The organism is Streptomyces sp. NPDC003077 (assembly GCF_040611095.1).
In the GTDB taxonomy this organism is placed as follows: Bacteria; Actinomycetota; Actinomycetes; order Streptomycetales; family Streptomycetaceae; genus Streptomyces.
Map to the genome: position 1 here is coordinate 1 of NZ_JBEXNM010000042.1, position 57,671 is coordinate 57,671.

General features: G+C 73.5%; 45 protein-coding genes. 17 read left to right on the forward strand and 28 right to left on the reverse strand.

Translation table 11 applies throughout. From position 1 onward, the window contains the following. A partial coding sequence (locus ABZX96_RS24805; protein ID WP_355548377.1) for a serine/threonine-protein kinase occupies positions 1–1,129 on the reverse strand: 1,129 nt, incomplete at its 3' end. 920 nt (positions 1,130–2,049) lie between these two features. On the opposite strand from ABZX96_RS24805, the gene ABZX96_RS24810 reads away from it, so the two are divergent. After that, a complete protein-coding gene (locus ABZX96_RS24810) occupies positions 2,050–2,697 on the forward strand; it encodes a TetR family transcriptional regulator (protein WP_355548380.1) in 648 nt (215 codons plus the stop codon). 320 nt (positions 2,698–3,017) lie between these two features. On the opposite strand, the gene ABZX96_RS24815 is transcribed toward ABZX96_RS24810, so the two are convergent. Further along, entirely contained in the window at positions 3,018–3,524 is a 507-nt protein-coding gene (locus ABZX96_RS24815) for a MarR family transcriptional regulator (RefSeq protein WP_355548383.1), read from the reverse strand. Between the two features lie 222 nt (positions 3,525–3,746). On the opposite strand from ABZX96_RS24815, the gene ABZX96_RS24820 reads away from it, so the two are divergent. Beyond that, on the forward strand, positions 3,747–4,400 hold the full coding sequence (locus ABZX96_RS24820; RefSeq protein ID WP_355548386.1) for a malonic semialdehyde reductase: 654 nt from the start codon (positions 3,747–3,749) through the stop codon (positions 4,398–4,400). A gap of 491 nt (positions 4,401–4,891) precedes the next feature. After that, the gene (locus ABZX96_RS24825) at positions 4,892–6,115 is read left to right on the forward strand and encodes an MFS transporter (RefSeq protein WP_355548389.1); all 1,224 of its coding nucleotides are present in this window, start codon (positions 4,892–4,894) and stop codon (positions 6,113–6,115) included. A gap of 69 nt (positions 6,116–6,184) precedes the next feature. Here ABZX96_RS24825 and ABZX96_RS24830 read toward each other — a convergent pair whose 3' ends face one another. Beyond that, positions 6,185–7,009, reverse strand: coding sequence for an alpha/beta hydrolase (locus ABZX96_RS24830; protein ID WP_355548392.1), 825 nt, complete (start codon positions 7,007–7,009; stop codon positions 6,185–6,187). Positions 7,010–7,209: 200 nt separating this feature from the next. Here ABZX96_RS24830 and ABZX96_RS24835 point away from each other — a divergent pair, with 200 nt between their 5' ends. Beyond that, positions 7,210–7,938, forward strand: a complete 729-nt coding sequence (locus ABZX96_RS24835; RefSeq protein WP_355548394.1) for a pyridoxal 5'-phosphate synthase — start codon at positions 7,210–7,212, stop codon at positions 7,936–7,938. 183 nt (positions 7,939–8,121) lie between these two features. Here ABZX96_RS24835 and ABZX96_RS24840 read toward each other — a convergent pair whose 3' ends face one another. After that, positions 8,122–8,610, reverse strand: coding sequence for a GNAT family N-acetyltransferase (locus ABZX96_RS24840; RefSeq protein ID WP_355548397.1), 489 nt, complete (start codon positions 8,608–8,610; stop codon positions 8,122–8,124). Between the two features lie 175 nt (positions 8,611–8,785). Between ABZX96_RS24840 and ABZX96_RS24845 the strand changes: the two genes are divergently transcribed. The 3 genes from ABZX96_RS24845 to ABZX96_RS24855 all read left to right on the forward strand — a co-directional run bounded on the left by ABZX96_RS24845 (position 8,786) and on the right by ABZX96_RS24855 (position 12,082). Beyond that, positions 8,786–10,111 (forward strand): NAD(P)/FAD-dependent oxidoreductase, encoded by a 1,326-nt coding sequence (locus ABZX96_RS24845; RefSeq protein ID WP_355548400.1) that lies wholly within the window; start codon positions 8,786–8,788, stop codon positions 10,109–10,111. A gap of 164 nt (positions 10,112–10,275) precedes the next feature. Continuing rightward, positions 10,276–11,031, forward strand: coding sequence for a flavin reductase family protein (locus ABZX96_RS24850; protein ID WP_355548403.1), 756 nt, complete (start codon positions 10,276–10,278; stop codon positions 11,029–11,031). Between the two features lie 118 nt (positions 11,032–11,149). Continuing rightward, on the forward strand, positions 11,150–12,082 hold the full coding sequence (locus ABZX96_RS24855) for a cyclase family protein (RefSeq protein ID WP_355548406.1): 933 nt from the start codon (positions 11,150–11,152) through the stop codon (positions 12,080–12,082). 450 nt (positions 12,083–12,532) lie between these two features. Here the strand turns inward: ABZX96_RS24855 and ABZX96_RS24860 are convergent, their stop codons facing one another. From ABZX96_RS24860 to ABZX96_RS24870, 3 genes are all read right to left on the reverse strand, one after another. Beyond that, positions 12,533–13,057: an ATP-binding protein gene (locus ABZX96_RS24860; protein ID WP_355548409.1), complete on the reverse strand. Its 525-nt coding sequence runs from the start codon at positions 13,055–13,057 to the stop codon at positions 12,533–12,535. Between the two features lie 781 nt (positions 13,058–13,838). Continuing rightward, the gene (locus ABZX96_RS24865) at positions 13,839–17,666 is read right to left on the reverse strand and encodes a hypothetical protein (protein WP_355548412.1); all 3,828 of its coding nucleotides are present in this window, start codon (positions 17,664–17,666) and stop codon (positions 13,839–13,841) included. A gap of 475 nt (positions 17,667–18,141) precedes the next feature. Beyond that, positions 18,142–20,127, reverse strand: coding sequence for a protein kinase (locus ABZX96_RS24870; protein WP_355548534.1), 1,986 nt, complete (start codon positions 20,125–20,127; stop codon positions 18,142–18,144). A 297-nt stretch (positions 20,128–20,424) separates the two neighbouring features. On the opposite strand from ABZX96_RS24870, the gene ABZX96_RS24875 reads away from it, so the two are divergent. Continuing rightward, entirely contained in the window at positions 20,425–21,813 is a 1,389-nt protein-coding gene (locus ABZX96_RS24875) for a serine hydrolase (protein ID WP_355548415.1), read from the forward strand. Between the two features lie 149 nt (positions 21,814–21,962). Here the strand turns inward: ABZX96_RS24875 and ABZX96_RS24880 are convergent, their stop codons facing one another. Then, positions 21,963–23,672, reverse strand: coding sequence for a glycerol-3-phosphate dehydrogenase/oxidase (locus tag ABZX96_RS24880; protein WP_355548418.1), 1,710 nt, complete (start codon positions 23,670–23,672; stop codon positions 21,963–21,965). A 193-nt stretch (positions 23,673–23,865) separates the two neighbouring features. On the opposite strand from ABZX96_RS24880, the gene ABZX96_RS24885 reads away from it, so the two are divergent. Beyond that, complete coding sequence (locus tag ABZX96_RS24885; RefSeq protein ID WP_355548421.1) at positions 23,866–25,134, forward strand: nucleotide sugar dehydrogenase; 1,269 nt, start codon at positions 23,866–23,868, stop codon at positions 25,132–25,134. A gap of 111 nt (positions 25,135–25,245) precedes the next feature. On the opposite strand, the gene ABZX96_RS24890 is transcribed toward ABZX96_RS24885, so the two are convergent. From ABZX96_RS24890 to ABZX96_RS24905, 4 genes are all read right to left on the reverse strand, one after another. Continuing rightward, positions 25,246–26,361: a GuaB3 family IMP dehydrogenase-related protein gene (locus ABZX96_RS24890; RefSeq protein WP_355548424.1), complete on the reverse strand. Its 1,116-nt coding sequence runs from the start codon at positions 26,359–26,361 to the stop codon at positions 25,246–25,248. Positions 26,362–26,525: 164 nt separating this feature from the next. Next, positions 26,526–28,028, reverse strand: a complete 1,503-nt coding sequence (gene guaB, locus ABZX96_RS24895) for an IMP dehydrogenase (protein WP_355548427.1) — start codon at positions 28,026–28,028, stop codon at positions 26,526–26,528. 274 nt (positions 28,029–28,302) lie between these two features. Further along, a complete protein-coding gene (locus tag ABZX96_RS24900) occupies positions 28,303–28,878 on the reverse strand; it encodes a sigma-70 family RNA polymerase sigma factor (RefSeq protein WP_355548430.1) in 576 nt (191 codons plus the stop codon). Between the two features lie 472 nt (positions 28,879–29,350). Then, a complete protein-coding gene (locus tag ABZX96_RS24905; RefSeq protein ID WP_003948568.1) occupies positions 29,351–29,962 on the reverse strand; it encodes a response regulator transcription factor in 612 nt (203 codons plus the stop codon). A gap of 376 nt (positions 29,963–30,338) precedes the next feature. On the opposite strand from ABZX96_RS24905, the gene ABZX96_RS24910 reads away from it, so the two are divergent. Further along, on the forward strand, positions 30,339–30,668 hold the full coding sequence (locus tag ABZX96_RS24910; protein WP_355548433.1) for a WhiB family transcriptional regulator: 330 nt from the start codon (positions 30,339–30,341) through the stop codon (positions 30,666–30,668). A gap of 326 nt (positions 30,669–30,994) precedes the next feature. Here the strand turns inward: ABZX96_RS24910 and ABZX96_RS24915 are convergent, their stop codons facing one another. Further along, positions 30,995–31,906 carry a LysR family transcriptional regulator gene (locus tag ABZX96_RS24915; protein ID WP_355548436.1) on the reverse strand — a complete coding sequence of 304 codons (912 nt, stop codon included), beginning with the start codon at positions 31,904–31,906 and terminating at the stop codon, positions 30,995–30,997. An 80-nt stretch (positions 31,907–31,986) separates the two neighbouring features. On the opposite strand from ABZX96_RS24915, the gene ABZX96_RS24920 reads away from it, so the two are divergent. Further along, complete coding sequence (locus tag ABZX96_RS24920; protein WP_355548439.1) at positions 31,987–32,658, forward strand: MOSC domain-containing protein; 672 nt, start codon at positions 31,987–31,989, stop codon at positions 32,656–32,658. Between the two features lie 82 nt (positions 32,659–32,740). Continuing rightward, positions 32,741–33,514, forward strand: a complete 774-nt coding sequence (locus tag ABZX96_RS24925) for an SDR family oxidoreductase (protein WP_355548442.1) — start codon at positions 32,741–32,743, stop codon at positions 33,512–33,514. A gap of 503 nt (positions 33,515–34,017) precedes the next feature. Here ABZX96_RS24925 and ABZX96_RS24930 read toward each other — a convergent pair. After that, positions 34,018–36,108 (reverse strand): DUF2264 domain-containing protein, encoded by a 2,091-nt coding sequence (locus ABZX96_RS24930; RefSeq protein ID WP_355548445.1) that lies wholly within the window; start codon positions 36,106–36,108, stop codon positions 34,018–34,020. Between the two features lie 424 nt (positions 36,109–36,532). On the opposite strand from ABZX96_RS24930, the gene ABZX96_RS24935 reads away from it, so the two are divergent. Then, a complete protein-coding gene (locus ABZX96_RS24935; RefSeq protein WP_355548536.1) occupies positions 36,533–37,519 on the forward strand; it encodes a hydroxyacid dehydrogenase in 987 nt (328 codons plus the stop codon). A 236-nt stretch (positions 37,520–37,755) separates the two neighbouring features. Here ABZX96_RS24935 and groL read toward each other — a convergent pair whose 3' ends face one another. Both groL and groES read right to left on the reverse strand, forming a co-directional pair. Next, positions 37,756–39,378, reverse strand: coding sequence for a chaperonin GroEL (gene groL, locus ABZX96_RS24940; protein ID WP_355548448.1), 1,623 nt, complete (start codon positions 39,376–39,378; stop codon positions 37,756–37,758). 94 nt (positions 39,379–39,472) lie between these two features. Further along, positions 39,473–39,781, reverse strand: coding sequence for a co-chaperone GroES (gene groES / locus ABZX96_RS24945; protein ID WP_019329594.1), 309 nt, complete (start codon positions 39,779–39,781; stop codon positions 39,473–39,475). A 700-nt stretch (positions 39,782–40,481) separates the two neighbouring features. Between groES and ABZX96_RS24950 the strand changes: the two genes are divergently transcribed. The 3 genes from ABZX96_RS24950 to ABZX96_RS24960 all read left to right on the forward strand — a co-directional run bounded on the left by ABZX96_RS24950 (position 40,482) and on the right by ABZX96_RS24960 (position 45,358). Then, complete coding sequence (locus ABZX96_RS24950; RefSeq protein ID WP_355548539.1) at positions 40,482–41,843, forward strand: FtsW/RodA/SpoVE family cell cycle protein; 1,362 nt, start codon at positions 40,482–40,484, stop codon at positions 41,841–41,843. Positions 41,844–42,075: 232 nt separating this feature from the next. Beyond that, positions 42,076–43,260, forward strand: coding sequence for a class I SAM-dependent methyltransferase (locus ABZX96_RS24955; RefSeq protein WP_355548451.1), 1,185 nt, complete (start codon positions 42,076–42,078; stop codon positions 43,258–43,260). A gap of 145 nt (positions 43,261–43,405) precedes the next feature. Further along, positions 43,406–45,358: an ATP-binding protein gene (locus tag ABZX96_RS24960; RefSeq protein ID WP_355548454.1), complete on the forward strand. Its 1,953-nt coding sequence runs from the start codon at positions 43,406–43,408 to the stop codon at positions 45,356–45,358. Positions 45,359–45,366: 8 nt separating this feature from the next. Here the strand turns inward: ABZX96_RS24960 and ABZX96_RS24965 are convergent, their stop codons facing one another. From ABZX96_RS24965 to tsaB, 7 genes are all read right to left on the reverse strand, one after another. After that, complete coding sequence (locus tag ABZX96_RS24965; RefSeq protein WP_355548457.1) at positions 45,367–45,822, reverse strand: ATP-binding protein; 456 nt, start codon at positions 45,820–45,822, stop codon at positions 45,367–45,369. Between the two features lie 284 nt (positions 45,823–46,106). Beyond that, positions 46,107–46,694 carry a Clp protease N-terminal domain-containing protein gene (locus ABZX96_RS24970; RefSeq protein ID WP_355548460.1) on the reverse strand — a complete coding sequence of 196 codons (588 nt, stop codon included), beginning with the start codon at positions 46,692–46,694 and terminating at the stop codon, positions 46,107–46,109. A 205-nt stretch (positions 46,695–46,899) separates the two neighbouring features. Further along, positions 46,900–47,463: a WHG domain-containing protein gene (locus ABZX96_RS24975; RefSeq protein WP_355548463.1), complete on the reverse strand. Its 564-nt coding sequence runs from the start codon at positions 47,461–47,463 to the stop codon at positions 46,900–46,902. Further along, complete coding sequence (locus ABZX96_RS24980; protein WP_355548466.1) at positions 47,456–48,289, reverse strand: alpha/beta hydrolase; 834 nt, start codon at positions 48,287–48,289, stop codon at positions 47,456–47,458. Before ABZX96_RS24980 ends, ABZX96_RS24975 begins: the two co-directional genes overlap by 8 nt. A gap of 168 nt (positions 48,290–48,457) precedes the next feature. Next, positions 48,458–49,621, reverse strand: a complete 1,164-nt coding sequence (tsaD, locus tag ABZX96_RS24985) for a tRNA (adenosine(37)-N6)-threonylcarbamoyltransferase complex transferase subunit TsaD (protein WP_355548469.1) — start codon at positions 49,619–49,621, stop codon at positions 48,458–48,460. Next, positions 49,614–50,162 carry a ribosomal protein S18-alanine N-acetyltransferase gene (gene rimI / locus ABZX96_RS24990; RefSeq protein ID WP_355548542.1) on the reverse strand — a complete coding sequence of 183 codons (549 nt, stop codon included), beginning with the start codon at positions 50,160–50,162 and terminating at the stop codon, positions 49,614–49,616. The genes tsaD and rimI overlap by 8 nt, the downstream gene beginning before the upstream one ends. Positions 50,163–50,215: 53 nt before the next feature. Beyond that, positions 50,216–50,893, reverse strand: coding sequence for a tRNA (adenosine(37)-N6)-threonylcarbamoyltransferase complex dimerization subunit type 1 TsaB (gene tsaB / locus ABZX96_RS24995; RefSeq protein ID WP_355548472.1), 678 nt, complete (start codon positions 50,891–50,893; stop codon positions 50,216–50,218). A 146-nt stretch (positions 50,894–51,039) separates the two neighbouring features. On the opposite strand from tsaB, the gene ABZX96_RS25000 reads away from it, so the two are divergent. Further along, on the forward strand, positions 51,040–51,603 hold the full coding sequence (locus tag ABZX96_RS25000) for a hypothetical protein (protein ID WP_355548475.1): 564 nt from the start codon (positions 51,040–51,042) through the stop codon (positions 51,601–51,603). A gap of 176 nt (positions 51,604–51,779) precedes the next feature. Here the strand turns inward: ABZX96_RS25000 and ABZX96_RS25005 are convergent, their stop codons facing one another. The 5 genes from ABZX96_RS25005 to ABZX96_RS25025 form a co-directional block, all read right to left on the reverse strand. After that, the gene (locus ABZX96_RS25005; RefSeq protein ID WP_355548478.1) at positions 51,780–52,076 is read right to left on the reverse strand and encodes a hypothetical protein; all 297 of its coding nucleotides are present in this window, start codon (positions 52,074–52,076) and stop codon (positions 51,780–51,782) included. Between the two features lie 397 nt (positions 52,077–52,473). Next, positions 52,474–53,049, reverse strand: coding sequence for a tRNA (adenosine(37)-N6)-threonylcarbamoyltransferase complex ATPase subunit type 1 TsaE (gene tsaE / locus ABZX96_RS25010; RefSeq protein ID WP_355548481.1), 576 nt, complete (start codon positions 53,047–53,049; stop codon positions 52,474–52,476). Positions 53,050–53,392: 343 nt separating this feature from the next. Continuing rightward, positions 53,393–54,655, reverse strand: a complete 1,263-nt coding sequence (locus tag ABZX96_RS25015) for an alpha/beta hydrolase (protein ID WP_355548484.1) — start codon at positions 54,653–54,655, stop codon at positions 53,393–53,395. Then, positions 54,652–55,836: an alanine racemase gene (alr, locus tag ABZX96_RS25020; protein ID WP_355548487.1), complete on the reverse strand. Its 1,185-nt coding sequence runs from the start codon at positions 55,834–55,836 to the stop codon at positions 54,652–54,654. Before alr ends, ABZX96_RS25015 begins: the two co-directional genes overlap by 4 nt. Before the next feature lie 284 nt (positions 55,837–56,120). Next, positions 56,121–57,629: an NAD(P)H-hydrate dehydratase gene (locus ABZX96_RS25025; RefSeq protein WP_355548490.1), complete on the reverse strand. Its 1,509-nt coding sequence runs from the start codon at positions 57,627–57,629 to the stop codon at positions 56,121–56,123. Between the last annotated feature and the right edge of the window lie 42 nt (positions 57,630–57,671).

Genomic DNA, 57,671 nt, shown 5'->3' on the forward strand with positions numbered 1-57,671 from the left:
CGGCCCGGCGGGCGCCCGGGCCGGTGGCCGCCGCGCCCGCGGCCGGGACGGCGCCCGCCACCGCGCTCGGTCCGGCACTCGGACCCGCGCCGACGCCGGCCGGCCACCCGGTCTCCGCGCCGGCCGGCACGCCCTGCGGCTCCGGCGTCCGCGGCGGCCGGGTGGGCCGGGGCGGGGTGGCCGGCGCCGGACGGCCCCCGCCTCGTCCGGTTCCGGCGCGCGCCGCGGACGGGCGTCCGCCGCGCCGGGCCTCGATGAGCGCCACCGCGCCGGACGGCAGCCAGGCCGCCGCGGTGCCGCCGTCGTCGGCGCCGGACCCGAACAGGTGCGGGGCCAACTGCGCCTGGAGGTCGGCGGGGGTGGGGCGGTGGGCCGCCTCCATCTGCATGCAGGAATGCAGCAGCGGGCGGAGCTCGTCCGGCAGCCCGCTCAGGTCCGGGCCCTCGCGCAGCAGCATGAAGACCGTCTCGACCGGGTTGGTGCCGTGGAAGGGCGCGTGTCCGGTCGCGGCGAAGACGAGGGTGGAGCCCAGGGAGAAGACGTCGCTGGCGCCCGTCACGCTGCGGGAGTCCCGCGCCTGCTCGGGCGACATGTAGGCGGGCGTGCCCACGGCGACGTTGGTCATCGTCAGCCGGGTGTTGGAGACGCCGGAGGCGATGCCGAAGTCGATGACCCGCGGCCCGTCCTCGACGACCAGGACGTTGGACGGCTTCAGGTCGCGGTGGACCAGGCCCGCGCCGTGGATGGATTGGAGCGCCTCGGCGATCCCGGCCGCCAGCCAGCGCACCGCCTGCGCGGGCAGCGGCCCGCACTCGTTGACGATCTCCTCCAGCGAGGGCGCCGGGACGTACGCGGTCGCCAGCCACGGGACCGCCGCGCGCGGGTCGGCGTCCACCACCGCAGCGGTGTAGAAGCCGCTGACCGCGCGGGCCGCCTCCACCTCGCGGGTGAAGCGGACCCGGAACAGCTGGTCCTCGGCCAGCTCCGTACGCACCGTCTTGATCGCCACCCGCCGGCCGGACGCCGACCGCGCCAGATAGACCAGGCCCATACCGCCGGCCCCCAGACGGCCGAGCACCTCGAACGGGCCGATCCGTCGGGGATCGTGCTGCGTCAGCTGCTCCACCACTTGCCTGCCACCTCCCCGTGGGGCGTAAGGACTCTCACAAGCCACTGGCCGCCGAGAGCCACTGCCCCGTGCAGCGTCTCACCGCCTGGCCGATTCGGCCGTACGCGTGCTGATTCTTCCTGGCCGGGCCTGCGGTTGCGAACCCGGGGGCGTCCCGACGTGTCCCCGGTCACGCCGAACGGCGCACGGCGGGAGCGGCCCGCCGCCGGGCGGCGGACCTCGGGGGCGACGGGCCCGGGTGCCCGGCCTCGTGGGGCGCCGGGGCCGCCCGGCGTTCCAGCGCGTCGGCAGACGGCAGACGGCAGACGGCAGACGGCCAGGAGTGTGGCGGAGGTGCAGGTGGGCGGTGGCAGCAGGGCGGAGGGCGCGGGTCCCGTCCGTGCGCGGCGAGAGCCCGCATCCCTCGCGGACCCGCTGTCGGGCCGCGCCGTCCGCGGCCCGACAGCGGGATCCATGCCGCCCAATTCTGCTGCCTCCCGGCTTATTTAGGGGCGATGTCGGCGAAGGTAGTCGACTCTTGATCGGCATTGCGATCACAAAGGAACAGAATCGAACGTTTGGGCAATTGTTGAGGCGCATTCGGTGGAAGGAGGACACCCTTCCGGCGCCGTTCCACCGCTGCCCACGGCCACCGGCGACAGAACCCGCGACAGAACCCGCGAAGGAACCGGCGGCAGGGCCGACGACAGAACTGACGACCCGTACGGGAACACCGCTCATCGGTGCCATTCGTCCGAATAACGGACAACCAGAAGGAGGCACCGTCACGCAAGAGGGCGTATCCCCGGATCGTCACGACGGCGCCCGCGCAACCGGAATCTCGGACAAGATCTGCGGCCCCATCCGGGGCCCCGAATTGCCCTGTCCCCATTTGCAGGCGACCAAATCGCGCTCCGATCACCCCTCGGTAAGCTGACGGCATGACAGGACAAGTAAGAACCGTCGACGGCAGAGTTGCCGGCCGCCGGGGGCAGGCGACGCGGCAAAAGCTCCTCGACTGCCTCAGTGAAATGCTCAGTTCGTCCCCATATAGGGATGTCAAGGTCATCGACGTAGCGCGCAAAGCGGGCACTTCACCCGCCACGTTCTATCAGTACTTTCCGGACGTCGAGGGCGCGGTACTGGAAATCGCGGAGGAGATGGCGAAGGAGGGAACGACCCTGACCGACCTGGTCGCCGGCCGTTCCTGGGTCGGCAAGTCCGGCCGCCAAACGGCCGAGGATCTGGTCGACGGGTTCCTCTCCTTCTGGCGCAAGAATGACGCGATCCTGCGGGTCGTCGATCTCGGTGCCGCCGAGGGCGACAAGCGCTTTTACAAGATCCGGATGAAGATCCTGAACTCGGTGACCAACTCCCTTACCGACTCCATCCAGGAACTCCAGGCCAAGAACAAGGTCGACAAGGACATCAGCCCGGCGGCGATGGCCGGCTCGATCGTCGCCATGCTGGCCGCCGTCGCCGGCCACCAGAAGGGCTTCGCCGGCTGGGGCGTCAAGCAGAACGAGCTGAAGCCCAACCTGGCGCTGCTGGTCCACCTCGGCGTCACCGGCAAGAAGCCCGCACGCTGAACCGCGCCGGGGCACCCGTCACCGTCCCGCGCGCCGCACGGCCGCCCCGCCTTTCCGGACCGCCGACGTCACCCGTCACCACCCCACACCCGTCCTGCCATAACCGCACCGCACCACGGGTGCCGCCCAGCCTTTTGGAGCCGGACGGCACCTGCCGCACGTGGGACATGCGCGCACCGGTGGTCCGCGCCTCTCCGCCCCCGTGCCTCTCCGCCCCCGCGGACCGCGCGCCCGTAACGACGGTCGGCGCGCCCGTAACGACGGTCGGCACCTGCCGAAGGCGCGCCTTCTCCGCCCGACCGGCTACCCGGGACCCCCTGTCACTTGAGTGACGTATCGCCGTGCGCCTCCAGCACCTTGCGCAGGCCCGCCGCGACGCGCTCGCACTCGTCGCGGTCCAGCGCCTCCAGGATGGACGCGTAGTTGCGCAGGTGGTCGCCCATGATGCGGTCGATGAGCTCCATGCCGCGCTCGGTGAGGCAGATGCGGACGGTGCGCCGGTCGGCCCCGTCGCGGACCCGCTCGACCAGCCCCTTGGCCTCCATGCGGTCGATGCGGTTGGTGATCGCCCCCGAGGTGACCATGGCCGCCTTCAGGAGCGCGCCGGCGGTCAGCCCGTAAGGGGGCCCCGACCGGCGCAGGGTGGACAGGACGTCGAATTCGCCCGACTCCAGGCCGTGTTCGACACAGAACGCCTTCAAACGCCGGTCGAGGATGCGGGTCATCCGGTTGATCCGTCCCAGCACCTCGACCGGCCAGAGGTCGTCGCTCAGCTCCGGCCGCTCCGCCTTCCACTGCTCGACGACCGCGTCCACCGCGTCACTCATCGCGTTCCCTTCCTCCGGCCGGTCCGACCCGGGCCTCGCCGGGGCGAACCCGGCCCGGTGCGGACCTGCTCGTTACGAGCCCAGCTCGATAGGAGCCCAGCCCACCACGGGCTAGCTCAACGTGAACTTTCTTAACGTTGACATAGTTGACGTTGAGCTGTCGGCCCTGCTTTTATCTCAACGTTGAGATTATCAACCGAGAGACGTCAGGAGTACTGCGCCATGCCCTCCACCACCGCCTCCACCACCACCGCCGTCGCCGCTTCCTCTCAGGAAGCCTCCGGCTCGCCGCTCCTCCTGGAGCCGGAGGCCCAGGACCTGCTCTTCCGGGAGGCCCGCACCGCGAACACCTTCACCGACGAACCGGTCGCCGACGAACAGATCCAGGCGATCTACGACCTGGTCAAGTACGGACCGACCGCCTTCAACCAGAGCCCGCTCCGGGTCGTCCTGGTGCGCTCCGTCGAAGCCCGCGCCCGCCTGGTCGCCCACATGGCCGAGGGCAACCGCCCCAAGACCGCCGCCGCCCCGCTCGTCGCCATCCTCGCCACCGACCACGAGTTCCACGAGGAACTGCCCCGCCTGGTGCCGTACGCGCCGGAGGCCAAGGACCGCTACTTCTCCGAGCGGTCCGTGCGCGAGGACTCCGCCCTCCTCAACGGCGCCCTCCAAGCCGCGTACTTCCTCCTCGGCATCCGCGCGGCCGGGCTCGCGGCGGGCCCGATGACCGGGTACGACGCCGACGGCATCCGCAAGGAGTTCCTGGACGAGGACCACGCCCCCCTCATGGTCGTCAACATCGGCCGCCCCGGCCCCAACGCGTGGTTCCCGCGGCTGCCGCGGCTCCCTTACGGGGATGTCGTCAGCAGCGTGTGATCGGGGCCGTATTCGGGCGGGGTCGACGTGCTGTCGTGGGGGCCGTATTCAGGCGGGGCCTGACGCGCTGCCGTGGGGGCCGTCTTCCGGCGGAGTCCGACGCGCTGCCGTTGGAGCCGTCTCCCGGCGGGGCCTGACGCGCTGACATCGGGGCCGCAACCGGGACCGTTCGCTGTCCTGCGCCGATGCCCGCCGCCCCACCGCCAGCCCACCGCCAACCGGCTACCAGCCCGCTGCTGCCGGCCTTGCCACCCGCCGTCGGGGCCACCGCCCGCCACGGCCGCCCGCTACCGGGGCCACCGCTCTTCACCGATGACGCGCCACCGTCCTGGCCCGTCACTCACCGACGAGGCGCCATCGCCCCGCCCCGTCACCCACCGACGACGCGCCGCCGCCCTGCCCCGTCACTCATCGACGACGCGCCGCGGCCTCGTCCCACTCGCTCCTCCCGCCCCACCTCCACCACTCCGTTCCATCCCAGGGGGTCACCCATGTCCACCGTCTCCGTACGCCCGGCTCCACCCGCCGCCGCTCCCCCGGCCGCGACCCGCCGGGTGCCCGTGTTCTGGCTCGCCCTGATGGCCACGCCGGTCGCCTTCGGCGCCAACGCGCCGGTCCTGATCCTCCCGGACATGGCCCGCTCGCTCGGCGTCGGACCGGCCGCGGCGGCCTGGATGGTGACCGCCTTCGCCTGGGCGATGGCGGTCGGTACCCCGCTGATGGCCGGGCTGCTGCGCCGCCGCGGGCTGCGCACGGTGCTGTGGGCATCCGCGGCACTCGTCCTCGCGGGCACCGTCGCGGTGGCCGCCTCCCCCTGGTTGCCGTTGACCCTCGCGGGGCGGGCCGCGCAGGCGGCGGGCGGCGCCGGGCTGGTGACCGCCGCGATGGGCCTCGCCGGGACGGCCCGCCGGATGGGCGTCATCAGCGCCGGGTTCGGCATCCTCGGCGCGGCCGGGCCGCTGCTGGGCAGCCGGCTCTCCGCGGACGTGTCCTGGCGGGCGGCGCTCGCCCTGTCGGCGGTCGCGCTGGTCGCCGTCCCGTTCGTGGCCCGCTCCGCGCGACCGGCGGCCACCACCGGGGAACGCTTCGACGCTCCGGGCGCCGCCCTGCTCGCGGCCCTGGTCACCTCGCTCGTCCTGCTGCCCACCGCGACGCTGCCCGCACTGGGTGCCGCGCTGGTCGCCGCCGTCCTGCTCGCCGTGCACGTGAGGCGGCGTCCCGAGGGCTTCGTGCCGTCCCGGCTCCTGCGGACGCCCACGTTCCTGGCCTCCGCGCTGCTCGCCCTGGCCCTGTCCACCTCGTACTTCACGCTGCTGTTCGCCGTACCGCGGCTGCTCGCCGACCGCACCGGATGGTCGACCACGACGATCGGCACCGGCCAGCTCGTGGCGCTGGTCACCGGGTCCGCGCTCTCCTGGGTGCTGGCGGCGGCCTCGGCGCGGATGGGTCGCACCGCGGTCCGCGCCCTCCTCGTCACGGTCGGCGTGCTCGCCGCCCTGACGGCGACGTTCGCCACCTGGGGCCCACTGCTGCTGGCCGCCATGGGAGCGGCGGTCTTCACCGCCACCGGCGCCAACGCCACCCTGTCGGTCCACGCGGCGACCAGCTCCCCCGACCGCCAACGCCCCACCGCCATCGGCCTGTTCACCCTCTGCTACCAGCTCGGCGGCGCCTTCGGGCCGGCGATCGCCACGCTGATGGCCATCGGTCGATAGGGCCTGCCTATGGAGCTTTTTTACGGGGGCGGGTGCGCGCACGCGGAAACGGCGTGCGCGCACCGCCCCTCAGACCGTGCCGGGCAACCCGTCCAGGAACTCCCGAACGGCCGCCGCGAACCCCTTCGGGTCGTGCTGCGGGATGAAATGGTCGGTGTCCAGTTCCACCAGGCGGGTCCGGGGGCGCCTCGCGGCCATCTCCCGGGCCATCTCCGTGGCCAGCACCTGACTGCGCAGGCCGTGGACGAGCAGCGCGGGGCAGGTGCTCCCCAGCCAGTCCGCCCAGTAGTCACCGTGCACCGCCTCGTCCGAGGCGACCATGTCCTCCGGCACGAAGGGCAGCCCCCAGCCACCGCCCCGGATCTCCCGCAACCCGTCGCCGAGCAGCGGAGCCGCGAACCCCAGCGCGTCGAGCATCGCCTCGCGGGTGGGCGCGGAGAGCGGCCAAGCGAGGCTGAACGCGCACCCGTTGGGCGCGTCGAGCGGGATGGCGACCGCGTCGTCCACGCAGACGAAGGCACTGACCCGCTCGGGGTGCCGGGCCGCCAACTGGTACGTGTTCTTGCCGCCCATCGAGTGCCCGAGCACCACCACGGAGGACAGCCCGAGGTGGTCGAGCAACGCCACCAGGTCGGCCACGTAGCCCTCCCGGGAGTAGTCCGCCGCCCGGTCGGACGCGCCGTGCCCGCGCTGGTCCGGGGCGATCACCCGCCATTCGGGGGCGAGTTCACGGGCCAGGTCGGTGAAGCAGGACCCGTCGAGGAAGTGCCCGTGCACCGCGAGCAGCGGCCTCCCCACACCGCCGAAATCCAGGTACGACAGGCAACGCCCGTCAAGAGACAACTCCCGTCGCTCGGGAGTCGGATACGGACGGGGATCGGATGAGACGGACATGGAACGGCCTCCATGAAGCATCGGATCGGAAGGAAATCGGAAGGAAGCAGAAGAAGGACCGCAAGGAAGGACACGCGGGAAGGAGGCGCAAGAAGGACGCACGAGAAGGGGGCACAAGCAGGTCCCCCGACAAGGAGCACGGACGCGCGCGAAGTCGTACCCAAGGTCGCACACCTGCTACTCGTTCTAGGCTCCCGGGCATGACCGACGCACCGACTCCCGACCAACCGACTCCCGCCGAATCGACCACCACCGCCCCGTCCACCACCGACGAGGAGTTTCAAGCGCTCCTCCGCGGGCTCCGGGTCTGGGACACCCCGTTGCCCTCCTTCGACCCGGACCCGGGCAAGGCACCGGCCGAACCGTTGCCGCTGTTCCGCCAGTGGCTGCGGGAGGCCGCCGAGGCCGGCGTCGCCGAGCCGCACACCATGTCCCTGGCCACCGCCGACGCGACCGGCGTCCCCAACGTGCGGACGGTGATGCTGCACGGCGCCGACCGGCGCGGCTGGCACTTCGCCTCCCACCGCGACAGCGCGAAGGGCCGCGAACTCGCCGCCCGCCCGTACGCCGCGCTCGGCTTCTACTGGCCGGCGGTGGCCCGCCAGATTCGCGTCCGGGGCACCGTGGCCCCCGCCGGTCCCGAGGAGAGCGCCGCCGACCTCCACCACCGCTCGACGGGCGCGCTGGCGGCCGGGCTGGTGGGCCGGCAGAGCGAGGTGCTGGAGGCGTACGAGGACCTGGTCCAGGCCTCCGAGGCCGCGTGGGAACGGGCCCGGCGGGAGCCGGACGCGCCGGTGCCGAGCTGGACGCTGTACCTGCTCAGGGCCGAGGAGGTCGAGTTCTTCCAGGGCGACGCGCGGCGCCGCCACCTCCGCCTCCGCTACCGCCTGGACGGCGGCCACTGGGTCCGCGAACTGCTGTGGCCGTGACGGCGGACGGGGACGGGGGCAGGGCGGGGAACGCGTGCCCCCAGCCATCCACGCCCCACCAAGCTCAGCGGCACGTCAGGCCCGCCAGACCCATCAGCCCCGCCAACCCCGCCAGACCCACAAAAGCTGTCAACCCCACCAAAGCCGTCATACCCGCCAGCCCCGTCAACCCCGTCAACCCCGTCAAAGCCGCCGATACATGATGTGCAGCCCCACATAGCCCTTCGTCGGGTGATGGAAACCCTCGGGCAGCGTGGTCATGATCTCGAAGCCCAGGGACTCCCACAGCGCGATGGCGCGGGTGTTCGTCTCCACGACGGCGTTGAACTGCATCGCCCGGAACCCGGCGGCCCGCGCCCAGTCCAGGCTGTACTCCCCGAGCGTGCGGCCCACGCCCCGGCCCGCGTGCCGCGGGTCCACCATGTAGCTGCCGTTGGCGATGTGCGCGGCGCCACCCATGTGGTTGGGGCTCACCTTGGCGGTGCCGAGCACGGTCCCGTCCTCGTCCACGGCGACGGCGGTGTGTCCCGGAGCCCGGAGCATCCACATCTCCCGGGCCGTGGCCTCGTCCAGATCCCGGGGGTAGGAATAGGTGTCGCCCGCTTCCACGATCGTGCGGAAGAAGGGCCAGATGGCGGGCCAGTCGGCGGCGGTGGCTTCTCGTATCTGCACGCGGCACAGAATGGTCCGGCCCCGCGGCGGCCCGCCAGCGAATTATGCGGGGGACGAGGGAGGCGGTGCGCAACCGCTCGTCGGCACCGTGAGGGACCACCACGTCCACGGCGAGCCGGACCGCCCCCTCCCCGTACCCGCGACACCGGCCGACCGCGCGGTTACCCTCACCGCCATGCCGGACGCCGCAGCGCACGACCGCTCCCCCGCCCGCTCCCCGTCCCCCACCGCCCCGTTCGTCACCCCGCCCGTCCATGTGGTCGGCGCTGGCCCCGGGGGCCTCGCCACCGCCGCGGCGCTGCGCGCGCGGGGCGTACGGGCCGTCGTACTGGAGAAGTCGGACGGGGTGGCCGCTTCGTGGCGGGGGCACTACGACCGGTTGCGGTTGCACACCACCCGGCGGCTCTCGTCCTTGCCCGGCCTGGTCATCCCGCGCGCGTACGGGCGGTGGGTCGGCCGGGACGACGTCGTGCGCTACCTGGAGCAGTACGCCGAACACCACCGCCTGGAGATCGTCACGGGTGCCGAAGTGCGGCGCATCGATCCCGCCACGCCGCACCGGAAGGAACCACCGACCGGTCAGGCCAACACCCCAACCCGCCACGACTCATTCGCGGTCGATCACTCCCGTTCAGCGTCGCCCGGCCACTTCGCCCCCGCGACCGCCCACGACAACGGACACCCGCACACCCACCGCTGGACACTGCACATCACCGGCGACCGCACCCTGACCTCCGCCCCCGTCATCGTCGCCACCGGCTTCAACCACACCCCGCACCTCCCCGACTGGCCCGGACGCGCCACCTACACCGGCGAACTGCTGCACGCCGCCCACTACCGCAACCCCCGCCCCTACGTGGGCAAGGACGTCCTGGTCGTCGGCACCGGCAACACGGGCGCCGAGATCGCGGCGGACCTGGCCCACGGAGGGGCGGCCCGGGTGTGGCTGGCGGTGCGCACGCCCCCGCACATCGTGCGGCGTTCGACGGCGGGGTGGCCGGCCCAGGCGACCGGCATCCTCGTCCGCCGTCTGCCGCCGCACACCGTGGACCGGGCGGCCCGCGTGATGCGCCGACTGTCCATCCCGGACCTGGCCCCCTACGGCCTGCCGGCCCCGGAGACGGGCCTGTACTCGCGGGCCCTTCAGGGCGCGATCCCGGTCCAGGACGTGGGGCTGATCGACGCGGTGCGCGGCGGACTGGTGCGGCCGGTCGCCGCGGTGGAGTCCTTCGACGGTGACGAGGTGCGGCTGGCCGACGGCAGCGTGCTCCGGCCCGAGGTCGTCATCGCCGCCACCGGGTACCGGCGCGGCCTGGACTCCCTGGTCGGCCACCTGGGCGTCCTCGACTCCCGGGGCCGCCCCCGCGTGCACGGCCCGGACACCCTGCCGACCGCCCCCGGCCTGCGCTTCACCGGCTACACCAACCCGATCAGCGGCATGTTCCGCGAACTCGCCCTGGACGCCCGCCGCATCGCCCGCGCGGTGGCCGGGGTGGCGTAGGCCCCTGTCGTCGAGGCGGCGCCTGGTTCACACCGCCACCGCGGCGACAGCGACGGGACGTGCGACGCCCAGGCCATAAGTCGACAACTCCCGTCCCGTCTCCGTCCGTTCCCTCCCGCCTTGCCAGGGTGCGGAACCGATACAGCACCCGTTCTAATGGACGCATGATGGGTCACGCTGGCATGGCGGCCACCGCCGTGCGGTATCTGCGCTCGGTCGGCGCGCCGACCACGGCCTCCGCCCGGGCCACCGCCCGCCCGGCAGGCGCACGGGCCGCGTCCTCCTCCGCCCAGGCCGTCCCCGCTTCTCCGGCCGCGCCCTCGCTCTCGCCCTCGCCCAGGCCGGCGCTCAGGGCCGTGCGGGAGGACGAGCGGGTGCCACTCGACCCGGCGCTGTTCCGTTCCGTCCTCGGTCACTTCGCCTCCGGCGTCACCGTCATCACCGCCCCGGGCAGCCGCACGGACGCGGACGGCCCGCCGTTCGTCGCCCCGGCGGCCCCCGGCACACCGGCCGCGCGCCCCGCCGGTTTCGCCTGCCAGTCCTTCGCCTCGCTCTCCCTGGACCCGCCGCTGGTGACGTTCATGGTGGCCCGCACGTCCACGACCTGGCCGCGCGTCGCGCAGGCCGGCGTCTTCTGCGTCAACGTCCTGGGGGCGGACCAGGAGGCGCTGTGCCGCGCGTTCGCGGTCAGCGGCGGGGACAAGTTCGCGGGCGTGAACTGGTCCCCCGCACCGGCCACCGGCGCACCGCGGCTGGCGGGCGTCCCCGCCTGGATCGACTGCTCGATCCAGGCCGTGCACCCCGGCGGTGACCACCTCATCGTCGTCGGCCGGGTGGCGGCCCTGGGCGCGGACGAGTCCGCCGCCGCGGCCGGACCGCTCCTCTACCACCGCAGCACCTTCGGCCGCTTCACCGCCTGAGCCCAGGCCCCGGCCCCGGCCCCGAGGCCCGAGCCCCGAGGGCCGACAGCCCTCGACTCTCCCGTCCCCCCTCACCCGTCGGCGTCACCCGAGTCCACCACTCACCGAGGAGGCTCCCGTGCCCCTGCCCGCCGCGTTCCACGACATCGCCAAGCGCGTGAACAACTGGGGCCGCTGGGGCCCGGACGACGAGATCGGCACCCTCAACCTCATCACGCCCGAGGTCGTCCGGGAGGCCGTCGCCACCGTCCGCACCGGCCGCCGGGTGCCGCTGGCGCTCCCGCTCCAGCAGGACGGCGTGCAGACGGGCCTGATCCCCGGCCGGGTCAACCCGCTGCACACCATGACCGCGATCAACCACGAGATCTTCGGCCCCGGCACGGTCGCCCACACCGACGACGCCGTCACCATGGGCCTCCAGGCCGCCACCCACTGGGACGGCCTCACCCACGTCTCCCACTCGGGCCGCCTCTACAACAACCGCCCCGCCGACTCGGTCACCGCCCAGGGCGGCGCCGCCTTCCTCGGCGTGGAGAAACTGCCGCCCATCGTCACGCGCGGGGTCCTGCTGGACGTGGCCCGGGTGCGCGCGGGCTCGGACGGGTGGCTGGACGCCGGGCACGTCGTCACCCCGGAGGACCTCGACGCGGCCGAGGAGGCGGCCGGGACGAAGGTGCGGGCCGGTGATGTCGTCCTCGTCCGGACCGGGCAGATCCGGCACTACCTGGCGGGCGACAAGCAGGCGTACGGGTTCCCGTCGCCCGGGCTGTCCATACGGACGCCGGAGTGGTTCCACGCCCGGGACGTGGCCGCGGTCGCCAACGACACGCTCACCTTCGAGATGTTCCCGCCGGAGGTACCGGACCTGTGGCTGCCCGTGCACGCGCTGCACCTCGTCGAGATGGGCATGCTGCAAGGCCAGAACTGGAACCTGGAGGAACTGGCCCGGGCGTGCGCCGAAGAGGACCGCTGGTCGTTCCTGCTCTCGGCGATGGCCGAGCCCTTCACGGGCGGATCGGGGACGCCGGTCGCGCCGGTGGCGGTGCTGTAGGGCTGGTGCTGTGGGGCTGGGCTGTAAGTCTGGTTCGTAGGGCTGGCGCTGTAAGCCTGGTGGGCTGCGGGAGCTTTCGGGCCCTGACGAGCTGTGGGGACCTCGGCCGTTGAGGCGCGGGCCTGACGCCCCTCGTCGCTGGCACGCCCCTGACACCCCTCGTCCGTGGGGCGACGCCGACGGACCGACAGGGCCGTTCCCCCCAACCGGATGGCGGTGCACCCGTGCGCGCCCCGAGCACGGCACCGGGACCGCCATCCGGCTCCGGGGCACGACCCGCACTCGTCAAGGTTCCGAGCCCTCGGCCCGGCACCCCACCACCTCGGCGTCCCCTCGCGGCGGATCGGTTTCACCCAAGGGTGATCACGTCGCGACCGCGCGTCAACACCTGGTACGGACTATCCGAGGACGACTTCGGGTCCGATACGGTCCACTTCGGTCCGCCTCGGACTACTTCTGGACCAGGTCCGCCACGCCGGGCTGCGCGCCCGCGCACCGGGGTTCGTACGCCCCCCGGTCGGCACCCGCCGACCGCGGTTCGTACGCTCCCCGGTCGGCACCCATCAGCACCGGCACCCCGCGGTCCACCTCGCACCAGATGCTCTTCCCCGTGCCTTCCTCGCGCCAGCCCCAGCGGTCGGCGAGGCCGTCGACGAGTTCCAGGCCGCGCCCGCCGGTGTCGTCACCCTCGGCGTGCCGCTGGCGCGGCGGCCGGGCGCTGGAATCGGCGACCTCGACCCGCACGGTGGCCACCACGGCGCCGGCGCCGCTGAACCGCATGCGCAGTTCCGCGGGGGTGCCTGTGTGCACCACGGCGTTGGTGACCAGCTCCGAGATCAGCAGGATCAGCGTCTCCGCCACCGGCTCGTCGGCCTCTATCCCGGACCCGGCGAGCCGCGACCGGGCCCATCGACGGGCTCGCCCCACCTCCGCGGGGTCGGGCCGTACCTCCAATTGCACCTGAAGCACCTGCACCGCTCACACCATCCGAACCGGCGGACACAACGCCTCGCGTCTCTTCGTGATCACAATGCGTGACCTCGGCGAAACCCAGCATGGTTGACGTTCCGTCACCCCAACAAGCGCTTCGGGCATATTCCAGCGCAAGGGAGTATGCGTGCTGCATACTGTGCGACGCACTTTTTGGGGAGTCGAACATCGGGGGACTCCGGACCCTCGTCCGGGGCGAGCGAGGTGCGCCGCATACCCGGTCGCCACAAGGGTCGCACCGGGACAGCCGCGCATCGGAACCACTCGCACCCAAGGGAGCGTACCGGAGCCGCGCCCCGGCTCCGGTCGTCCGCGAGCCGCCCTCCGGGCCCGGTCCGGTGCCGACGCTCCGTGACCGCTTGTGTGTGCGGTGACCGACAGTTCGCGCACCGGTCGTCACTCCGTGCCATCACCGTACGAGAAAACCGCCCGCGCCCCGCCGACCAGCCCTGTCGCCGACACCCCGCCCGCCCCGGCCGCGCTCACCACGCGACCGACCGCCCCCGGCCCCGGGGAAGCATCGGCCTCCCAGGTGAATCCCGGGCCGGTGTCCAGTCGTCCGCGGCCCGGGCGTTGCGTCCTGCCCGTGGGGCGTCGGCGGTGCGGGTCCGGGGGGGCGTTCAGGGGCGCCGGGCCGGGCGTCGAACCGGGTGCCGGATCGGGTACCGGTCATCGGTCATCGGTCATCGGCCGTCGTGGCCGGTCATCGGTCGTCGGTCATCGGTCATCGGTGGCCGATCATCGGTCGTCGGCTGGCTCTTCGGGGTCAGGCGCCGGGGCGATAGGTCCCCGTCGCCTGGTCGTAGATCCGGTCCACCTCGCGGCGGTCGTTGTCCGGGCCGATGACCTGGACGAGGTGGTAGCGGCCCTTGTGGATCATGGCCAGGTTGCGGACGTAGACCTGTCGGCCGCTGCCGTCCTGCCAGTTGAAGGTGCCCTCGGCCATGGCCGTGGCCCCCACGTCGATACGCCGCAGCCCGGACGACGAGGACCAGCTGGAGTCGCGGTACGGCGCCAGCTCCGCCTCCTTGTCCTGCTGGTAGGCCATCGGGTCGGCACCGTAACGAGCCGTCGTGTCGCGGCCCGGGACGATCAGCAGCTCGATGTCGCCACCGAGGTAACGGATCTGGCCGCGCTCGTTCTCGCCCCGCCGCTCCCAGCCCTCGCGGACCGCGACCTGGAAGCCCTTCGGGTCCTTGCGCACCGCGAACCCGTCGGCGAGGTCGGCGGGCGTGGTGCCCTGCGGCTGCCGCGCCCCTGAGGACGGCCGACGACTGGACGCGCCGCTCCCCTCCCCCTCGTCCGGGCTTCCCCTGTCGGCGTCCGGCTGGGTCGCCCCGACGCGCGCCGGGATGTCGCGCACCGCCGCCTCCGCGCCGGACGACTCGGACGCGGCCGGGTCCGAACCGGCCGCGTCCGATCCGGCCTTGGGCATGAACAGCACCGCGTACGCCACCGCCGCCACGAGGAGCAGCATGACCAGGCCCACCAGCAACCGGCCGAGGTGGCGCGCGTTGCGCTCGCGGGACCGCGTGCCCCGTTGGGCACGGCGCGCCGGGCGTTCCGGGCGGACGGCCTCCGCCAACGCGGTGGTCGGCTCCCGGTCGCGCTTGGAGGGCTTGCGTGTCTTTGGGGGCTTGGGCCTCCTCGTTGCCGTGCCCGGCCGGGGTCGCTGGTCGCCGGGGCGCTTGCGGAGCATGGCGGTCCGGAAGGCGGCCGTCCGGGAGGAGGCGTTCTCGGGGTGGGTGTCGGGGTCGCCGTACGTCGCAGGATCGGGATCGCTGTACGCCTCGGGGCCGCGCCGGGCGTCGGGGGCGGGGTGCGCCTCATGGCCGTGATGGGCGTCGGGGCCATGAGGAGCGCCCCGGTCGCCGACGCCTTCGTGCGGGGCGGGCCGGGAGAAACCGTCCTGCGCGGCGCCGCCCACGCCCCCGCCCGGGCGATCGGCCGCTCCGGCACGCGGGGGCGCCCCGGCCGGACGCTCGGGCGCCACCGGCGGGCGCGTCGCCTCCGGCCGGGGGTTCGGCGCCACGCCACCGTGCTCGTGCGTCGCCTCCGGCCGGGGGCCCGGCGCCGCGCCACCGTGCTCGTGCGTTTCGTACGGCGGCGGCAGCGGGCGCGCGGACGCCGCCGGCACGGGGTGCGGCGGGACGAGGTGGGGCGGGGCGGCCTGCTGCCGGGAAGGACCGTTCTTGCGCCGGCGGCCCTTCTTGTGGCGGCCCTTGCGGACGAGTTCGCCCCGGCGCCGCACGATCGGCAGCCGCCTCGGGTCGGCGTTCCGCCCCAGGGCGGGCACGGTGACGAGCCGGGCGCCGAGGTCGGGCTCGGGCGCCGTACGGATCAGCGAACGCAGCCAGCCGCGCAGTTCCTCGAAGTCCGGCCGGTCGGTGGGGTCCTGCCGCATCAGCGACTCGACGACGGGCCGCAGCGCCCCGCAGTCCTCCGCGGCGGCGGGCGCCCGCGAGCACACCAACTGGACGAGCTCCGCGGCGCTCTCCTCAGGGAACGGCGCGTGCCCCTGCACGCTGCGGAACAGCAGCGCGCCGATCGCCCACAGATCGGTCGCCGGGCCCACCGGCGGCGCCAACTGCCAGTGGGCGTGGACCGGCTCGGCCTGCTCGGGCGCCCAGCGTTCGGTGACCGCGCCGATGACGTTGATCCGCACCTGCCGCGCCCGCTCGGCCGCCAGGGCCGCGGTGGGCCGGCCATACGCGGCGGGCGCGGGGGCCGCCGGTCGACCGGGCGGAGGGGTGGCCGGTCGACCCGCCGGAGGGGCGTTCTTCGTGAGCGATGGGGAGTTGCCGGAGGGTGGGGTGGAGCGGGGCACGGGTATCGCGCCGGGCACCTTGCCGCCTCCGGGCCTGGGTAACGGCCCCGGCAGGCTGCCCCCGTAGACGGCGCTGCCGGGGGCGGGGTTGCCGTGCGCGGGGTTGCCCGTTGCCGTGCCGCCGTGCGCGGTGCCGCCCGGGGCGGGGTTGCCGTATGCGGTGCTGCCCGGAGCGGTGCTGCTGTGCGCGACGCCGCCCGGGGCGGCGCTGCCGTGCGCGAGGTTGCCCGCCGTCATGCCGCCGTGCGCGGCGCTGCCCGGAGTCGTACGTGGCACGCCCGCGCCCGCGGGGTGGGCCTTCGGCCCCTGCCCGCCGCCCGCGTGATCGCCCGGCTTCCCGACGCGCTCACCGGCACCGGCATCGGAACCGAAACCGAAACCCGCGTGACCGTCCGACTCTCCAGCAAGCCCCCCGGCACCACCGTCCGCCACCACACCCGTGGACCCGGCGCGCTCCCCCGTGCCCCCACGCCCCGCGTCGATGTGGTCCCGATACGGGCTGAACCTCTGCCCGTCCGCCTCCGCCCGGGACCGCGGACGCGCCACGGCAGCGTCCGTCCCGTCCTGCGCCCGGCCCGGCCCCACGGCCTCCGAGCCGTCGGCCGCCGCGTCCGGGGCCCGTTGACCAACCGTTTCACCAGCGGCTGCGCCCGGCCGCGCACCACCAGGCGCCCCCGGCCCGGACGCCGACGGGGCGCCTTCCGTACGAGAGGCCGGGCCGCCCCCTGTGCGGGAACCCCGGCCGCCTCCCGCTTCCACGCTCGCCCGGGCCGCCGCCCGCGCGCCCGCGCGGTAGGCCGCGATGGCACCGGCCCGCGCCTTCCGCGCGTCCTGCTCCGGATCACCACCCTGACGTTCCGAAGGCCCGTACGGAGAACCGGCCCCGGCCCGCTCGCCCGGCGCACGCCCGACCGCGACTCCGCCCTCACCGGCCTCGTCCGCCGCCCCCGTCACACCCGTCCCACCCGGCACCGGCCCGCCAGCACCGCCCGCCTCCGGCCCGCCCTCCGCCGACGCGCTCTCTCCGCCCGGCGACCGACTCCCCACCGGCACCGGGTCGTACCCGCACAGCGCCTCCTGGGCCGCCCCCACGGCCAGTCCGGTGAGGACGGCGCGGCCGTCCGCGCAGACCATGACCGTGTGCACGGTGATGTTGCGGTGCGTCCAGCCGTGGGCGTGCAGGGCGCGCAGGGCCGTCAGGATGTCGGCGGCGATCTCCGCCGCCCGGTGCGGGGTCAGCGACCGTTCGGCGAGGAGGGCGGCCAGCGGGCGGGCGGCGATCAGCTCGCTCACCACCCACAGGCTGCCGTCCTGGGCGAAGACGTCGTAGACCTGGTCGAGCAACGGGTGATCGGGGAGCCGCGCGGCGGCGGTGGCGGCCTCCAGGGCGCGCCGTACGACCGGATCGCGGGGACTCCGATCGGCCACACCCGCCGCGCGAGCGCCCCCCGTCGCGCGAGCGCCCCCCGCCGCACCAGCGCCGCCCCCCGCGCGCCCATACGCCCGCGCACCCCGCCCGATACCGGTACCGCCCGCCGCCCCGCCACGGAACTCCGCGCCCGGCGCACCCCCACCAGGCGCCCCCGGACCGGACCCCGCGTCCAGCACCTCGGCGTCCACGACCTCGGGCAGCGGGACCTGGCGGACCAGCACCTCCTGGCCGCTGTAGGTGTCGAAGGCCCGCGTCTCGACGAGGTCGTACTCGTCCGAGGGCGGCATCGGCAGGCGGTAGCGCTCGGCGAGGACCCGCCCCGCGTACTCGTCCACGACGCCTCCCCAAACCCCAAGCGCCCGAGCCCGCCCGCCTGACCGACTCTGTGCAGCGGCGCTCCGCCCCACTGTCACATTCGATCGCGTTATTGCGGTTTCCGGCTGCGTACGGTCTTCGGGGTCTCACCATACGTGCCCAGGAGGCCGGTTGAGGAGCGCTCGGCCCAACAGTCCCGGCGGGTATCGGCCATCGCCCCCGGCTCCGAGCCACCCGCACGCCACCCGGGACGCGATGCGACGCGCCCTCCCCGGGCGTCCGGACGCATCCCGCACGGACGCCACCGGCCCGGCAACCCCAGCCCACACCAGCCACGAACGACGGCGGCCCGGGCCCGAAGCCCCCAGCCGACGCCAGCCACGAACGACGCCGGCCCCGGCCCGAAGCCCCCAGCCGACGCCAGCCACGAACGACGCCGGCCCCGGCCCCGAAGACCTCAGCCCCTCCCCGCGGCACCCCCGGGTAACGCCAACCTCAGTCCTTGATCGCGAAAGACTCGAACGCCGTGTCCCGAAGCTGACGGCACTCCGTGTCGTCCCACTCGTCCTCCGGGCAGCTGATCATTATCGCGTACCCGTGATCGTCGTCCGCCCGGAACCCGCGGTTGAGGACCCGTACCGTTTCGCCACCCTGCTCGCGGGTGAACGACCAGTCGGCGACGGTCGGATAACCACGCCATTCGATCGACTTGATGTCGATCCGGTCGTAGCCGGTGCTGGCGCCGCGCACCGCCGACTCCTGCTGCCGCCAGGCCGCGGCGGCGTCCTCGCCGGGCTGGGAGTTGTAGTCGATCTGGAGGCGCGGGAAGCCTCCGTCGGCGCTGTAGATAGCGCCGGAGCCGCGGCCCGCGGTCTTGGTCTGCTTCCAGTCGTCGGGCATCGCGACGGTGAAGTGGAAGCGGTCGTTCGACACCTCGGCGTAGCCGTCCGGCAGGTCCTTGGCCTTGTCGGCCCCGTCCTTGCCGTCGTCCTTCTTGTCGCCCTTGTCGTCCTTCGCCTTGTCCTCGTCCCCACCCTTGGCGTCCGCGTTCTTGTCGCCGGCGGGCGACTGCTGCGGGGCGCTCTTCGCCGTGTCCTCGGTCGCGTCCTTGGCGGCCGGGGCGGACGCGGCCTTGCCGGGCTTCTTCGGGTCGGCCTTCTCGTCGCCCTGGTTGCTGAGCGCGACCGCCAGCACCGTGCCCAGGACCGCGAGGACCACGACCACCGCCGTGATGACGAGCGTCCGGCGCGGCACCACGTCGGTCACCGACGCGCGTGGCGGCGCGGGCGGACGGTTCCCGGTGTCGTCGCCGTCCGGCCGGCTCCCCGGCGCCGTGGTGGCCGCCGCGCCCCGTACGGAGCGGAGCGCGCCGCGCACCTTCTCCTTGGCCGCGTCGGCGTCGAAGCCGGGCCGGCCGGAGCCGGTGTCCGGGCGGCCCGCCACCGCGGTCCCGGACGCCTTGGCCGCGGGCCTGCCCGCCACCGCGGCGGTCGGCCTCGTCTCCTCGCGGGTCTTCGCCACGGGCTGCGGGGCCTTCGTACGGGACGCGGCGGGGGCCGGCGCGGACCGCTGCCCGGGGGCGCGCTTCGAGGAGGTGGGCCGCTCCTCCGGGAGGGTGGGCAGCGCCATGGCCCGCGTCGCGTCGGGAGCGGGCACCTCCGGGGCGTGGATCGCCTCCGTCAGCAGCGCCCGCGCCCCGGCGTCGTCCAGCCGCGCCGCCGGGTCCTTCACCAGGAGGCCGTAGATGACCTCCTCCAGGGCCCCGGCGCGCTTGGGCTTCTCCACCGGCTCGGTCATCACCGCCGTGAGCGTCGCGATGGCCGAACCCTTGTCGTACGGGGGGCTGCCCTCCACCGCGGCGTACAGCAGGCCGCCGAGCGACCACAGGTCGGCGGGCGGGCCGGGGCGCTGCCCGCGCGCCCGCTCGGGGGAGATGTAGGAGGGGGCGCCGACCAACATGCCGGTCGAGGTCACAGAGGGGTCGCCCTCGACCTGGGCGATACCGAAGTCGGTCAGCACAACCCGGCCGTCGTCGGAGATCAGGACGTTGGACGGCTTCACGTCGCGGTGCAGGATGCCCTCGCGGTGGGCGGCGCGCAGCACATCGAGCACGGCGAGGCCGACCTCCGCCGCGCGACGCGGCGTCAGGGGGCCGTCGTCCCGGACGACCTCGGCCAGCGAGCGGCCTTCGATCAGCTCCATGACGATCCACGGGCGGTCGTCCTCGTCGACCACGTCGTAGACGGTCACGGCGCCGTTGTTGCGGATACGGGCGATGGCCTTGGCCTCACGCAGCGTACGGGTGATCAGCCGGCGCTTCTCGTCCTCCTCCACGCCGCCCGGGAACCGCAGCTCCTTGACCGCGACCGTGCGGCCCAGAACCTCGTCGCGTGCGCGCCAGACCGTGCCCATGCCGCCCCGGCCGAGAACATCGGCGAGCCGGTACCGGCCGGCGAGCAGCCTGCCCTCCTTGCCGTCCATCTCGACCTCGTCGCCCACTGAATCCCCTCTGCAATCCAGCCGAGTTGGCATCGCGCGTTTTCGTCGATTGCCAAACTGGCCCAACTCGGACAACCCACCCTGGCAGAGCCTTCATTCTCTCTCATCCGCGGCCATGGGGAAGGCCCGGGTCCGAGCCCCTCCGGAGCCGGGCGCCAGGACCCGGCGGCGTCTGCTTACCCGTCATGATGACGTAAAGAGACGGGAGTCCTGATGACGATGCGCAGGATGTCGCGCCGTGCGTCGCGGCCTACCGGACGTTCCGCCCGCTATGCGCTCATGACGGTGTTCACCGCGATACTCCCCGCCTTCCTCACCCTCGCCTCCTGCACCCCGCCCCTGCCGGAACGCACCCTTCCGGCCCTCGGCGCGCCCCCAGAACGCCCCTACGCGACCGGCCGACCGCCCCTGGGGCACGGCGCTCCCGGAGGGCCGCCTTGGGGACGCGACACGCCCGACCGGCCGTCCCTAGGGCACGGCGCTCCCGGAGGGCCACCTTGGGGACGCGACACGCCCGGCCGACCGCCCCTAGGGCACCCCGTCGCCGACCGACCGCCCCTAGGGCACCCCGTCGCCGACCGGCCGCCCCGGGCCCCGTCCCCGGCCGGGACCGCCCGGGCGCTGCGCCGACTCGTCGCCGACGGGGCGCCCGGCGCCGCCGCGCTCGCCACCGACGAGGGCGGCCCGGCCCGCTTCGCCGCCGCCGGGGTCGCCGACCTGCGCACCGGCCGCCCCATGCGGCGCGCCGACCGCTTCCGGGCGGGCAGCCTCACCAAGCCGTTCGTGGCGGCCGTCGTCCTCCAGCTCGCCGCCGAACACCGGCTCTCCCTGGACGCGGGCGTCACCCGGTACCTGCCCGGCACGGCACACGCCATCGGCCCCCACGGCGCCGCCCGGCTCGCCCGCGTCACGACCCGTCAGCTGCTCGGCCACACCAGCGGCCTGTTCGACTACACCCGCGACGCCCACCTCGCCCGCGCGCTCCGGGGCCCCGGCTTCGCCGCGCACCGCTACGACACCCACACCCCCGCCGCCCTGCTGCGCGTCGCCCTCCGCCACCGCCCCGTGGCCACGCCCGGCACCCGCTACGCCTACTCCAACACCAACTACCTGCTGCTGGGCCTGCTCATCGAACGGCTCACCGGTCACCCCTACGCACGCGAGATCCGCCGCCGCGTCCTCGTCCCCCTCCACCTCACCGGCACCAGCTTCCCCGGGACCTCGTCCGCCCTCCCCGCCCCGCACGGCCGCGCGTACTCCGTCCTGGGCGCGCACCGCGTGGACAGCACCGCCCTCAACCCCAGCCGGGCCGGTGCCGCGGGCGAGATGGTCACCACCCTGGACGACCTGAACCGCTTCTTCACCGCCCTGCTGAGCGGCCGACTGCTCCCGCGCCGTCAGACGAGAATCGGCCCGGCCGCCTCTCCCGTGTACGGCGAGGCCGCCCCTCCCTCGTACGCCCCCGGCCTGTACCCCACCGACCTGCCCTGCGGCATCACGGTCTGGGGCCACAACGGCGAGATCAACGGCTCCTCCGCCCGCACCGCCGCCACCCGCGACGGCCGCCACGTCCTGACCCTCCGCATCAACACGGACACCCTCGACACCCCGTCCCCCGGCGCGGACACGGACGCCCTGACGGCGGAGTTCTGCGGCAGACGGCCTTGAGGCGCCGCAGGACCGCCACACAAGACCGCGCCACAAGGCCCTACGGAAGAGCCCTACAGAATGGGCCACCCAGAAGGGCCCTGGAAACCACCAGGGCCCTAAAGAGGAGACCGCAGCACAAGCCCGCAGCACAGGCCCCCAGAAACGGCCTACAACAACGGCGCGATATCCGGCGCCCCCAACCGCGCCGCGTCCGCCGTCAGATCGTCCGGCTGGCGCTGCGACTCCCGTTCCGCCTCCACCCGCTTCTCGTAGTGCTCGACCTCCTTGTCGATCTGTGACGCGTCCCAGCCCAGCGCGGGGGCCATCAGAGTGGCCACCTCCCGGGCGCTGCGCGTGCCGCGGTCGAAGGTCTCGATGGAGATGCGGGTGCGCCGGGTGAGGACGTCGTCCAGGTGCCGCGCCCCCTCGTGGCTGCACGCGTAGACCACCTCGGCCTTGAGGTAGTCGTCGGCGGCGGGCAGGGGGGCGCCCAGCGCCGGGTCGGTGACGATCATCTGGAGCACCTCCTCGGCCAGCGAGCCGTAACGGTTCAGCAGGTGCTCGACGCGGGCGACGTGCAGTCCGGTGTCCGCCGCGATCCGGGCCCGGGCGTTCCACATGGCCTTGTAGCCCTCGGCGCCGACGAGCGGGATGTCCTCGGTGACGCAGTCGGCGACCCGCTGGTCCAGCCCGTGCACCGCCTCGTCCACGGCGTCCTTGGCCATCACCCGGTACGTCGTGTACTTGCCGCCGGCCACCACCACCAGCCCCGGCACCGGGTGCGCGACGGTGTGCTCGCGCGAGAGCTTGCTCGTCGCGTCCGACTCGCCGGCCAGCAGCGGGCGCAGCCCCGCGTACACGCCCTCCACGTCATCGCGGGTCAGCGGCACCGCGAGGACGGAGTTGACGTGCTCCAGCAGGTAGTCGATGTCCGCGCTGGACGCGGCGGGGTGCGCCTTGTCCAGGTCCCAGTCGGTGTCCGTGGTCCCCACGATCCAGTGCCGTCCCCAGGGGATCACGAACAGCACGCTCTTCTCCGTACGGAGGATCAGCCCGGTCGTGGAGTGGATGCGGTCCTTGGGCACCACCAGGTGGATGCCCTTGGAGGCCCGTACGTGGAACTGTCCGCGTTCGCCGATCAGCGCCTGGGTGTCGTCCGTCCACACGCCGGTCGCGTTGACGATCTGCCGGGCGCGGATCTCGTACTCGCCGCCCGCCTCGACGTCCTGCACCCGGGCGCCGACCACCCGCTCGCCCTCCCTCAGGAACCCGATGACGCGGGCGCGGTTGGCGGCCTCGGCGCCGTACGCGGAGGCGGTGCGCACCAGAGTGGCGACGTACCGGGCGTCGTCCATCTGGGCGTCGTAGTACTGGAGGGCACCGACCAGCGCGTCCTTCTTCAGGCAGGGCGCCACCCGCAGCGCGCGGCGGTGGCTCAGGTGCCGGTGCATCGGCAGGCCCCGGCCGTGCCCGGACGAGAACGCCATCCCGTCGTAGAGCGCCACGCCCGACCCGGCGTACCAGCGTTCCCAGCCCTTGTGGGTCAGCGGGTACAGGAACGGCACCGGCCTGACCAGGTGCGGCGCCAGCCGCGCCAGCAGCAGCCCGCGTTCCTTCAGCGCCTCCCGCACGAGCGCGAAGTCCAGCATCTCCAGGTAGCGCAGCCCGCCGTGGATGAGCTTGCTGGACCGGCTGGAGGTGCCCGAGGCCCAGTCCCGGGCCTCGACGAGTCCGGTGGCCAGGCCCCGGGTGGCCGCGTCGAGCGCGGTGCCGGCGCCGACGACGCCGCCGCCGACCACCAACACGTCCAGCTCGCGTTCGGCCATCCGGGCGAGCGCCTCGGCGCGCTGGGCCGGTCCCAGTGTCGCTGTCCTCACTACTGCCTCCCGCTGTGATCGGGGCCACACCCTGGTTGTCGTACTTTTCCCCGCTCCGCGCGCCGCCCACCGGTTTCCGCTCGCGCCGCCAACACCCCAGCCTCTTGATCCAGAAATGTTCATTTTGGATCACATGTCCGCTTAGTCTACTTATGCACCAGCCGGAACCGCTCGGGAAGGACGGCCGCCCGCCATGCCCACAGATCTCGCCGTCATCGGACCGGGCCACCTCGCCCTCCCCCTCGCCCAGGCGGCCACCACCGCCGGCATCACCACGCTCTGCTACGACCCCGAGGCACGCGCGTACGACCCCGAGGGCCGCACGGCCGCCCCGACAGGCGCCGACGGACCGCTGACCGCCACCGAACTCCGCCGGATGCACTCCGCCGGCTTCCGCGTCACGGCCGACCCCGCCGCCCTCGGCCGCGTCCGCACGGCGGTGATCTGCGCGCCCACCCCGCTCGGCGAGGACCGCGCCCTGGACCTCTCCGCCGTCGCCGACGCCGCCCGCGCGCTCGCCGCGCGGCTGCGCCCGCACACCACGGTCATCCTGGAGTCCGCCGCCTACCCCGGCACCACCGAGGAATTCCTGCGCCCCCTCCTCGAAGCGGGCTCCGGCCTCACCGCCGGCCGCGACTTCCACCTGGCCTGCTCGCCCACCCGCCACGACCCGGGCAACCGCGTCCACCGCTTCGGGAACACCCCCAAGGTCATCGGCGGCCTCACCCCCGCCTGCACCGAAGCCGCCGCCACCTTCTACGGGCGCCTCACCGACAAGGTCGTCCGCGCCCGAGGCACCCGCGAGGCCGAGACCGCCAAGCTCCTGGAGACCAACTACCGGCACGTCAACATCGCCCTCATGAACGAGATGGCGGTGCTCTGCCACGACATCGGCGTCGACCTGTGGGACGTCATCCGCTGCGCCGAGACCAAACCCTTCGGCTTCCAGGCCTTCCGCCCCGGCCCCGGCGTCGGCGGCCACGCCGCGCCCATCGACCCGAACTACTTCTCCTACAAGGGCCGCTCACTCGGCTACCCGCTGCGCATGGTGGAGCTGGCCCAGGAGGTCAACACCCGCATGCCGCGCTACGTCACCCACCGCTGCGCGGCCCTGCTCAACGAACACGGCAAGTCGGCCCGCGGCGCCCGCGTCCTCCTCCTCGGCGTCACCTACAAACCCGACGTCGCCGACCGCACCGGCTCCCCCGCCCCCGACATCGCCGCCCGCCTCCTCCAACTGGGCGCCCACCTCACCTACCACGACCCCTACGTCCCCCAATGGCAGGTCCTGGACCGCCCCGTCCCCCGCGCCGACTCCCTCCCCGAAGCCACCCAGGCCGCCGACCTCACCGTCCTCCTCCAGCACCACCGCGTCTACGACCTCCAGGGCCTGGCCGTAAAGGCCCAGCTCCTCCTGGACTGCCGGGGGGCGACGCCTACAGGGGCGGCGTACCGGCTGTGAGGGGAGGCGCCCCGTACGCGAAAAGGCGCCCTCCCCGCCCCCACAAGGGGAGCGGAGAGGGCGCCCGGCGACCGGTTCCGGCGGTCTGCCGTACCAGCTTCGCCCGAAGGCTTACGCCCGCGGCGCCACCGTCACCTCGACCCGCTGGAACTCCTTGAGCTCCGAGTAGCCGGTCGTGGCCATCGCGCGGCGCAGGGCGCCGAAGAAGTTCATGGAGCCGTCAGGGCGCGTGGACGGGCCGCACAGGATCTCCTCCGTGGTGCCGACCATGCCCAGGTCCACCCGCTTGCCGCGCGGCACGTCCTCGTGGACGGCCTCCATGCCCCAGTGGTGGCCGCGGCCGGGCGCGTCGGTGGCGCGGGCCAGCGGGGAGCCCATCATGACGGCGTCCGCGCCGCAGGCGATGGCCTTGGGCAGGTCGCCGGACCAGCCCACGCCGCCGTCGGCGATGACGTGCACGTACCGGCCGCCGGACTCGTCCATGTAGTCCCGGCGCGCGGCGGCGACGTCGGCCACCGCGGTGGCCATCGGGACCTGGATGCCCAGCACGTTACGCGTGGTGTGCGCGGCGCCGCCGCCGAAGCCGACGAGGACGCCCGCCGCGCCGGTCCGCATCAGGTGCAGCGCGGCGGTGTAGGTGGCGCAGCCGCCGACGATGACGGGGACGTCGAGCTCGTAGATGAACTGCTTCAGGTTCAGCGGCTCGGCGGCCGACGAGACGTGCTCGGCGGAGACGGTGGTGCCGCGGATGACGAAGATGTCCACGCCCGCGTCCACGACCGCCTTGGAGAACTGGGCGGTGCGCTGCGGGGAGAGCGCGGCGGCGGTGACGACGCCCGCGTCGCGCACCTCCTTGATGCGCTGGCCGATCAGCTCTTCCTTGATCGGCGCGGCGTAGATCTCCTGCATGCGCTTGGTGGCGGCGGCGCCGTCCAGCTCCGCGATCTCCGCGAGCAGCGGCTCCGGGTCCTCGTACCGGGTCCACAGGCCCTCAAGGTTGAGGACGCCCAGGCCGCCCAGCTCGCCGATGCGGATGGCGGTCTGCGGGGAGACGACCGAGTCCATGGGCGCCGCCAGGAACGGCAGGTCGAAGCGGTAGGCGTCGATCTGCCAGGCGATCGAGACCTCCTTCGGGTCGCGGGTGCGGCGGCTCGGTACGACGGCGATGTCGTCGAACGCGTACGCCCGTCGTCCGCGCTTGCCGCGCCCGATCTCGATCTCAGTCACTGGTGTGGCCTTTCCCTCTACGTCTGCGTTTCCAGTATCCCCGACACGCGGAAGCCCGCGGCCTCACGGTCGCGGGCTTCCGTTGAACGGTCGATGACCTGCCTGCCGGGCGGTCGGTGACCGACCTGCCGAGCAGTGCCGGCCGGCCTACCTGCGGCGGCGTCTCACCGGCGCGAGTAGTTCGGGGCCTCGGTGGTCATCTGGATGTCGTGCGGGTGGCTCTCCTTGAGGCCCGCCGCCGTGATCCGGACGAAACGGCCCTTCTCCTTGAGCTCCTGGATGTCGGCCGAGCCGACGTAGCCCATGGAGGCGCGCAGGCCGCCGACGAGCTGGTGGGCCACCGAGCCGAGCGGGCCGCGGTAGGGCACCTGGCCCTCGATGCCCTCGGGGACGAGCTTGTCCTCGGAGAGCACGTTGTCCTGGAAGTAACGGTCCTTCGAGAACGACTTCGCCTGGCCGCGGGACTGCATCGCGCCCAGCGAGCCCATGCCCCGGTAGGACTTGAACTGCTTGCCGTTGATGAAGACCATCTCGCCCGGCGACTCCTCGCAGCCGGCCAGCAGCGAGCCCAGCATGACGGTGTCCGCGCCGGCCGCGATGGCCTTGGCGATGTCGCCGGAGTACTGGAGGCCGCCGTCACCGATCAGCGGCACCCCGGCCGCGTGCGCCGCCTGCGCCGCCTCGTAGATCGCGGTGACCTGCGGAACGCCGACGCCGGCGACCACGCGGGTGGTGCAGATCGAGCCCGGGCCGACACCGACCTTGATGCCGTCCGCGCCCGCGTCGATCAGCGCCTGGGCGCCGTCACGGGTGGCGACGTTGCCGCCGACCACGTCGACCGCGATGTTGGACTTGACCTTGGCGATCATGTCGAGGATGCCCCGGCTGTGGCCGTGCGCGCTGTCCACGACCAGGAAGTCGGCCCCGGCCTCCACCAGCGCCTGCGCCCGCTCGTACGCCTCGGCGCCCACGCCCACCGCGGCACCGACGATCAGGCGGCCCTCGGCGTCCTTGGCGGCGTTCGGGTACTGCTCGGCCTTGACGAAGTCCTTGACGGTGATCAGGCCCTTGAGCACGCCCGCGTCGTCGACCAGCGGCAGCTTCTCGATCTTGTGGCGGCGCAGCAGCGCCATCGCGTCCTCGCCGGAGATCCCGACCGTGCCGGTCACCAGCGGCATCGGCGTCATGACCTCGCGGACCTGACGGGTGCGGTCCATCTCGAAGGCCATGTCACGGTTGGTGACGATGCCCAGCAGCTTGCCCGCCGCGTCGGTCACCGGCACACCGCTGATCCGGAACTTCGCGCACAGCGCGTCCGCCTCGTTGAGCGTGGCCTCCGGCCGGACCGTGATCGGGTCGGTCACCATGCCGGACTCCGACCGCTTGACCAGGTCGACCTGGTTGGCCTGGTCCTCGATGGAGAGGTTGCGGTGCAGCACGCCGACGCCGCCCTGACGCGCCATGGCGATGGCCATCCGGGACTCGGTGACCTTGTCCATGGCCGCGGACAGCAGCGGGATGTTCACCCGCACGTTCCGCGACACCCGGGACGCGGTGCTCACGGCGTTGGGCAGCACCTCCGACGCGCCGGGCAGCAGCAGGACGTCGTCGTAGGTCAGGCCCAGCATCGCGAATTTGGCGGGCATACCGTCGACGTTGTCAGTCATGACTTCTTCCCCAATGCTCTTGCCTCAGCGCGGACTCCCATGCTAACGGCCTGTGGGAGTGTCTGATTCCACGGCCGATGAGGGTCTCGTCACTCGTACGTTCCTACGGACATGCGATCTTTCTTACGAACATCCGGTCGCAAGGCCGTCAACGGGCCGCAGAAGCGGGCGCCGAAGAAACAGAGGCCGAGGACCGGACACACGACCGGCCCTCACCCGGTCCTCGCCCGGTCCTCACTGACGAACCCGGCGAAACACCCGCGCACCGCCCGCCTCACTGCTCGGCCAGGGCCCGCAGCCTGCTCAGCGCCCGGTGCTGAGCGACCCGTACAGCGCCCGGCGACATGCCCAGCATCTGGCCGGTCTCCTCGGCGGTCAGGCCCACCGCGACCCGCAGCAGCACCAGCTCGCGCTGGTTCTCCGGCAGGCTCGCGAGAAGCTTCTTGGCCCACGCGGCGTCGCTGCTCAGCAGCGCCCGCTCCTCCGGGCCCAGCGAGTCGTCCGGCTGCTCGGGCATCTCGTCCGAGGGCACGGCGGTACTGCCGGGCCCGCGCATCGCGGCCCGCTGGAGGTCGGCGACCTTGTGGGCGGCGATGGCGAAGACGAACGCCTCGAAGGGCTTCCCGGTGTCCCGGTAGCGGGGCAGCGCGCACAGCACCGCCACGCAGACCTCCTGCGCCAGGTCTTCGACGAAGTGCCGCGCGTCGCCGGGCAGCCGCGACAGCCGCGTACGGCAGTAGCGCAGGGCCAGCGGGTGGACGTGGGCCAGCAGGTCGTGCGTGGCCCGCCGGTCGCCTTCGACGGCTCGTGCGACGAGACCGCCGATCCCCTGTGTCCCGTCATCGCGCATCGGTCCATGGTGCCTTGGCACGCCGCGATCCGCGGCATCAGGTGCGCACTTGTGCATGGAAGCGTTATGCGCGGCAGGTGCGCCGGCTGTCATCTCCTGCGCCCTCCCCTCGCGCCCGACCGGCCCGTCCCCGAGGAACTCCATACGTCAAGGATGCGGCACCGGCGGACGAATTGATGAGCCGCTGCACGCGAGAGGCTGCCGGACACTCCCGTGCCCCACCCGTCACGGGACCGGCGGGACGGCGCGACACCCCGCCCCACCAGCACTCACGGCAGTCCGGTACGGCTCCGCTGTAAGCCCCGCCACCTCTTCCGGGACGAGGGCGGCGGCGCCCGGCGGGCGGCCCGGGGCCGCGCCCGGCCGCACGGCGGGACGCCCTCCCCGCGGCGGCCCCGCGGGAACGGTCCAGGGGTCCGACGGACGCCCGGACCGGGCCGCGCTGCGCGGGAGGGGCGGCGGACCGGCACATCTAGCGGACCAGGCCCCAGCGGAAACCCAGCGCCACGGCGTGTGCCCGGTCGGACGCGCCCAGCTTCTTGAACAGGCGCCGGGCGTGGGTCTTGACCGTGTCCTCGGACAGGAACAGCTCGCGGCCGATCTCCGCGTTGGAGCGGCCGTGGCTCATGCCCTCCAGCACCTGGATCTCCCGCGCGGTGAGCGTCGGCGCGGCGCCCATCTCGGCGGACCGCAGTCGGCGCGGCGCCAGCCGCCACGTCGGGTCCGCGAGCGCCTGGGTGACCGTGGCCCGCAGCTCCGCGCGCGAGGCGTCCTTGTGCAGGTAGCCGCGGGCGCCGGCGGCGACCGCCAGCGCGACCCCGTCCAGATCCTCGGCGACCGTGAGCATGATGATCCGGGCCCCAGGGTCGGCGGACAGCAGCCGGCGCACCGTCTCCACTCCGCCGAGCCCGGGCATCCGTACGTCCATCAAAATCAGGTCGGACCGATCGGCACCCCAGCGGCGGAGGACTTCCTCGCCGTTGGCCGCCGTCGTCACACGCTCCACACCGGGCACGGTCGCGACCGCGCGGCGGAGCGCCTCTCGGGCAAGCGGGGAGTCGTCACAGACGAGGACGGATGTCATGGCCGTCCTCCGCAGCTGATGCGCGTCACCTTGAGCCTCCAGGCTGGTACGTATCGTCACCTGAGCGATTGACGGCCTCGGACACCTGCCCGAGGACTGCTCCACCAACCGCCTCCGCACTCTCAACGATGGTCACTCGAAAGAGTTACGGGTCGGGCAGCCGCTTTCGACACTCTACGTGAGGGCGCGAACACGCAGAAGACAGGGTGGCGACTCGACCCCACCTGTCGAAGCTATGCCCTATTTGGTGGCTTTTCTTTCTTTTTCATGGTGTCTATGGCTAGATTCGCAATGAGTCATATTTACATCTACTTCGACAGTAGATGTACGGTCGTGAGCACCGAGCCCTATACAGCACCGCTTGAGGGGACTAGTAATGGCAGATTTCTCCCGCCTTCCGGGCCCGAACGCAGATCTGTGGGACTGGCAGTTGCTCGCCGCCTGCCGCGGTGTGGACAGTTCGCTCTTCTTCCATCCGGAGGGCGAACGCGGGGCGGCCCGAAGCGCGCGCGAGACCTCGGCGAAAGAGGTGTGCATGCGGTGCCCCGTGCGGGCCCAGTGCGCCGCGCACGCGCTGGCGGTCCGCGAGCCTTACGGGGTGTGGGGCGGCCTGACCGAGGACGAACGCGAGGAACTGATGGGCCGGGCCCGTCACCGTCTGGTACCGGCGGGCGCGGGCCGGGGACCGGAGGCCGCGTCGGCGTGAGGGGACGCGGGATCGGAGCTTCGGTACGGAGCTTCCGGAGGAGACGCGGAGGCGGGGCTCCGGCGAGGGGCTTTCGAGGGAGACGCGGGGTCGGGGCTCCGCGGACGGCCTGCCGAAGAAGACGCGGGCGCCCGCACGTCCGTCGGCGGTGGTTGCCCGCACGCCCGTCGGACGTACCTAGGTAGGCGCGCGCTCGTCGGCGTCACCGGGCGCGGGAAGGCGGCATCCGCGCGCTCGTCAGCGTCATGAGGAGGCGGGGAGGCTCCCCCGCACGCTCGTCAGCGTCACCAGGAGGGAAAAGCCGGCACCCGCGCCCCCTCGGGCGGTCAGCGGCGGGCCGCCTCCGCGAGGTGGTCGAGCATCGCCTCCACCGCGGGCACCCGCGCCAGGTCCGGCAGCGTCAGCGCGACGATCTCCCGCTGCACGGCGGGCTCCATCGTGATCGCCACCGCCCCCTTGGCGCGTACGGACTCCAGCGTCAGCTCGGGCAGCGCCGCGACCCCGAGACCCGCGCCGACCAGGCCGATCACCGCGGGGTAGTCGTCGGTGGCGAAGTCGATGCGCGGGGTGAACCCGGCGTTCTCGCAGACCTCCACCAGGTGCCGGCGGCAGCGGGGGCAGCCCGCGATCCACGGTTCGTCGGCCAGCTCGGCGATGTCGGCCTTGGCCGCGTCCGCCAGCCGGTGGCCTTCGGGAACGAGTCCCACCAGCCGGTCCGCCAGAAGAGGGCGGACGACCAGGTCGTCCCACTCGGCCTCGGCGGCCGGGTCGGCGCCCCGTACGTCGGGGTAGCGGAAGGCGACCGCGATCTCACAGTCGCCGTTGCGCAGCATCTCCACCGAGCGCGGCGGCTCGGCCTCCACCAGGGACACCCGCGTGCCCGGGTGCGCCGCGCGCATCGCGGCGAGCGCGGTGGGGACGAGTTGCGAGCTGCCGGACGGGAAGGACACCAGGCGCACCCGGCCGGCCCGCAGCCCGGCGATGGCGGCGACCTCCTCCTCGGCGGCGGTGAGCCCCGCCAGGATGCCGACGGCGTGCCGCAGCAGCGCGTCCCCGGCCTGCGTCAGACGCGTCTCGCGGCCCGTCCGGACGAGCAGGGGGGTGCCCGCCGACTGCTCCAGGGCCTTCATCTGCTGGCTGACGGCGGGCTGGGTGCAGCCCAGTTCCCGTGCGGCGGCGGAGTAGGAACCGGTCCGGGCGACGGCGCGCAGCACGCGCAGGTGGCGGGCCTCGATCATGCTTCGAGCATAAGCGGTGCTTGGGGGCAGCCGGTATTTAACCGATCGACGCTTTGGTCACAGTGTCCTAGCGTCCTGGCATGACGGTTCTACTGGCAGTGAACGCCGGCCGCCTGCGGCCCTCGGAGCACACCGACGCCGCGGACGGCCGGACGGCGATAGACAAGCGGCCCGTGACGGGACCCGTCGCCGTGGCGGCGCCCGGCCCCAAGGGGATCGGCCGCAGCGGCGTGGCGGGCGACACGGTGGGCAACCCCCGGCACCACGGGGGCGACGATCAGGCGGTGTACGCCTACGCCCGGGAGGACCTGGACGACTGGGAACGCGAGCTGGGCCGGGAACTGCCGAACGGCTGCTTCGGCGAGAACCTCACCACCCGCGGACTGGACGTGAGCGGCGCCCGGATCGGCGAACGCTGGCGGATCGGCGCGCGGGCGATCTTGGAGGTCACCTCGCCGCGCATCCCGTGCCAGACGTTCCAGGGCCGGCTCGGCGAGCCGCGCTGGGTCAAGCGCTTCACGGAGGCCGGGGTGCCCGGCGCGTACCTGCGGGTGATCGAACCGGGCGAGATCCAGGCCGGTGACGCCATCGAGGTCGTGCACCGCCCGGCGCACGAGGTGGACATCGCGCTCGCGTTCCGGGCGTCGACCACCGAACGCTCGCTGCTGCCCCGGGTGCTGGCGGCGGGGGACGCGCTGCACCCCGAGCTGCTGGAGAGAGCGCGGAAGTACGTGGACTCCGACGGCAGTTGACCGAGGGGCGCCCGCGGCGCCCGCCCGAAGCCGGCGGGCCCGCGGGTGACCACTCGGATGGAGGTACGGATAGCGTGCCCGTATGACGACTGCACTGATTACGGGAGCGACGGCGGGTATCGGGGCGGCGTTCGCCCGGCGGCTGGCGCGCGGCGGCCACGACGTGGTGCTGGTGGCCCGGAACAAGGACCGGCTGCGCGAGAGCGCGACCGAACTGCACGACCGGCACGGCATCGAGGCCACGACCCTCGTCGCCGACCTGGCCACCGAAGAGGGGATCGCGGCCGTCGAGGCCCGGCTCGCGGACCGCGAGCACCCGGTGGACCTGCTGGTGAACAACGCCGGGTTCGGCAACAAGGGCGAGTACCTGGACGTCCCGATGGCCGACGAACTGGCCATGCTCAAGGTGCACTGCGAGGCGGTGCTGCGGCTGACCACGGAGGCCGTCAAGGGCATGCGGGACCGGCGGCGCGGCGCCGTGATCAACGTCGCCTCGGTGGCGGCCTTCGTCCCGCGCGGCACATACGGGGCGAGCAAGGCGTGGGTCGTGCAGTTCACGCAGGGCGCGGCCCGGGACCTCGCCGGCAGCGGCGTCCGGCTGATGGCGCTGTGCCCCGGCTTCGTCCGCACGGAGTTCCACCAGCGGGCCGGGATGGGCACGGACAACATCCCCTCCTGGATGTGGCTGGACGCCGACAAACTGGTGGACGCCGCAATGAAGGACCTCGCCCGCGGCAAGTCCCTCTCCATCCCCGACCCGCGCTACAAGACACTGACAAGCGTGGCAAAGCTGGTCCCGCGCAACGTCCTGGGCGGCGTCACGTCGCGCACGGGACGCAAGTACGGGCCCAAGTAGGGGGCGCGGGGCGGGAGTGACGGGGGCGGGGCGGCGGTGGCGGCTGTGGGTCGAGGATGACGGGCGGGCGCGCTCACATTTCCAGCCCGTCCGGCGCTTGAGGACAACGCCCCCGGCGTTCACCGGCACCCACGCCACGTCGCAGACGGAACACAAGTACGGGCGGGCGCAAGCAGGGAACGGCGACGGACGGGCGCAGCCCGCACATCCAGCCCGTCCGGCGCTTGAGGACAACGCCCCCGGCGCCCACCGACACCCACATCACCTCGCAGACGAAACACAACCACGAGCCGAAGCAGGGAACCGAAACAGGGAACACGACGACAGCCGGACGCAGCCCGCACATCCAGCCCGTCCGGCGCTTGAGGACAACGCCCCCGGCGTTCACCGGCACCCCAAAACCACCCGCCACCCACACCCCGAAGCGACCCACGTTCCCAGGAACGGACCGACCGGTCGGCCCCCCAACATGGGGAGCCGACCGGTCCCACATAAGCGACGCCTCAGGGCAGCACCCGCACCGCGACGCGTTCCGGGCCGAGGGTCAGGACATGCCCGGTCCCGTCCTGCCAGGTGACCCGTATGTCCGAGCCGGTGACGCCCGAGCCGGTGACCTCCACATCGGCCAGCGCCCGCACGGCCACCGGCGCGTCCTCCGCGGTGAGCGAGGCCAGCGACAGGAAAAGCGCCCCCTCCGCCGCACCGACGGCCCCGTCCAGACACGCCATACGAGAACGCGCCCCAAAGGGCGTGCGGCCCGCCTCCAGGTGGCGCGCGTCCCCGGTGTAACCGCGCACCGGGTGGAGTTGCGCGGTGAGCCCGCCCTCGGTGACGGCCCAGCCGCTCTGGCGTACGGGCGTGCCGAGCGCGGCCCCGGTCACCAGGTGGGCGCGGAGTTCGGCGCGCCCGTGCGCCACCGTGACGGAGAGGACGCGCACGCCGGCGAGCGGCTCCCCGTCCGAACGCCGGGGCGTGTGCGCGGAGGCGGCCCACCCGGGGCCGTGGCCGAGCGGCTCGGCGGGACCGCGAACGGTCCAGGCCGGGCCGTCGGCCGCGCCACCCTTCGCATGGTCGCCGTCCGTCCCCTCGTCCGGACCCTGCGCACCGTCCCCGACCAGCAGGCCGAAGTGGTTGTCCGGAAAGGAATCGACGGCGGGGCCGGAAACGGGCGCGTGGTCGGAAGCACCGGCCCCCTCCTCCCCCACCAGCCAGTCGAGGTCGTCAGGGTGCAGGAGACCGGTCGGGCGCGGGGTCGCCACGGGGCCCGTCCGCGTGGAGTAGGCGAAGCGCCCGTAGTACGGGTCCGGCAGGTCCCAGGGCGCGTTGCTGCCGTGGTTGTGCAACCGCACGAGGCCGTCCGCCGCGGTGGAGTGGACGAGCATCCCCGTCGTCCCCAGCGCCGTGACGGCGTCCGCCGTCTCCGCGGGCAGCGCCTCCTCCGGCTCGTTCCACACCGGATGCGTCGCGGGCACCAGGAGTCCGACGAACCCCTTGGACGCCCAGTAGGGGGAGGCGGGCCCCGAGTACCCCTGGAGGATCGGCCCGTAGGGGCCGTACCAGCCCAGGGAGAGCAGCCCGTCCCGCCCCACGGCACCCCGGTCCAGGAAGTGCCGCAGCGCGCCGGACGCGAGCCGCCGGGTGGCGCCCGGGGCGAGCGGCGTGTGACCGGTCAGCGCGCCGAGCCACGGAGCGGCGGTGGCGGCGAACCGGTACGTGAGCGAGCGCCCGAAGGGCATCGGCGCGCCGTTCGCGTCGAACGTCCGCGTCAGACCGTCGAGTTGGGCGTGCAGCCGCTCCCCGTAGGTGGCCAGCAGCGCGCGGTCCCCCGAGAGGTGCGCGTGCAGGACGGGGTAGAAGTGCAGCGCCCAGCCGTTGTAGTGGTCGAAGGACCGGTTGGCGCCGTCGCTGTACCAGCCGTCGCCCCGGTACCACTCGTCGATGCGGGTCAGCGCCCGGTCGACGGCGGCCTGCGCGCGCGTCGTCTCGATGCCCGCGTCGAGCAGGAAGCCGCCCACGGTGAGGCCGAACAGCCACCAGTTGTTGTCCATCGGGGACGGGCCGAGCGCGGGCAGCAGCCACTCCACGACGCGGGCGCGCACCCCCTCGTCCAGGGTGTCCCACAGCCAGGGCCGGGTCAGCCGCAGCCCCAGGGCGACCGAGGCGGACTCCACGACCGCCTGCTGGGTGCCGGCCATCAGGGGCCAGGAGTCGGGGTGCCCGCCGTCGGCTTCGCGGAGGTCGACCGGGTGCTCGGTCCCCGCGGCGAGCCCGCGCGCGTACCGGGGCAGGTATCCGTGCGGGTCCTCCCCACCGCTGCCCGCGACCCGGAACGCCGCGGCCAGGAACGTCCGCGCGTACCCCTCCAGGCCGTCCGACCGCGCCCCGGACCAACTGGCACGGTGCCCGGGCAGATTGATCAACCCGCCCCGCTCACTGGCGTACGGCGCGACCGCGTCCAGCAGGCCGTCGGCCGCCGCCTCCCAGTGCGCGCGGGTCCACCCGGTGTACGGGCTGAGCTCGCGGTCCTCGGGCGGCAGCGGGAAGGGCACGGATGAGGCACCGGAAGCGTCACCTCCCGCCACGCGCGGCGCCATGGAGGCCGATGAGGCGGACGATAAGGAGACCGACGAGGCGGACGGGACGGAGGAAGAGGGTCGCTGTGCCGAATCGTTCATCAAACTTCCCCTGCGGACTTCGACGCCTCCGCACATCCCCGCGTGTCCGGTTGCCCGGTGCGGAGGAGGGCGGGGCGATGGAGGACGGTACGGACCGAGGCTGTCACGGCAGTTGCCACTGTGACGAGGGGGCACAGTGGGACATAAACGCCGGTACAGGGAACTACGTTGAAACGAAGCTCCGACCACGCCCATCCCCCTTGCTCCCCCGCGGAAAGGACCTCCGCCACCCACCATGCCCCACACCACTGACAACGCCCCCGAGCCCACCACTCCCAACCCCAACCCCGGCCCAGCACCAGCCCCCACCACACCCCCACCCCGCCCCACCCTCCTGCTCGCCATGGGCCCCGGCATCGCCGACCGCCTGCTCCACGACCGCCACCGGGCCCGCCTGACCTCGCTGACCCGCACCAACCCCCACCTGGTCGCCCACGAACTCCCCGCCCCCTCCCCCGAGGTCGCCGCCGCGCTCGCCGCTGCGGAACTCCTCCTCACCTGCTGGGACGCTCCTCCCCTGACCGAACGGGTACTGGCCGCGGCCCCCCGCCTCCGCGCCGTCGTCCACGCCGCGGGTTCCGTCAAGGGACATGTGACGGACGCGTGCTGGGCGCGCGGCATCACCGTCTCCTCGGCCGCCGCGGCCAACGCCCAGCCGGTCGCCGAGTTCACCCTCGCCGCGATCCTGTTCGCCCACAAACGCGTCCTCCGCGCAGCGCACCGTTACCGCACCCGGCGCGCCCCGCACGACTGGCGCGGCGAACCGGACGACGCCGGCAACTACCACCGCACCGTCGGCGTCATCGGCGCCTCCCACATCGGCCGCCGCGTCATCGCGCTCCTCCAGCCCTTCGACCTGGAGGTTCTGCTCCACGACCCGTACGTCGACGCCGCCGAGGCCACCCGCCTGGGCGCCCGCCCCGTCTCCCTGGACGAGCTCTGCGCGTCCTCCGACACCGTCACCGTCCACGCCCCCGAGCTCCCCGCCACCCGCCACCTGCTGGACGCCCGCCGCCTCTCCCTCATGCCGGACGGCGCAACGCTGATCAACACGGCCCGCGGCTCCCTCGTGGACGAGACCGCCCTCCTCCCCGAACTCGTCTCCGGCCGCCTCCACGCCGTCCTCGACGTCACCGACCCCCCGTGCCCGCCCCCGGACTCCCCTCTCTACGACCTCCCGAACGTCCTGCTCACCCCCCACATCGCCGGCTCCCTCGGCACCGAACTCCACCGCATGGCCGACCACGCCCTGGACGAAATCACCCGCTACACCCGGGGCCTCCCCTTCGCCCATCCGGTGCACCGCGAGGAACTGGACCACTCGGCTTGAGCGAGACGGACGCACCGCACCCCCTGGCCCGGAAATCCGCTCACTCGCCCTGCGAGCCCGCCCGCGCACACCCCCACCAACGCCGGAACCCGGTCCCCACATAGTGGGAACCGGGTTCCGTACACACACGTCCGGCGCGGTGGCCTCGTAACGACCAGCCGGGGCGGTCGACGACCAACCCATCGACCGATCAGAACCGGTCGATCAATCGATCAACGCCCCCGCCGCCCGCTCACTCAGTGCGAGTGACCGTGGCCGTGGCCCGCCTCGGGCTCCTCCTCGGCCGGCTTCTCGACGACCAGGGTCTCGGTCGTGAGCAGCAGGGAGGCGATGGAGGCGGCGTTCTCCAGGGCGGAGCGGGTGACCTTGACCGGGTCGATGACGCCGGCCTTCACCAGGTCGCCGTACTCGCCGGTCGCGGCGTTGAAGCCCTGGCCCTTCTCCAGCTCCGCCACCTTGGAGGTGATGACGTAGCCCTCAAGGCCGGCGTTCTCGGCGATCCAGCGCAGCGGCTCGACGGCGGCGCGGCGGACGACGGCGACACCGGTGGCCTCGTCGCCCTCCTTGCCGAGGTTGCCCTCCAGCACCTTGACGGCGTGGACGAGCGCGGAGCCACCACCGGAGACGATGCCCTCCTCGACCGCGGCGCGGGTCGCGGAGATGGCGTCCTCCAGACGGTGCTTCTTCTCCTTGAGCTCGACCTCGGTGGCCGCGCCCACGCGGATGACGCAGACGCCGCCGGCGAGCTTCGCCAGGCGCTCCTGCAGCTTCTCGCGGTCCCAGTCCGAGTCGGTGGTCTCGATCTCGGCCTTGATCTGCGCGACGCGGCCGGCCACGTCCTCGCTGTTGCCACCGCCGTCGACGATGGTGGTGTCGTCCTTGGTGACGGTCACGCGGCGGGCGGTGCCCAGCACGTCCAGACCGGCCTGGTCGAGCTTGAGGCCGACCTCCTCGGCGATGACGGTGGCACCGGTGAGGGTGGCCATGTCGCCGAGCATCGCCTTGCGGCGGTCACCGAAGCCGGGGGCCTTGACGGCCACCGCGTTGAAGGTGCCGCGGATCTTGTTGACGACGAGGGTGGAGAGCGCCTCGCCCTCGACGTCCTCGGCGATGATCAGCAGCGGCTTGCTGGCGCCGGCCTGGATGATCTTCTCCAGCAGCGGCAGCAGGTCCTGGATCGCGGAGATCTTGCCCTGGTGGATGAGGATGTAGGGGTCCTCCAGGACGGCTTCCATGCGCTCCTGGTCGGTGACCATGTACGGCGACAGGTAGCCCTTGTCGAAGGCCATGCCCTCGGTGAAGTCCAGCTCCAGGCCGAAGGTGTTGGACTCCTCGACGGTGATGACACCGTCCTTGCCGACCTTGTCCATCGCCTCGGCGATCAGCTCGCCGACCTGCTTGTCCTGGGCGGACAGGGCGGCGACGGCGGCGATGTCGGACTTCTCGTCGATGGGACGGGCGGTCGCGAGCAGGTCGTCGGAGACGGCCTTGACCGCGGCGTCGATGCCCTTCTTCAGGGCGGCCGGGGAGGCGCCGGCGGCGACGTTGCGCAGGCCCTCGCGGACCAGCGCCTGGGCCAGGACGGTCGCGGTGGTGGTGCCGTCACCCGCGATGTCGTTGGTCTTGGTCGCCACCTCCTTGACGAGCTGGGCGCCCAGGTTCTCGTAGGGGTCGTCGACCTCGACCTCACGGGCGATGGTGACACCGTCGTTGGTGATGGTCGGGGCGCCGAACTTCTTGTCGATGACGACGTTGCGACCGCGGGGGCCGATCGTCACCTTGACCGTGTCGGCCAGCTTGTTGACACCGCGCTCAAGGGCGCGACGGGCGTCCTCGTCGAACTTCAGGATCTTCGCCATGAGTTGCTTCAAGTCCTCTCAAACGAACTGCGCCCCGGGCGCCCGGTGTTGAAAACGCGGGTACCAGGGGCGCAGATCACATCAAACGGGTGAATTACTTCTCGACGATCGCGAGAACGTCGCGAGCCGAGAGGACGAGGTACTCCTCGCCGTTGTACTTCACCTCGGTGCCGCCGTACTTGCTGTAGAGCACGACGTCACCGACGGACACGTCGAGCGGAAGGCGGTTGCCGTCCTCGAAGCGGCCCGGACCCACGGCCAGGACGACGCCCTCCTGGGGCTTCTCCTTGGCAGTGTCCGGAATGACCAGGCCAGAGGCCGTGGTCTGCTCGGCGTCCAGCGGCTGGACCACGATGCGGTCCTCAAGCGGCTTGATGGCAACCTTGGAGCTGGCGGTCGTCACGATCCGACCTCCCCCTTCGGAGATCTCACGGGGCTAATGTCTCAGGTGGCGGCCAGGTCGATCCGTCGTCGCGGGTGCCGGATCTGCCCGTCGCTGTAGTTGGCACTCCCCGGTGGAGAGTGCCAACGCCGAGACTATGACGCGGTTAGCACTCGGTCAAGCGGAGTGCCAGCGTGTCTGCGGGGCCCGTCTTCCGGCCTTCGGCGCTCTCCCTCATGGCGTTTTACGTCTTTTCGGCTTTGCGGCGGCTTCGCGGAGTGCCGGCGCCGGGGCCGGGCAATGGCCGCCCTTTCGGCGGTGCCGAGCGTCCGCCTCATACCCCGTAAAGGCCCGGAAAGCCGGGAAAACATCGGGCGAGACGGGGAAGGCCGGGGACGGCGCAGAGAATCCGAAGGGGGAAGCCGGCACCACGATCCCGCGCATGCGAACCGCCGGGCCACCGCGCCACACACCCGAAGGCCGCCGCGGTGCCCCACCAAACAGAAAGGCCGAAATACCCGAGGCGGAAACCCCCGACCGGAAGTCACCCTTCGTGAGTGCCTCACCACCCATGGCAGGGAAGGGCAACTCAGTTCGATCGGGTCTCGTCTATCCCTTCGATCGCCATCACCCCGGCGGCCCCAGCAACGACGGAGGAACCGTGCGCGGACTGACGAACCCGCTCAGCGTCGGTGGGGAGGTCGACGCGGCCGAGCGCACCATGACCTTCGCCGCCCTCGCCCAGGCGCCCAACCGGCGCCGCACCGAGGCGTGGCTCCTCCTCTTCGCGTTCCTGATCACGATGTTCGGCTACGTCAGCGCCGGTCTGGCCATGACCGGCCGGCTGCCGGAGGGACTGCCCGCCTTCACCGCCGTCGTGTTCTTCATGGCGCTCGCGCCCCATCTGGTCGTCCGCCGCTTCGCGCCGCGCGCCGACCCGCTGATCCTGCCGCTGGCCACGCTGCTGAGCGGGCTGGGGCTGGTGCTGCTGTACCGGCTCGACCTGATCTACGAGAAGCGGCCCCGACTGCCGGACCCCGCCGTGTCGGGCCAGATGGTGTGGACCGTGCTCGGGCTGGTGGCCTGCGCCGGTGTGCTGATCCTGCTCAAGGACCACCGGCTGCTCCAGCGCTACATGTACCTGACGATGGCGGTGGCGCTGGTCCTGCTGATGGCGCCGGCGTTCTTCCCCGGCGACACCTTCGGCGCCAAGCGGTGGATCCTGCTGGGGCCGCTGTCGCTCCAACCGGGTGAATTCGTGAAAGTCGCGATCGCGGTCTTCTTCGCCGGCTACCTGGCCGCGAACCGGGACGCGCTGGCGCTGGCGGGCCGCCGGGTCCTGGGCGTGCGGCTGCCTCCGGGCCGGCAGCTCGCGCCGATCCTCACCATCTGGGTCGTCAGCCTGCTCGTCCTGGTCTTCGAGCGCGACCTCGGCACCTCGCTGATCTTCTTCGGCGTCTTCGTGATCATGCTGTACATGGCCACCGAGCGGACGAGCTGGGTGCTGTGCGGCCTGAGCCTGGCGGCGGCGGGCGCGGCCGTGGTCGGCTCGATCGAACCGCACGTCAAAGGCCGGGTGGTGGCCTGGCTGCACCCGATGGACATCTACCTCCCCAAGGAGCAGCGCCCCAAGGGGCTGATCTCCGAGCAGGCCGCCGAGGCGCTGTTCAGCTTCGGCAGCGGCGGGGTCGGCGGCACCGGCCTCGGCCAGGGCCACCCGGAACTCGTCGGCTTCGCGGGCAACAGCGACTTCATCCTCACCACCGTCGGCGAGGAACTGGGCCTCGCCGGCCTGATGGCCGTCCTGCTGCTGTACGCCCTGCTGGCCCAGCGCGGCCTGCGCACCGCGCTCACCGCCCGCGACTCGTTCGGCAAGCTGCTCGCGGTCGGGCTGTCCAGCGCGCTCGTCCTCCAGGTGTTCGTCGTCGGCGGCGGCGTCACCGGCCTGATCCCGCTGACGGGCAAGGCCCTGCCGTTCCTCGCGAAGGGCGGCTCGTCCCTCGTCGCGAACTGGCTGATGATCGCCCTCCTCCTGCGCATCAGCGACCGCGCCCAGCAGCGCCGCGAGCCCGTCCGCGCGTAGGATCGCGCGCCCGCCCGCATCCTCGTACGGAACGCGCGCCCGCATCCGCGTACGGATAGCCCGCCCGCATCCTCGTACGGATCCGCCCGCCCGCATCCTCGTACGGATCCGCCCGCCCACGTCCTCGCACGGATAGCCCGCCCACGTCCTCGTACCCATCACCCGCCCACATCCGCCTACGGACCGCCCTCCCACAGCTCCGCCGGTTGGCACGCCCTCGCCCTCCCCCACAATGGGCCAGGTGAACGACCTCGAATCCTTCTCCGCGCTGCTCGCTCTCGAAGGGCAGGCGCTGCTCGACGAGCTCCGCGACCACGACCCGGCGGACGAGCTGGCGACCGCGACCCGGCTGCGCCGCGCGCACCCCGCGCCCCTGGTGTCGGCCGCGCTGGGGCAGGCCCGGCTGCGGCAGCGCGCGGTGGCGAAGTTCGGCGAGGACGCGCACCGGATGTACTTCACACCCAACGGCGTGGAGCAGTCCACCCGCACCGCGGTCGCCGCGCACCGGGCCGCCCGGCTCGCCGCGCTGGGCGTACGGTCGCTGGCCGACCTGTGCTGCGGCGTCGGCGGGGACGCCCTGGCGCTGGCGCGCGTCGGCATCCGCGTCCTGGCCGTCGACCGCGACCCGCTGGCCTGCGCGGCGGCACGCGCCAACGCGGACGCGCTCGGGCTGTCGGACCTGATCGAGGTGCGGTGCGCCGACGTGACCGAGGTCGACACCACCGGCTACGACGCGGTGTTCGTGGACCCGGCCCGGCGCGGCGGCCGGGGCGGCCGGATCTTCGACCCGGAGGCGTACTCGCCGCCGCTGTCCTGGGCCGTCCAGGCCGCCCGCACGGCCCGTTACGCGGCCCTCAAGGTCGCCCCCGGCATCCCGCACGAGGCGGTGCCCGAGGACGCCGAGGCGGAGTGGATCTCGGACGCGGGCGACGTGAAGGAGGCCGTCCTGTGGTTCGGCACCGAGCCGGGCGCGCGGACGGCCACCCTCCTGCCCGGCGGTGACCGGCTGATCGGCGCGGGCCTGCCGGACCCCGAGCCGGGCCCGGTGGGCCGCTGGCTGTACGAACCGGACGGCGCGGTCATCCGCGCCCATCTCGTCGCGGACGTGGCCAAGGAGGTCGGCGGCCACCTGATCGACCCCACAATCGCCTACGTCACCGCCGACACCCTCACCCCCACCCCGTACGCCACCGCCTACGAGATCACCGACGTCCTCCCCTTCAACGTCAAGAAACTCCGCGCCCTCCTGCGCGAACGCGAGATCGGCGTCGCCGTCATCAAGAAGCGCGGCTCCGCCGTCGAACCCGACGACCTCCGCAAGAAACTCAAACTCAACGGCCCCCACACCTGCACCGTCTTCCTCACCCGCGCCGCCGGCGCCCCCACGATGCTCCTGGGCCACCCGGCCCCGGCGTGACCCCACCCCCCTTCGCCGAGTGACCCACCGCGCCCACCCCAGTTGAGCAGGAAACCGGGAGGCGCGACGGCTTCCCGTCCACGGCTGTGGACAACCACGGCCGCGCGTCTCCACAGCTGTGGATGAGGGACAGGGGCACGGCGCCATGGTGAAGCTGCCGCTCAAGGTGGGTCAGGAGCATGTCGCGAAGCTCGCGCGCATGCACGACCCGGTCGGAGCCATCGAGGAACTGGTGTGGAACGCGCTCGACGCCGACGCCGAACGCGTCACCGTGGAATTCGAGACGAATCAGCTCGGCGGCATCGAACGGGTGGTGGTGACGGACGACGGCACCGGCATGGCCGCCGAGCGGTGCGCCGAGCACTTCCAGCCCATCGGCACATCGTGGAAGAGGCGCGCGGAGACGAGCCCGGTGAAGAAGCGTGCGCTCCACGGCAAGAACGGGCAGGGGCGGATCCGTGCCTTCGCCCTGGGCAACGAGGTGCGGTGGACCAGCGTGTCGGAAGGAGCGGCCGGACGGCAGCGTGTGGTGATCGAGTCGGACCGCCGGGCGATGCACGAGTTCGACGTGAGTGACGCGGAACCGACGGACGCGCCGACCGGCACCGTCTTCGAGGCCCTCGGCGGCGCCGAGCTGCGGAAGCTGTCGGAGCGCACCGCCGTGACGACGCTCACCGCGGCGCTGGCCCTGCACCTGGAGGCGTACCCGGACATCGAGGTCATCTACGACGGTGAGCGCCTGGACCCGGCCGAACTGCAACCCCACATCGCCGAATACCCCCTCCCCGCGCCAAGCGGCCGGAACGACGACCGGCCACCCCTGCTGAAGATCATCGAGTGGAGCCGCCCGGTTACCCGGGCCCTGATCCTGTGCGATGCGCGGGGCATGTCCCTGGCGCAGCTCAGGCCCGATATCCAAGCCCCGGGATTCCACTTCACGGCGTACCTCTCGTGGTCCGCGTTCGCCGACGAGCCGGGGGACCTGTCCTTGGCCGACTGGGAGCCGGACGGCGCGGTCGCCCGGGTGATCGGCAGCGCCCGGGACCGGATGCGGGCGCATTTCCGGCTCCGTGCCGAGCGGCGGCGGCAGGAGATCGTGCGCGCGTGGCAGGCGGAGGGCATCTACCCGTACCGGGGAGAGCCCGCCGGGCACCGGGAGCGGGCCGAGCGGGAGACGTTCGACACCGTGGCCACCACCGTCGTCAGGCACCTGCCGAACGTGAAGCGGACCCGCAGGATGACGCTCGCCTTCCTTCGCGCCGTGCTGAGCCACGAGCCGGGCGACGTGCTGCGCATCGTCGAGGAGATCTTCGCGCTGACCCGTCAGGAGCATGACGACCTGGCGCGGCTACTGGACCGGACCCCCTTGTCGTCCCTCATCAAGGCCTCGACCCGCGCGACCGGGCGTCTCGACTTCCTGGCCGCGCTGGAGCACCTGGTGTTCGAGCCGGAGTCCCGGAGCCGGCTCAAGGAACGCGCCGCGCTCCACAAGGTGCTGGAGAACGAGTCCTGGGTCTTCGGCGAGGAATACGCGCTCCACGTCAGCGACCGCAGCCTGGAGGAGGTGCTGCGGCAGCACCGCGCCCTGCTGGGCAGGCCGCCGGCCGGAAGCGGGCCCGTACTGCGCGAGGACGGGCGCCGGGGGATCGTCGATCTGATGCTCTCCCGCGCGGCGCGGCAGCGTCAGGGCGAGCGGCATCACCTGGTGGTGGAGCTCAAGCGGCCGAAGGTCGTCCTGGGGATGCCCGAACTCGAACAGATCACCGGCTACGCGGAGGCCGTCATGAGCGACGACCGCTTCCGCGACACCCGCGTGACCTGGGACTTCTGGCTCGTGGGCAACAGCATGAGCAGCACCCTGCGGCAGGTGGCACACCAGCGGGACCGGGTGCCCGGCTGCGCCGTGGAGCACCCTGCCCACCGGGTGTGGGTCCGCACCTGGGGCGAGATCATCCAGGACTGCGAGGAACGGCTGCGCTTCTACCACGACCAGCTCGACTACCAGTCCGCGAACGAGCACGCCACGGACTACCTCATCCGGCAGCACCCCGACGTCGTCCCCGAGCTGATCCCTTCTCCGGCCCGGCCCACTCCCTGACCGGCCCGCTACGCCGTCGCCATCTCGAACCACACCGACTTCGCGTACGGCCCGAGGGGGTCGCCCTCGTCCGTTCCCCATTTGTCGGCCAGCGCCGCCACGATCAGCAGGCCCCGGCCCCAGGTGGTCGGTTCTCCCAGGTCGGGGGCCGGGTAGGGGCGTTCGGCCGAGGTGTCGTGCACGCCGATGCGTACGGTGGAGCGCTCGACGAGGACGCGCAGCATGACCGCGCCGCCGCGCGAGTGCACATAGGCGTTGGTGCTCAGCTCGGACGCGCACACCTTCGCCGCCTCCACGAGGCGGTCCTCCTGGCGGAGCGAGCGGAGGATGCCGCCGACGAAGTCGCGGAAGACGCGCGGCAGCAGCGCGTGCCGGGTGCTCTCGATCGAGAAGACGTAGGGCGGTTGCATCTGGGCGGGGGGACTGCCGGGCGTTCGGCCGTTCGAGGCGTCATCGTTTCCCATGGGTCAACTCCCTCGGGTGAGGCCGCTGTTGTCGCGCTCCACGGTATGTGATCGATCCGTTACGCACAGCGGGTTCGGAGACCGGCTGATGATCGGTGTACACCCGGTGCACACCGGCGCGCGGACGAACGGAGCGGACGGCGCGCGGAACGGCGGCCGATGCACGGACGGCGCACCGTGCGACGCGGGGCCGCGCCCCCGTCGGGCGGTGGCCCGTTCCCGTCAGCCGATGACCCGTTCCCGTCGGCCAACGGCCCTTCCCCGCCGACCAGCGGCCCACCCCGTCAGTCGACAGCCCGCCCCAGGTCGGCGAGGACGCCCGCCCGTACCGCCCGCGCGTCCGTGCCGAGTCGACGGAGGGCGCCCGCCGTGACGGCGTCGCCGTGGCGCAGCACCCCCAGGAGCACATGTGCGGTTTCCACGCCGACGCCCCAGCGTCCGGCGGCCTCGCGCTGCGAGCGTTCCAGCGCCTGCCGGGCGGGCCGCGTGAAGGGGGCCGCTCCCGCCCGGCGTCGCCGTCGAGGCCAGGCGGGCCGTCGGGGCGCACGGGCGGACGGGGCGTCGAGGGCGCCCGGCCCGAAGGCGGCCTCGGCGCGACCGCGCACCACGCCGAGGTCGATGCCCAGCGTGCGGAGGGCCGCCGCGTCCTCGGCGTCCAGGACCCCGTCACCACGGTCGGCCGCGGCGCGGACCGCCGCCCGGCACGCCGTGTGCGTGACACCCAGGCGGCGCAGGGCGGCGGGCGCGTCGGGCTGGGCCGCCAGGCCGAGCAGGAGGTGTTCGGGGCCGGTCCACGCGTGCCCGAGGGACCGCGCCTCCGACTGCGCCCGCACGACGGCGGCCCGCGCCTGAGGGGTGAACAGCTCGAACATGTCGACCTCCTGGCGTGCTTTCCGTGGGCCGTTCGCTGCGGGCCGCCGCGCTCCTGGACACCCCCGATGACTCCAGGCGGCGCGGGGCCCGTTGGAAACGGACGCCTGAGCGCCGTTCCTTGCGTCAAGGTAGGTTGACGCGAAAGGAGATGTCAACAGTGATTGACGCCCAACCGCCTTGCACACATAGCCAGTTGCGGGCCGCTCAGTCGACAGGCTTGGGCAACCCCGCGAGAACCATGCCGATGAGCAGGTCATAGCTCTCGTCCAGGTCCTCCGGCAGGCCGAAACCGCCGGCCGCCTCCAGTACGGCGAAACCGTGCGCGGCCGAACGCAGGCAGCGGGCCGCGTGGATGGCCTGCTCGCCTTCCAGACCGTGCGCCTGGAGGGCGGCGAGGACGACGTCGAGCAGCCGCTGCCCGGCCGCGTCCGCTCCCGGCTCCGACGGGGGTGCCTGGAGGACCACCGCGTAACGGCGCGGGTGTCCCACGACGTACGCGCGGTACGCCCGCATCAGGGAGCGCAGCGCGTCGTCACCGGACCGCCCGAGTACGGCCTCGGCGGCCCGGTCGGTGATCTCGTCCATGACGCGTGCGGAGACCAGCGACCGGAGTTGGGCGAGGTTGCGGACGTGCTTGTAGAGGGAGGGCGGGGCCACGTCGGCCCGGGCGGCGACCTTGGCCAGCGTCAGCGCCTCCGGACCGGCCTCGTCGACGAGTTCCAGGGCGATGGCGACCACGGCCGCGGGGGACAGTCCTGCTCTAGGCACCGGCGTGCTCCTTGAGGAACGGCAGGACGACCTCGGCGACCTGCCCGGGGAACTGGGCGTGCGGGTAGTGGCCGGCGCCGTCGATCATCGCGATGGTGCCGACGCCGGGCGGCATGGCCGCCACGATGCCCTCGGCTTCCCTGCGCGGGTCGGGGAAGTCCGGGTCCCGCGTGCCCATGACCACCAGGGCCGGGCACCGCACGCCGCCGAGCCGGTCCTCGGCGTCGGCGGGCGAGGACCAGGCCATCGCGGCGGCAGCCGCCATCCGCCCGGGGCCCCGCAGCCCCGCCTGCAGCGCCCGCAGGTACGCCTCGAAGTCGTCGGGCCGCGCGCCCGGATACGCGTGCCGCTGGTACGCGCCCCACAGGGAGACGCTGCGGGTGAGCATGGCGCCCGCGATGAGGGCCATGCCTCCGAGGTAGCGCGGGGTCAGGTCCTTCGGGGCGGCTTTCGGGCGGCGGGTCCCGGGGCCGAGCTGGACGACGGCGCGGACGCGTTCCGGGTCGCGGGCCGCCGCGATGGCGACGGCGCCACCCGCGAAGGACGCGCCGACGAGCACCGCGGGCCCGGCGTCCAGGTGGGCGACGAGGGCGAGCAGGTCATCGGCGACATCGGTCCGGGAGTACGAGTCCCAGCCGGTGCTCGACGCGCCGTGGCCGCGCAGGTCGGTGGTCACCACCCGGTGGCCGGCGGCGGCCAGTTCCGGCGCCAGGAAGCGGTAGGCGGCCCGTACGTCACCGAGCCCGGGTGCCAGCACGACGAGCGGCCCGTCGCCGATCACGTCGTAGGCGATGCAGCCACCGCCGGTCTCGAAGTACGTGGTCATGACTCCCCAACCCCTTGGCTACTCTAATTAGCCAAGAAGCTATTTGGAATAGCTTTTTCTGTCAATGGGTGGGCCCGGGCCCAGAGCGCGGGGCGACCGGAACACGAGTGAGGCGCGCCCCCGGTTTCCCGGCGAACGCGCCTCGTACCGCAAGCCCTACCCGGCGTCTCACTCCGAGTAGAGGTTCTCCTTGCTCAGCTCGTGGACGTGGTCGTGGCTGTGGCCGTGACCACCGTGGCCGTGCCCATGCCCATGCCCATGGTCGTGCCCGTGCGCGGCGGAGGCGTCCTCGCCGGGGACGTGCGGATCCGTCACCGGCAGGGACGAGTCCGCCGAGAGTTCCCAGCTGGAGGGGGTGCGACCGCGGGCGACCATCTCGGCGCCGAGGGCGGCGACCATGGCACCGTTGTCGGTGCACAGCTTGGGGCGGGGGACGCGCAGGGTGATACCGGCGGCCTCGCAGCGGTGCTGGGCCAGGGCGCGCAGGCGCGAGTTGGCGGCGACGCCGCCGCCGATCATCAGGTGGTCGACGCCGTTGTCCTTGCAGGCGCGGACGGCCTTGCGGGTCAGGACATCCACGACGGCCTCCTGGAAGGACGCGGCCACGTCCGCCACCGGCACCTCCTCGCCCGCCGCGCGCTTGGCCTCGATCCAGCGGGCCACCGCGGTCTTCAGGCCGGAGAAGGAGAAGTCGTACGCGGCGTCGCGCGGGCCGGTCAGGCCGCGGGGGAAGCGGATGGCCTCCGGGTCGCCCTCACGGGCGTAGCGGTCGATGACCGGGCCGCCGGGGAAGCCGAGGTTCAGCACCCGTGCCACCTTGTCGAACGCCTCGCCCGCCGCGTCGTCGATGGTCGAGCCGAGCGGACGCACGTCGCTGGTGATGTCCGGGGCCAGGAGCAGGGAGGAGTGGCCGCCGGAGACCAGCAGGGCCATGGTCGGCTCGGGCAGCGGGCCGTGTTCGAGCTGGTCGACGCAGATGTGCGAGGCCAGGTGGTTGACGCCGTACAGCGGCTTGCCGAGCGCGTACGCGTACGCCTTGGCGGCCGAGACGCCGACCAACAGGGCGCCCGCGAGCCCGGGACCGGCCGTGACGGCGATGCCGTCCAGGTCGCTCGCGGCGACCCCGGCCTCCTTCAGGGCGCGCTGGATGGTGGGGACCATCGCCTCCAGGTGGGCGCGCGAGGCGACCTCCGGCACCACGCCGCCGAACCGGGCGTGCTCGTCGACGCTGGAGGCGACCGCGTCGGCGAGCAGCGTGGTGCCGCGCACGATCCCGACGCCGGTTTCGTCGCAGGAGGTCTCGATGCCGAGGACGAGCGGTTCGTCAGCCATGGGTCTGTGTTCCTTGTGGTGCGGAAGGCGAGCCGGCGGCCGGCTCGGCGGATTCGAGAGCGGTGGCCGACCCGGCGTCACCGGGCTCGGCGGGCGGCTCCGGCTCATGGGTGAGCCGCATGACCAGCGCGTCGACGTTGCCCGGCTGGTAGTAGCCGCGCCGGAAGCCGATGGGGACGAAGCCGAAGCGCTCGTACAGCCGCTGCGCGCGCAGGTTGTCCACCCGCACTTCGAGCAGCACCTCGTGGCACTCGAAGGCGGTGGCCGCGGACAGCAGCTCGGTCAGCAGGCGGGCGCCCAGGCCGGTGCCCCACTGGTCGCGGGCGGTGGCGATGGTCTGGACGTCCCCGGTGCCGTCGACGGCGGCCAGCCCGGCGTAGCCGACGATCCGGCCGTCCAGCTCCGCGACGACGTACCGGCGGTTGGCGCCCGGTCCGCGCGCGTGCGCCAGCTCGGACCAGAACATCCCCGGCGACCAGGCGTCCTCCGGGAAGAGCTCGGCCTCCAGCTCCAGTACGGGCTCGATGTCCCACCAGCGCATCTCGCGCACGGTCGCGGCGGGCGGCGCACCCTCCCCCTGTGCCACGCGCGCGGTCACCGGGGGGTGACCACCTTGTAGTTCGCGGGCACCTGCGCGTCCGGGCGGCGCAGGTACAGGGGCTGGGGCGGCAGCAGCTCCTCGCCGCGGGCCAGCTTCTCGGCGGCCAGGGCGCCCAGCGCCGCCGCCGACTGGTGCTCGGGGCCCTCGCTCCGTACGCCGTCGAACACGTCCGCGTACAGCAGCGCGCCCGCGCCCACCGCCGGCACGCCGGCGACCTGCTCGGCGATGTCCGCCGGACGGTCCACGGACGGTTCGCTCACGCGGGTGCGGGCGTCGGCGTAGCGGGCCCAGTAGACCTCCTTGCGGCGGGCGTCCGTCGCCACCACGAAGGGGCCCTCCAGTCCGGAGGCGTACGCGAGGCCGTCGAGCGTGCACACGCCGTGGACGGGCACGCCGAGCGCCGCGCCGAAGGTGGCGGCGGTCACCAGGCCCACCCGCAGTCCGGTGTAGGGGCCGGGGCCGACGCCGACCACGATGTCGGTGACCTCGTCGAGCTTGCGGCCCGCCTCGGCCAGCACCCGGTCGACGGCGGGAAGCAGCAGCTCGCCGTGCCGGCGCGCGTCCACCTGGCGGGACTCGGCGAGGACGCGCGCGCCCTCCCCTGGCGCACCGGCTCCCAGGAGCGCGGCGGTGACGGCGGGCGTGGCGGTGTCAAGAGCTAGCAGCAGCACGCCATCAAGACTACGGCGCGGCGGGCCGTGCCCTGGCGGGTGCTACGGTCGCCGGTAATCATGTAGGACGTTGGGCAATCCCCCAGGCGTCGGGCCTGTCCCCCGGACCGGGCACGTACGAAACCAGTACGAAAGGTGGCACAACGGTGCCTTCCCGGAGCAGCGTGATCGTCACGGCTCTCACCACCGCGGCCGTCGCGGTCGTCGGTGTGCTGGCCTACCAGGCGTCCGCGTCCATCCCGGACCGGCTCAAGAACGCCGCCGACCGCCCCGCCGTCACCGCCTCGCCCACCCCCGGCCCTTCGGACGAGGGCAAGGGCAGGTCCCAGGTCCCCGTCCCGGGCGACTCCGGGCAGGGCAAGCGGGTGGTGTACTCCCTCAGCGCCAAGCGGGTGTGGCTGGTCGCCGAGGACGGCAAGGTCGTCCGCACCTTCGAGGTCGCCCCGAGCACGGTGAACCCGGCGCCGGGGACGTACAAGGTGATCGACCGGGATCCGAGCGTCACAGGGTCCGACGGCGTCCCGGTCGAGCACGTCATCAAATTCGCCACCGTCGGTCACGTGGTCGTCGGCTTCAGCGCGGCGCTGGACGGGTCGATGCCGGACCCGAACTCCCCGAAGAAGACCGGTGGCATCCGCGAGAAGCGCGACGACGGCTCGGCGATGTGGGACTTCGCCGCGAAGGAGACACAGGTCGTGGTGCTGGACTGAGGGTCGTTCCGGTCGTGGTGCCGGGCTGAGGCCCGTCCCGATCATGGTGCTGGGCTGAGGCCCGTTCCGGTCGTCGTGCCGGGGCGGGTCTTCTTTTTGGGTTTCGCGGTGCCGGGGTTCGGAACCTCACGTCTCGTGACGGGAGCGTGTGCCCCTGCCACCCCACCCCGAACGGACTACGCCGCGTTCCGCTCCGCACCGGACGGCGGTGTGGCGTCGGCGCCCTCCTCGGCGTCCCGGTCCATCGCCGGGCGCTCCGGGGCCTTGGGCGGGGTGGAGACGGCGGTGGCCGCGGCGCAGGCGGCGAGCAGTTGGTTCATCGTCGGCGTGGGGCCGTCGGCGGGGCGGGGGCCGTGGTCCGCGGCACGCCGGTGGGCGTCGCGCTGGGCGCGCCGGGCCGCCGCGGCGGTGGGCTCGTGGGCCGTCATGGGCGCCTCCCGGGACTCCTGGACGGACAGATAAGTTAGGTACACCTAACTTTCCCTTCTTCACCCATCTGACCACGCTTGGCATCGCCCGCGCAACATCTTGCCGACGGGTTGTCGGAAACTACGGTACGGGCAAACCGGCCCAGAACCCGCCATCGTCGACCCTCGGCCATCCACTGCCGCCCTGCGGCGTCCTCGCCGAACCCTGGCCGCGCCCCGTTCGCGCGCCGTCCGCGCGCCGAAAAACCACCCCTCGGAGCCATCAGGCCAGGTCAGGTCGGGGTCGCACCCACCCAGAGCCGATCACCCCAGCCAGAGCGCCCGGCCCCCGATCACCCCGCCGTGGCCCACATCACGCCGTACGAAACGGCTGGGGCCCCGGCCGCCCAGCAGCCGAGGCCCCAGCCCCATCCCGATTCCGGCTACGCGTTCCGCCCCGCGCTCACGTCGGCCCGAGCGCCGACAGATCCGCCCCGGCCCACCGGGCGCCGACGCCGGTGACCGTGACCTCGCGCACGTCGTCACCGTCCGTGACACCGGCACCGTCCGCCACCGCGTCCGCGTGCGCCACGTCCCGCACGCCACCCGCCCCGGGCGCGGCCTCGCCGCCCACCGCGCGGGCGATGACGACGTGCAGCCGGTCCTCCGAGAGCTCCTCGACCTTGCCCTCGCCCCACTCGACGACCACCACCGACTCCGGCAGCGACACGTCCAGGTCCAGGTCCTCCATCTCGTCCAGCCCGCCGCCGAGCCGGTACGCGTCCACGTGCACCAGGGCCGGGCCGCCGGTCAGGGAGGGGTGCACCCGCGCGATGACGAAGGTCGGGGACGTGACGGCGCCGCGCACTCCGAGCCCCTCGCCCAGGCCACGGGTCAGGGTCGTCTTGCCCGCGCCCAGCTCGCCGCTGAGCAGCACCAGGTCGCCGGGGCGCAGCAGGGTGGCCAGGCGGCGGCCCAACTCCTGCATGAGATCGGGGGAGTTGACGGTGATACGGGTGGTGGTGTCGGTGGTGCTCATGCCGCCGATGGTACGGCCCGCGGGCGGCGGACGAGGCGGCACACGGCCGTACGCCGCCAGGGCGGGCGCGGCAGACACCTCATCCCGGGGCCGACGGGCCCTCGTCCGGCATCACGGATGAACCCCGGCGGCGCGCACGAGGACAACCGCCCTCCTCCTCACAACCGGGCGCCACCCCATGCCGCGCTCACGCCCGCCTCCACCGGCGCTCGCCGCGTCCGCACGCCCCACACCCGCTTCCGAGCGCGTCCGCACGCCCGATGGCCCGCTTCCCAGCGCGTCCCCGCACGCCCCACGCCCACCCCGAACGCGTCCCGCACGCCCCGAGCACGGCCCCCGTCCCCTACGCCCGCTCCGAACGCGTCCCCCGCGCCGTCGAGGCCGCCCGTTCGACGAGGGCCGCCAGCCGCTCGGAGACGAGTTCCGGCCGCTCCAGCATGATCAGGTGGCCGGCGCCGGGCACGCACAGCGACTCGGCGCCGGGCAGCAGGTCGGCGATGGCGCCACTGTGGTCGGACGGAGTGATCAGGTCGCGGTCGCCGGACATCACGAGGGCGGGCACGCCGTCGTACGCGGCCAGCGCCTCCGTCTTGTCGTGCACCGCGAACGCCGGGAAGAACTCCGCGACGACGTCGATCGGCGTCGCCTCGATCATCCGCTCCGCGAACCGCGCCACCGCCGGGTCCACGTCCTTGGGCGTCCCGAACGAGTAGCGCTTGACCAGCCCGGCGAACAGGTCGGCGGTCGCCCGGCGCCCCCGCTCCACCAGTTCGCTCTGCGCCCCCATCGCCTTCAGCAGCCCCGGCGCGAAGCGGTGGAAGGCCTTGACGCCCAGCGACGGCAGCCCGAAGGCGACCTCGCTCAGCCGCCCGGCCGACGTGCCGACGAGCGCCACACCCGTCACCCGCTCGGCCACGTACTCCGGGTACTGCTCGGCCAGCGCCATCACCGTCATGCCGCCCATGGAGTGCCCGACCAGCACCACCGGCCCCTCGGGCACGGCGGCGTCCAGCACCGCCTTCAGGTCCCGGCCCAGCAGGTCGATGGTGACCGGTTCGGCGCCCGCCCGCTGGGCGCGCCCGCGCTCCGAGCGGCCGTGGCTGCGCTGGTCCCAGTGGACGGTGCGGACGACGCCGCGCAGCGCGGCCCGTTGGAAGTGCCAGGCGTCCTGGTTGAGGCAGTAACCGTGGCAGAAGACCACGGTGGGTGCCGTGCCGCGCCGGCCCAGGACGCCGCGCAGCCGCTTGCGGCGCGCCCCGGGGACCGCGCCGGGCGTCTCGCCGGGCTCGTCCACCTCGTAGTACAGCTCCGTGCCGTCCTCGGCGACCGCCCGGCCCGGCGTGCCGCGCAGCGTCCCGTACGGGCCCGCCGCGTCCAGCGCCAGCCGCGCCCTGCGGCGCATCCCCCGGCCGACGGTCAGCCGCTCGATGGCCACCCCGGCCGCGGCGCCCGCCGCCACCACGCCGATCGCGGCCCCGGCGATGCCCGCGTGCCGCCCGGCCCGCGACCAGCTGCCGGCGGCCTCCGCCCCGTCGGCAGCCGCTCCGGCCCCCTGGACGGCGGCGTCGACGGCCGCGTCCACGGCCGCCCCTGTCGTGTCGCTCATGTCGCGCCCCCCGTGTCCGCGCACTGGTTCATCCCCGTGTCCGCGCACTCGTCCCTATAGACGCGCGGCACGCGCGTGCCGATGCGCGTGACGATTTCGTAGGCGATGGTCCCGGTGGCGCGCGCCCAGTCCTCGGCGGTCGGCTCGCCCCGGTCGCCCGGCCCGAACAGCACCGCCGTCTCTCCGACCTGCGCCGCGTCCCCGCCCAGGTCCACGACGAACTGGTCCATGGCGATCCGCCCCGCCACCGTCCGCCACTTGCCCGCGATGAGCACCGGTCCGCCGCCCGACGCGTGCCGGGGAATGCCGTCGGCGTAGCCGACCGGGACCAGGGCGAGCGTGGTCTCCCCCGGCGTCGTGTACTGGTGCCCGTACGACACGCCGTGACCGCCCGGCACCCGCTTGACCGACGCGACCGACGCCTCCAGCGTCATGGCGGGCCGCAGCCCGAAGTCCTCGGGGGCGCCGATCTCCGGGCTGGGCGAGACGCCGTAGATACCGATGCCCGCACGGACGAGATCGAAGTGCGCCTCCGGGAGGGTGAGCAGGGCCGGGGTGTTGCAGTGGTGCCGCACCTCCGGGTCCAGCCCGGCGGACTCCGCCACCGCCAGCGCCGCGCGGAAGACCTCCAGCTGGGCGGCGATCGAGGGGTGGCCGGGCTCGTCGGCGCAGGCGAAGTGCGACCACACGCCGGTGACGCGGACCGTGCCCTCGGCCTCGGCGGCGCGCGCCGCGCCCACCAGCTCGGCCCAGTCGGCGGGCTGGCAGCCGTTGCGGCCGAGCCCGGTGTCGACCTTGAGCTGCACCCGGGCCGTACGGCCGCACGCCCGCGCCGCCGCCACCGCCTCCCGCAGCGCCCACATGCCGCTGACCGAGACGTCGACGTCCTGCTCGACGGCCTCCCGCCACGGGCCGCCCGGCGTCCACAGCCAGCACATCAGCCGGCCGGTGTCGCCCGCCGCGCGCAGCGCCAGCGCCTCTTCGGGCAGCGCCGTGCCCAGCCACGTCGCACCGGCCTCGCGGGCGGCCCGGGCGCAGCGCACCGCGCCGTGCCCGTAGGCGTCGGCCTTGACCACGGCCATGATCTCCGCGCGCGGGGCACGGGCGCGGAGCGCGCGGACGTTGGACCGCACGGCGGCGAGGTCGATGGTGGCGCGGGCACGCATAGCTGTCTCAGTCATCGTTCCTAGTGTCTCAGGCGGCACATGGCCCCCTTCGAGCGAAGTCGGCCGCACGGGAACCGGGTGACGCGGGCGGCTCCGGTGGCGGTGAGCGGTCAGGTTCGTTCAGTGGGAGACGCGTGGGGAGGGTGGGGCGGTTCGGGGCTCCCGGGGTTCGTCTGGCGGCGCGGGCCGGTGGGCCCATGGGCATCAGCCGTCCCACGTGTACCGCGCCGCACGCCCGCAACGCGCTCAGGGCACCGATCCGTCCGGACGTCCCCGGCGCCCCGCGACCCCGCCCCCGCTCAGCTCCGTACGTCTCTCCACACCGCCGGCAGCTCGTCCGCCACGTCCGTGGCCACCACCGGCGCCCCCGGTACGTCCGCCGCCCGGCGAGCGGCCAGCCCGTGCAGATACGCGCCGACGGAGGCCGCGTCCCGCGCCGCCAGCCCGGTCGCCAGCAGCGAGCCGACCAGCCCGGACAGCACGTCCCCGCTCCCGGCCGTCGCCAGCCACCCGGTACCCGTCGGATTGGCGCGCACCGGCCGCCCCTCCGCGTCGTCGGCCACCAGCGTCGTGGAACCCTTCAGCAGCGCCGTCACCCCGAACCGCGTCGCCAGCGCGCGCACGCTCCGCAGCCGGGCCCCCTCGACCTCCTCGCGGGCCGCTCCCAGCAGCGACGCGGCCTCCCCGGCATGCGGCGTGATCAGCGTCGGCGCCGACCGGGCCCGGAGGCGGTCGGCCGTCAGGTGGTGCAGCCCGTCCGCGTCCACGAGCACCGGAACGTCCGAGGACAGCACGTCCTCCAGCGCGTCCACGTCGTCCCCCAGCCCCGGGCCGACCACCCACGCCTGCACCCGCCCGGCCTTCGAGGGCGGACCCGAGGACACCAGCGTCTCCGGGAACCGCGCGATCACCGCGTCCGCCGCCGGACCCACGTACCGCACGGCCCCCGCACCGCCCCGCAGCGCCCCCGCGACCGCCAGCACCGCCGCCCCCGGATAGCGCGTGGAGCCGGCGACCACGCCGACCACCCCGCGCCGGTACTTGTCGCTCTCCGCCGCCGGGCGGGGCAGCAGGGCCGCCACGTCCACGTACTGAAGCGCCTCGACGACGGGCCCGGCGGCCACCCCGGCCTCCGACGCCGCGGCATCGCCCGCCTCGTCCCCGTCGGCCGCCTCGGACCCGTCGGTTTCGTCCCCCGTCGGCAGCCGCAGCCCGATGTCCACCAGCCGCAGCGCCCCCACGTACTCGCGCGCCGGATCGATGAGCAGCCCCGGCTTGTACGCCCCGAACGTCACCGTCGCGTCGGCGCGCACCGCCTCCCCGCGCACCTCGCCGGTGTCCGCGTCCACGCCGCTGGGCAGATCGACCGCCACCACCATGGCGCGGTGCGCGGCGGCGGCCAGCGCGGCGGCCTCGGGCCGCAGCCCGCCCTTGCCGCCGATGCCCACGATCCCGTCCACGACCAGGTCGGCCCGCGCGATGTCCCCGTGCGCGTCCGTGGACACCCGGCCGCCCGCCGCACGCAGCGCCGCCAGCCCGCCCGCGTGCGCCCGCTCCGGGTTCAGCAGCACGGCCCGGACGCCCGCGCCGCGCCGGGCCAGCCGGGCGCCCGCGTACAGGGCGTCCCCGCCGTTGTCGCCGCTGCCGACGAGCAGCACCACCCGGGCGCCGTAGACCCGGCCCAGCAACTCCCCGCAGGCCACGGCCAGCCCGGCCGCCGCCCTCCGCATGAGCGTTCCTTCAGGCAACCGGGCCATCAGCTCGCGCTCGGCGGCCCGTACGGTCTCCACGCTGTACGCAGTCCTCATGCCCTCAGTCTCACCCCGGCCCGCGCGATGATGCCCGCCGAC

What these genes read in the sequence shown, in the direction of transcription:
- ABZX96_RS24810 (WP_355548380.1), top strand. Translation starts at nt 2,050, where the DNA reads ATGACAGGACAAGTAAGAACCGTCGACGGCAGAGTTGCCGGCCGCCGG.
- ABZX96_RS24815 (WP_355548383.1), bottom strand. Translation starts at nt 3,524, where the DNA reads ATGAGTGACGCGGTGGACGCGGTCGTCGAGCAGTGGAAGGCGGAGCGG.
- ABZX96_RS24820 (WP_355548386.1), top strand. Translation starts at nt 3,747, where the DNA reads ATGCCCTCCACCACCGCCTCCACCACCACCGCCGTCGCCGCTTCCTCT.
- ABZX96_RS24825 (WP_355548389.1), top strand. Translation starts at nt 4,892, where the DNA reads ATGTCCACCGTCTCCGTACGCCCGGCTCCACCCGCCGCCGCTCCCCCG.
- ABZX96_RS24830 (WP_355548392.1), bottom strand. Translation starts at nt 7,009, where the DNA reads ATGTCCGTCTCATCCGATCCCCGTCCGTATCCGACTCCCGAGCGACGG.
- ABZX96_RS24835 (WP_355548394.1), top strand. Translation starts at nt 7,210, where the DNA reads ATGACCGACGCACCGACTCCCGACCAACCGACTCCCGCCGAATCGACC.
- ABZX96_RS24845 (WP_355548400.1), top strand. Translation starts at nt 8,786, where the DNA reads ATGCCGGACGCCGCAGCGCACGACCGCTCCCCCGCCCGCTCCCCGTCC.
- ABZX96_RS24850 (WP_355548403.1), top strand. Translation starts at nt 10,276, where the DNA reads ATGATGGGTCACGCTGGCATGGCGGCCACCGCCGTGCGGTATCTGCGC.
- ABZX96_RS24870 (WP_355548534.1), bottom strand. Translation starts at nt 20,127, where the DNA reads ATGGACGGCAAGGAGGGCAGGCTGCTCGCCGGCCGGTACCGGCTCGCC.
- ABZX96_RS24875 (WP_355548415.1), top strand. Translation starts at nt 20,425, where the DNA reads ATGACGGTGTTCACCGCGATACTCCCCGCCTTCCTCACCCTCGCCTCC.
- ABZX96_RS24885 (WP_355548421.1), top strand. Translation starts at nt 23,866, where the DNA reads ATGCCCACAGATCTCGCCGTCATCGGACCGGGCCACCTCGCCCTCCCC.
- guaB (WP_355548427.1), bottom strand. Translation starts at nt 28,028, where the DNA reads ATGACTGACAACGTCGACGGTATGCCCGCCAAATTCGCGATGCTGGGC.
- ABZX96_RS24900 (WP_355548430.1), bottom strand. Translation starts at nt 28,878, where the DNA reads ATGCGCGATGACGGGACACAGGGGATCGGCGGTCTCGTCGCACGAGCC.
- ABZX96_RS24905 (WP_003948568.1), bottom strand. Translation starts at nt 29,962, where the DNA reads ATGACATCCGTCCTCGTCTGTGACGACTCCCCGCTTGCCCGAGAGGCG.
- ABZX96_RS24910 (WP_355548433.1), top strand. Translation starts at nt 30,339, where the DNA reads ATGGCAGATTTCTCCCGCCTTCCGGGCCCGAACGCAGATCTGTGGGAC.
- ABZX96_RS24915 (WP_355548436.1), bottom strand. Translation starts at nt 31,906, where the DNA reads ATGATCGAGGCCCGCCACCTGCGCGTGCTGCGCGCCGTCGCCCGGACC.
- ABZX96_RS24920 (WP_355548439.1), top strand. Translation starts at nt 31,987, where the DNA reads ATGACGGTTCTACTGGCAGTGAACGCCGGCCGCCTGCGGCCCTCGGAG.
- ABZX96_RS24925 (WP_355548442.1), top strand. Translation starts at nt 32,741, where the DNA reads ATGACGACTGCACTGATTACGGGAGCGACGGCGGGTATCGGGGCGGCG.
- ABZX96_RS24930 (WP_355548445.1), bottom strand. Translation starts at nt 36,108, where the DNA reads ATGGCGCCGCGCGTGGCGGGAGGTGACGCTTCCGGTGCCTCATCCGTG.
- ABZX96_RS24935 (WP_355548536.1), top strand. Translation starts at nt 36,533, where the DNA reads ATGGGCCCCGGCATCGCCGACCGCCTGCTCCACGACCGCCACCGGGCC.
- groL (WP_355548448.1), bottom strand. Translation starts at nt 39,378, where the DNA reads ATGGCGAAGATCCTGAAGTTCGACGAGGACGCCCGTCGCGCCCTTGAG.
- ABZX96_RS24950 (WP_355548539.1), top strand. Translation starts at nt 40,482, where the DNA reads ATGACCTTCGCCGCCCTCGCCCAGGCGCCCAACCGGCGCCGCACCGAG.
- ABZX96_RS24955 (WP_355548451.1), top strand. Translation starts at nt 42,076, where the DNA reads ATGGGCCAGGTGAACGACCTCGAATCCTTCTCCGCGCTGCTCGCTCTC.
- ABZX96_RS24960 (WP_355548454.1), top strand. Translation starts at nt 43,406, where the DNA reads ATGGTGAAGCTGCCGCTCAAGGTGGGTCAGGAGCATGTCGCGAAGCTC.
- ABZX96_RS24965 (WP_355548457.1), bottom strand. Translation starts at nt 45,822, where the DNA reads ATGGGAAACGATGACGCCTCGAACGGCCGAACGCCCGGCAGTCCCCCC.
- ABZX96_RS24970 (WP_355548460.1), bottom strand. Translation starts at nt 46,694, where the DNA reads ATGTTCGAGCTGTTCACCCCTCAGGCGCGGGCCGCCGTCGTGCGGGCG.
- ABZX96_RS24980 (WP_355548466.1), bottom strand. Translation starts at nt 48,289, where the DNA reads ATGACCACGTACTTCGAGACCGGCGGTGGCTGCATCGCCTACGACGTG.
- tsaD (WP_355548469.1), bottom strand. Translation starts at nt 49,621, where the DNA reads ATGGCTGACGAACCGCTCGTCCTCGGCATCGAGACCTCCTGCGACGAA.
- rimI (WP_355548542.1), bottom strand. Translation starts at nt 50,162, where the DNA reads ATGCGCTGGTGGGACATCGAGCCCGTACTGGAGCTGGAGGCCGAGCTC.
- tsaE (WP_355548481.1), bottom strand. Translation starts at nt 53,049, where the DNA reads ATGAGCACCACCGACACCACCACCCGTATCACCGTCAACTCCCCCGAT.
- ABZX96_RS25015 (WP_355548484.1), bottom strand. Translation starts at nt 54,655, where the DNA reads ATGAGCGACACGACAGGGGCGGCCGTGGACGCGGCCGTCGACGCCGCC.
- alr (WP_355548487.1), bottom strand. Translation starts at nt 55,836, where the DNA reads ATGACTGAGACAGCTATGCGTGCCCGCGCCACCATCGACCTCGCCGCC.
- ABZX96_RS25025 (WP_355548490.1), bottom strand. Translation starts at nt 57,629, where the DNA reads ATGAGGACTGCGTACAGCGTGGAGACCGTACGGGCCGCCGAGCGCGAG.